The organism is Amycolatopsis sp. NPDC003676, from assembly GCF_053587275.1.
On sequence record NZ_JBSFNS010000022.1, the window covers coordinates 614 to 56,471 of the forward strand.

Sequence of the window (55,858 nt, forward strand, 5' to 3'; positions counted from 1 at the left end):
CCGGTGGGAGCATTCGTGCGGTACCAGCCCGCCAGGAACAGTCCCGTGGCATCGGTCCGGTGGGAGCATTCGTGCGGTACCAGCCCGCCAGGAACAGTCCCGTGGCATCGGTCCGGTGGGAGCATTCGTGCGGTACCAGCCCGCCAGGAACAATCCCGCAGCATCAGTCCGGCCGGAACAGTCCTGCGACACCGGGCCTAGCCGGAACAATCCCGCAGCACCAGCCCCGCCGGAACATTCCTGCGCGACCAGTCCAGCCGGGATGATCCAGCACTGCGAAATCGACCGCAGACACCCGGCAGTGGCAACTCAACCGAATCCGCCCGCTCAACACCCCAAGCCGCAACAGCCCCGCACCCCCTTGCCCCACCTCGCCGGGTAACCACCCCACCACCCATCGCACCCAAAACACCCCACCCCCGCAAAACTTCCCCGCCGACTATTGCGTGTTCGGATAATCCGTGTTCGGATTAACCGCGTCCGGGTGCGGGTCTGCCGGAAGCGGCTAGCGGTAGGAGGTCAGCAGGTGGCGGCGAGTCAGTCGTTCGAGGTAGTGGTCGCCGGCGGCGGGTTGGGCGGGTTGTGCGCCGCCTTGTCGTTGCGGCAGCGCGGGTTGCGGGTCACCGTGGTCGAAGCGGCGCCGCAGCTGGGCGAGATCGGGGCCGGGATCCAGACGGCGCCCAACGCGAGCCGGATTCTCATCGGGCTGGGGTTGCGGGCCGAGCTCCAAAAAGTCAGGTGCGAGCCGCAGGACCAGGTCCGGCGGCGCTGGGCCGACGGCAGCATCATCGCGCAGCTCCCGCTCGGCCAACGGGTCGTCGAGCAGTACGGCGCACCGTACTGGCATTACCACCGGGCGGACCTGCATTCCGTTCTCCTAAAAGCGTGTATCGACCCCGAAGGAGCAGGGCCGGTCGTGAAGGTGGTGACCGCGGCGAAGGTGGTCGACCTTGATCGCGGCAACCCGGAGCGGCCCGCCGTGATCACCGAGGACGGGCGGCGGTTCGAGGGCGACGTCGTCGTGGGTGCGGACGGGATTCGTTCTGCCGTAAGGGATCTGGCCGGATTCGACGATACCCTCGCCTTCTCCGGCGAGATGGCGTACCGGGCGTTGATCCCGGGAGACTCGATCGCGGCGGACCCGGCAACGAGGTTCCTGGTCGACCGTTACCACTCCACGATTTGGTACGGCCCGGACAAGCACCTCGTCCACTACATGATCCGCGGCGGCGAATTCCTGAACGTGGTGGCGATTGTGCCGTGCACGGAGGAAGTCGAGAAAAACTGGAGCGCGCCGGCCAGCGCTGAGCAGCTCGCGGCGGAATACTCCGATTGGGACGATCGCGTGCCGACGATGCTGTCGAAGGCCAAGGACGACGTCTCGGTCTGGGCGATGTACCGGCGGCGGCGCGATCCGGTGTGGGTGGACGGGCGCGTCGCGTTGCTCGGGGACGCTTGCCACGCAATGCTTCCGTACCAGGCGCAAGGGGCGTCGCAGGCGATGGAGGACGGGGCGGTTCTCGCGGAGGAGTTGGGGCAGGCGACCCGCGAGGGGATCGACAGCGCGTTGACCCGGTACGTGCACCGGCGCGCGAAACATGCTGGGATGGTTCAGGACGCGTCGCTGCGGAACATGAGCTTCTACCATCTCCCGGACGGTCCGGAGCAGCGCGAGCGCGACGAAAAGCTCCGGAGCTTCGACGGCGAGTCCGATGTGTCCTACGACTGGCTGTGGAACGGAACCCCGCTGGGCGACCCCGACAACGAATCCATTCACTACCAGTTCGCCCGATAGCACGAAACGGCACACGCAGACTTCGCAAAGGAGCAAAGGCTATGCGTACCGGAGACCAGGTGGTCCAAGACTTGCCGTGGCGCTGGCGCGTCCAGGGCAAGATCTTCCTCATCGGCGGGCTCGGCTACATGTTCGACGCCTGGGACGTGGCACTGAACGGATTCCTCACCCCGTTGGTGGGCACGGAATTCGGGCTGTCGGCCACGCAGCGGGGGTTCGTCGCCACCGCCAACTTGATCGGCATGGCGGTGGGGGCGGTCGCCTGGGGGACGGTCGCGGACCGGATCGGCCGCAAGCGCGCGTTCAGCATTACGTTGCTGTTGTTCGCTTTCTTCTCGGTATTCGCGGCGTTGTCGCCGAACATCGAAGTGTTCTTGCTGCTGCGGTTCCTTGCCGGAGTCGGGCTCGGCGGGTGTATTCCGGTGGATTACGCCATTGTCAGCGAATTCTCGCCGCGCAAGCAACGCGGGCGCGTACTGTCCGCAATGGACGGTTGGTGGCCGGTCGGCACGACGCTGGCCGGGGCGTCCGCGACGCTGCTGGTTCCGGTTTCCGGGAACTGGCGGTGGATGCTGGTGCTGATGATCCTGCCCGCGGTGCTGTTGTTCTGGGCGCGGCGCGGGGTTCCGGAATCGCCGTTGTACCTGGTGCGCAAGGGACGCGAGGCGGAAGCCCGGCTGGTCATCGACGATCTCGTCGAGCGCACGGGCGCGCCGAAGGAGCAGTACCGGATTCCGCCGGCGATCGAGGAGGACAAGCGCGGCGGCGGGTTGTTCGCGGCGGTCGACCAGTTGCGCCGGGTGTGGGCGTACAACCCGAAGGTCACCGGCGTCGCCTGGGCGTTGTTCATCACCGTGATGCTGGTGTACTACGCCGCGCTGAGCTGGATGCCGTCGATCCTCAAGGCACAAGGCTTCGGGGAGATCGCCGCGTTCGCCTCGACCACTTTGATGAACGCGCTCGGTATCGTCGGAGTCGTGGTGGCGGTGTTGCTCGTGGACCGCATCGGCCGCAAGCGGGTGATCGCCGCGGCCGGGCCGCTCGCCGCGGTCACGCTGGTGATTTTCTCGCTGGTGCTCGGGTCGGCCGGGGCCGCGGTGGTGGCGATCGGCGCGTTCGGGCTGTTCTCGCTCATCGTCATCCCGGTGATGTACGCCTTCGTGTCCGAGCTGTACCCGACGGAGCTGCGCGCGTCGGGCTTCGGCTGGGCGTCGTCGTCGAGCCGGGCGGTGACCGGGTTCGCGCCGTTGCTGTTCGGCAGTGTGCTGTGGCCGGTGCTCGGGTTGCCGCTGACGTTCACGCTGCTCGGCCTGCTCGTCGTCGGGGCCGTGGTGTTCATGGTCTTCTGTGCACCGGAAACCCGGGGCCGGGAGCTGGACCACATCGACGGCGAGACCGCGCCCGCGCCGCACCAGTCCGAAATGGACGCAGTCTGATTCTGCGCAGCAGAAAGGGAATCGCATGAAGCCCGCCGCGTTCGCCTACCACCGGGCGCACGACGTCGCCGACGCCGTCGGCCTGCTTTCCGACCTCGCCGGGCAAGGGCGGGAGCCGAAAGCGATCGCGGGCGGGCAGAGCCTGATGCCGATGATGAGCTTCCGCCTGGCCCGCCCGAGCGACCTGGTCGACCTCGGGCGGCTGCGGGACCTGCCGGGGATGACGGACATCGTCCAGTCCGGTTCGACGCTCCGCATCGGCGCGATGACGACGCATCGCCAGGTCGAGTTGGCGCAGTTCGGCCCGGGTTTCGCCGTGCTGGCGGAGGCGATGCGGTACGTCGGGCACCTGCCGATCCGGTCGCGCGGCACGGTCGGCGGGAGCCTCGTGCACGGCGACGCCACCGCGGAGTGGTGCATGCTCGCGCTGCTGCTGGACGCGGTGATCGTCGCCGAAGGACCGAACGGCCGCCGCGAGATCCCGGCGGGGGAGATGTTCTACGGCTTCTACGCGACTGCGGTGGAGGCGGACGAGGTCGTGACCGAGGTCCGGTTCACCCGGGCCGCGCCTAAAGCCGCGTTGACCGAGTTTTCCCGGCGGGCTGGGGATTTCGCGACGGTCGCGGCGGCGGTGACGCTCGAACCTCGCACGGACGGTTCGCTGGAAGGCGGCCGCGTGGTGCTCGGCGGGGTCGCGCCCGCGCCGTTGCGGGTTCCGGAGGCCGAGGAGGTGCTGGCGGGCGGCGCGCCGGGGCCGGAGTTGTTCGCGGCTTGCGGCCGGGCGGCGGCGGAGGCGATTGATCCGCGGGGCGACGCGCAGGGGAGCGCGGACTACCGGCGTGCGCTGACGCGGACGTTGGTGGCACGAAGTTTGGGCCAGGCGTGGGAGAGGGGAGAGCGCTGATGGCATCCGAAGAACCCAGGTTCGACGGCCGGGGCGGCAAGTGGATCGGCGCGTCCGTGCGCCGCCGCGAGGATCCTCGGCTGGTCACCGGCCGGGGACGGTTCGTGGACGACATCCACCTCCACGGCATGCTGCACGCCGGGTTCGTGCGCGCGACCGTCGCGCACGGCAAGATCACCGAGCTCGACCTCAGCGCCGCCCGTGAGGTGGACGGCGTCGTAGCCGCGTACTCGGCGGAAGATCTCCAGCTCGGCGACATGGTCGCGCTGCTGGACCGTCCGCCGGAGGAGTTCACGCCGACCACGATGCCGATCCTCGCGCGCGGAAAGGTGCGGTTCGTCGGCGAGCCGATCGCGCTGGTCATCGCGAAGGATCCGTACGCGGTCGAGGACGGCATCGAGGCCGCGCAGGTCGGCTACGAGGTCCTCGACGCCGTCGTGTCCGAGGAGACCGCGCTCGCCGAGGACGCGCCGTTGGTGCACGAGGACGCACCGAGCAACGTGCTGCTGGATGTCACGTCGTTCGACACCCCGGGCGTGGACGAAGCGTTCGCGGACGGATGCGTGATCGAGCTCGTCACCCGCAGCGGGCGGCAGAACGCGTTGCCGCTGGAGACGCGCGGCGCGGTGGCGTCCTGGGACGACCGCGACGAGCAGCTTCTCGTCCAGACCTGCAGCCAGGTGCCGCACCAGGTCCGTACCGTGCTGGCGCGTTCGCTGCGGATTCCGGAGCGGTCGGTGCGCGTGGTGGTCCCGGACATGGGCGGCGGCTTCGGACAGAAATGCGTGGTCGGGCGGGAGGAAATCGCGGTCGCGGCCGCGGCGAAACTGTTGCGGCGTCCGGTGAAATGGATCGAGGATCGCAGCGAAGCCCTCGCGTCCGGGTTCCTCGCGCGCGAGCAGCGGTACCGCACGCGCGCAGCGTTCACCGAGGATGGCCAGTTGACCGCGCTGGAGTCCGACATCGTGTGCGACATGGGCGCGTACTCGTGCTATCCGTTCACCGTCGGCATCGAACCGCTGATGGCGGCGGCGGAAATGCCGTCGGTGTACCGGGTTCCGGCGTATCGCGTCCGGGCGAGGGCGATCACCAGCAACAAAGCGCCGACCGCGCCGTATCGCGGGGTCAGCCGTCCGCAGTACGTCATGGTGATGGAGCGGATCATGGACCTGGCCGCGCGCAGGCTCGGCCTCGACCCGGTGGAGATCCGCCGGCGCAATGTGATCACCGAGTTCCCGTACACGGGCATCAACAAGGTGACTTACGACCCGGGCAGCTACCTCGAATCGCTGGAGCTGGGCGAAAAGATCCTCCGCGACGAGGGCTGGTACGAGCTGCGCGGGAAGAACCCGCACATCGGCATCGGCTACAGCTGCTTCTCCGAGCGCACCGGCTACGGTTCCGAGGCGTTCGCGAAGCGGAAGATGACCGTCGTCCCCGGGTTCGACGTGAGCGAGATCCGGATGGACCTCACCGGCTCCGTCGTGGTCACCAGCGGCACGATCAACCACGGACAATCCCACGAAACGACGTTCGCGCAGATCGTCGCGGAACGGCTCGGCGTGGACCTCGCCAAGGTCAAGCTGCGGCAAGGCGACACCGAGCGGATTTCCTACGGCTGGGGCACTTTCGCCTCGCGGTCGGTGACCATCGGCGGCTCCGCGGTGGCGACGGCGGCGACCCGGCTGGGCGAGCAGCTCTGCGTCATCGCGGCGCACCTGCTGGACACCCGCGTCGAGAACGTCGGACTCGACGGTGACGGGGGAGTGATCCAGCTCGACGACCCCGACCGACGGCTCTCGTTCGAGGAGATCGCCGACGTCGCGTACCTGCGCAGCCACCTGCTGCCCAAGGAAGCCGAGCCGACGCTCACCGCCACCGCCGCGTTCGACGTCCCCGGCGACGGTACGTTCTCGAACGCCACCCACGCGGTCGTGGTGGAGGCCGACCCGGGCACTGGCCAGGTCAAAATCCTCCGCTACGCCTGTGTCGAGGACTGCGGCGTGGTGATCAACCCGAAGGTGGTCGACGGGCAGGCGCGCGGCGGCATCGCGCAGGGCATCGCCGGCGCGCTGTTCGAGGAGGTCACCTACGCCGAGAACGGCGAACCGTCGGCGGCGAGCTTCATCGACTACCTCGTCCCGACCGCCGCGGAGATCCCCGACATCACCGTCGACCACCTCGAAACCCCATGCGCCTTCACCGAAAGCGGCGCGAAGGGAGCAGGGGAGGGCGGCACGATCGGCGCGCCCGCGGCGGTGCTGAACGCGGTCAACGACCTCCTCTGGCGCACCGGGGTCCAGCTGGAGCAGACCCCGATCCACCCCGAAGCCGTCCTCGCCGCGCTCACCGCGGCCGACCGGGAGAAAGCGGGCACCGGCGCATGACCGACAAACAGCTGATCGTCCTGACCGTCAACGGCGAGGAGCACGAACTGCTCGTCGAACCCCGGTGGACGCTGCTCGATGTGTTGCGGCACAACGTGGGCCTCACCGGCACGCACGTCGGTTGTGAGCACGGCGTCTGCGGGGCGTGCACGATTCTGGTCGACGGTGAACCGGTGCGCGCCTGCCTGATGTACGCCGTGCAGGCGGAAGGCTGCGCGATCCGGACTGTCGAAGACCTCGGCACGCCGGAAGAACCGAACGATTTGCAGCAGGCGTTTTCAGAACACCACGGGTTGCAGTGCGGGTTCTGCACGCCCGGATTCCTCATGCTGGCCGAAGGATTCCTGGCGCAGGAGCCGTCGCCGACGCGCGAGGAGATCCGGGAGACGGTGTCGTCGAATCTGTGCCGCTGCACCGGGTATCAGACCATTGTGGACGCGATCGAGGCGACCGCCGCCAAGCGAACCGGCAGGAAAGAGGACGCTGTCCGATGATTCTCGAGAACACCCTTGACCTCCCCGGCGATCCGGACACGGTGTTCGCGCTGCTCAACGACGTCGAGCGGGTCGCGGGCTGCCTGCCCGGCGCGGTGCTGGAGGGCCGGGACGGCGAGTCCTACCTCGGCAAGGTCAAGTTCAAGGTCGGCCCGGTCAGCGCCGCGTACGCGGGCAAGGTGCGGTTCACCGAGATCGCCGAGGGCGAGCGGCGGCTGCGGCTGTCGGCCCGGGGCGCGGACAGCCACGGCAACGGCGACGCCGAAGCGGACGTCACGCTGACTCTGGTGCCGGGTCCGAAGGGGTCGTCGCTGAATCTGCACACGGATCTCGTGGTGCGGGGCAAGATCGCGCAGTTCGGCAAGGGCGCGATCAGCACGGTGTCGAACCGGATCCTGCAGCAGTTCGCACAGAATCTCGGTCAGCTGCTGGAAAACGGCGGTACCGCACCCGAGCCGACGTCGGCTGCGGCCGCGCCTGCCTCGGATTCGCTCGACGGTCTGGCGATGCTGCTCCCGCCCAACGCGAAGCGCTATCTCCCGGTCGTCGCGGCGGGCGCGCTCGGGCTGTTCCAGGGCTGGTTGCTGGGCCGGGTCCGGTCACAGCACAAACTGATCAAGGAGCTGCTGCGTGAACGCGCCTGAGAACGGACTGCACGGCGCCGAGACCGAGCAAACCTACGCCCGCGCGGGTTTCGGCGCCGCGGTGCCGAGGGGGACCGCGCCGGTGCTGGTCGTGGTCGACCTGACCCGTGGCTTCACTGAACCGGGTTTCCCTTCCGGCGCAGACCTTTCCGCCGAAGTCGAGGCCGCCGACGCGCTGGTCCGGGCCGCGCACGAGAGCGGTGCCCCGGTCGTCTACACCGCGATCAGCTACACCCCCGCCGAGGCGGACGGCGACGCCATCGCGTGGCTGCGCAAGGCTCCCGGCATGCGCAGCCTGCGCGACGGAAGCGCCGAAGTCGCGCTCGATCCGCGGCTGGAACGGCGCGACACCGACCACCTGATCGTCAAGAAGGGCGCGTCCGCGTTCCACGGAACGAGCCTCGCCGCCCTGCTCACCGGCCTCGGTGCGGACACCGTGCTGGTCTGCGGTGCGACGACTTCGGGTTGCGTACGAGCCACCGCCGTCGACGCCGTGCAGTCCGGCTTCAACACGCTCGTCGCCCGGGACGCCTGCGGCGACCGTGCGCGCGGACCGCACGACGCCGCTCTCTTTGACCTGCAAGCCAAATACGCCGACGTGGTCGGCCTGAGCGAGGGCGTCGAGCTGCTCGCCAAAGCCCGCTAGGAGTTGCCGTATGTCCTCAGTTTCCGACCGGGTGCTGACCCAGCCCGCGCTCGCCGAACTGGCGAACGTCCCGGCGACCAGCGTCTGGGTACGCTCCGGTTCTGTCCGGCTGCACGTCCTCGACTACGGCCCGGCCGACGGCGTCCCGCTCGTGATCCTGCCCGGCATCACCAGCCCGGCGATCACGATGGACTTCGTCGCCCGCGAGCTGACCGACCTGGTCCGCCCGCTGGTGCTGGACATCCGCGGCCGCGGCCTGTCCGACGACGGACCCGGCTACGACCTCGATGCCTACGCTTCGGACGTCGAGGCAGTCATCGATCAGCTCCAGCTTTCTGAGCCGCTGTTGTTCGGCCACTCGATGGGCGCGCGGATCGCCGCCAAGGCCGCGCATTCCGCTCAAGGCACGATCCTGGCGGACCCGCCGATGAGCAACGCCGACCGGCCCTATCCGACCACTTTGGACACATTCGCCGCTCAACTCGACCAAGCCCGGCGCGGAACCGACGCCGACGAGGTCGCCGCCTCATGGCCCCGGTGGCCGCGCCGCGAGCAGGAACTGCGCGCCGGCTGGCTCGCGTCGTGCTCCCGGACCGCGATCGCCGCGACGCACGCCGGGTTCGAGTCCGAGGAATTCCTTCCGCTGTGGGAAAAACTGGCCGGACCGGCCGTGCTGCTGTTCGGTTCGGACAGTCCCGTGGTGACACAGGCGGACGTCGCCGCGCTCGCGGAGGCCAACCCGGCGCATCCGCTGGTCGGCATCGAGAACGCCGGGCACATGATCTTCTGGGACGAACCCGAGCCCGCCCTGCGGGCACTGCGCTCGGCCCTGAAAGACCTGCTCGCGCGCTGACCCCGGCATGTTTTTCGCACTCGGATAATCCGTATTCGGACAATAAAGGAGGTCGCCATGGACCAGAACCTGTTCAACGACATCTGCTTGCGCCAGCTGACTTTTTCCGGCGTGCACGAGGGGGAGACGGTCGTCGTCCTGACGCGCGGCGCCGAGCGCGCGGAGTACGCGGACGCCTTCCTCTGGGCGGCCCAGCAGCTCGGCGCGGCGACCTATCACATGCGGCTGCCGTCGCCGGCGAGCGCGTCCGGCGCGTGGGCGGTCGGGCAGTCCGGCCTTGACCAGCTGCCGCTCGCGGTGGACGCGCTGAAGGCCGCGGACATGGTCGTGGACTGCACGTTCCTGCTGTTCAGCGAGGAGCAGTTCGCGATCCAGGCCGCCGGCACCCGGATCCTGACCGCCGTCGAACCGCCCGAGCTGCTGGCCCGGCTGATGCCGACGAAGGAACTGCGCGAGCGGGTCGAGATCGGCGCGGAACTGCTGGCCAAGGCCAAGACCATGCGGATCACCAGTCCACACGGGACGGACGTGACCTACCAGCTGGGCGTGTACCCGACGATGAGCGAGTACGGCTACACCGACCAGCCCGGCCGCTGGGACCACTGGCCCGCGGCGTTCGTCTTCACCGGCGGTTCGGACGACGGCGTGGACGGCAAGATCGTGCTCGCGCCCGGCGACGTGCTGCTGCCGTTCAACACCTACGTGCAGACGCCGGTCGAGCTGACCATCGAAAAGGGCTTCATCCAGGACATCCGCGGCGGCGCGGGCTCGTCCGGCCTCGACGCCGACCTGCTGCGCAGCTACATCGAATCGTTCCACGACCCGCGCGGCTACGGCATGTCGCACGTCGGCTGGGGCCTCGACGAGCGGGCGCACTGGCACGGGCTGACCCAGTTCCCCGGCGGCATGGGCATGGAGCTGCGCAGCTTCTACGGCAACGTGATGTTCTCGATCGGCCCGAACAACGAACTCGGCGGCCCGAACGACACGGCGTGCCACTTCGACATCCCGATGCGCGGCAACAGCCTGTACCTCGACGACGAGCTGATCGTCGACGCGGGCGAGCTGACCGTGCAGGACATGCGCCCGGCGGCGAAGCGATGACCGACCACCACATCGGGATGATCGTCCCGAGTTCCAACCTGACCATGGAAACCGAACTGCCGCGTATGCTGCGCGCCCGCGAGGAGCTGTACCCGGAGGACCGGTTCGTCTTCCACTCGGCCCGCGCTCGGATGCAGCACGTGACGCCGGCGCAGTTGCGCGCCATGAACGCCCAGGCAGAACGCGCGGCCACCGAGCTGGCGGACGCGCGGCCCGGCGTCGTCGCGACCGCGTGTCTGGTCGCGATCATGGCGCAGGGGCCGGGATATCACTGCACCGCCGAGGAATCGATCACATCGGCGTTGCGTGCCGAAGGCTCGGACGCGCCGGTGGTTTCGTCGGCGGGCGCGCTGTTGTCCGGGATCGCCGCACTGGAGGCGAAGCGGGTCGCGATCGTGACGCCGTACATGAAGCCGTTGACCCAGGCGGTGATCGAGTACCTGGAGGACGCGGGCGTCGAGGTGGTCGATTCGCTGTCGCTGGAGGTGCCCGACAACCTGGCGGTGGCGCGGCTGGACCCGGCGGATCTGCTTGAGCACTACCGGAAACTGGACCTTTCGCGGGCGGACGCGCTTGTGCTGTCGGCTTGCGTGCAGATGCCGTCGCTGCCGTCTATTCAGCCGGTTCAAGACGCCGTGGGGATTCCGGTGCTTTCGGCGGCTACGGCTACTACGTTCCGGATTCTTTCCGAGCTGGGGCTGAAAGCGGAGGTGCCGAACGCCGGGCATTTGCTGAGCGGGAAGGTTTCGGCGGTCGTCTAACGGCCCGCAGGGGCGTTAGACGACCGCCGAAGGGCTGGGCATCGCAGCGGACTGGGCTGCGGCGTTCGACCTGGCAGGTGGAGGTGATCGTCGCAGGCCTCCCGGCCACGTACGGCGGGTGCGCACGCTTCGAAGCATCCGCCGTACGGCCGGGGAGCGCTGGCTGCGGTCCGATTGCTGTTCGCGGGGTCGCGGGGCGAGCGGCGCTACTCCGGACGTTCCGGAAAAATTCCAGAACGAGAATTAAGGGCCTCGACCTGTTTCGTCAGCGCGTCGTCGCAGCCGCGGAGAACGGACAGGACTCGCAGGGATTCAAGCGCCTCGTAACGCTTGGAAGGCAGATTTCTGCTGCTCCCTTCGGTGCGAAGTCCAGTGAGCCGGACCGCGACCCGTTGAATCTTGTCCGGACTGGGACTGCTTCCCATCCATTGGCTCAAGAGCTTGCCCAGTGCGGATTTCGCTTCTTCTTTCCGTCCCATCGAAAGGAGGACGCTGACTATATTGAAAGTGTTCACCATGGTGTGCTCGTGGTCGATGCCGATGATTCTTATCCGGTCTTCCCGAAGGCTTCTCAGGTAGCGGAGAGTGTCCTCGTTCGCTGCTCCGGTCCGACGGAGAACTCCTCCGCGCAGATCTCGTATTTGCAGAACTCGAGGACTGTTGTCGCCGTATGCCCGGGCGTACCTGCCTTGGATGTCGTCCAGCATATCCAGTGCACCGTTCGGATCTTCTTCAGCGACGAAGAACGTCAAATAATGGCGTGCGAGAAGGGTTGACATATCTTCTTCCCCGAAGACTTCTTGATGCAGGGGAAGTGTCTTCCGAAGGAGTCCGATGGCCTTGGCAGGATCTCCGCAAACGCCGATTGCGTAAGCATGCAATCGGCTGGCGTTGATCGTGTCCGCGTGTCGGTCGCCGACGGTGCGACGCAAGTCCGCGAGCAGCTCAGGAAATAGTTCCAGCGCTTCCGCGGTATGTGGCGAGTCGGCGATGCTCTCCGCCAGCTTGAGCCGGGCGCTGAGAGTTTCCGGGTCCAGTGGCCCGAGTCGGTCAAGTCTTTTTTCGACGAGTTTCTCGAGTCCCTTGTTGGTCTTTATCTGATCGCCGTAGGCGGCATAGAACTCCGCCGCTATTTCGGCTCCGTGGATTCCGCTTTCGGCCGACTTGCGAAAAGCCTCTGCGGCAATGCTGTGCTGAAATGTTCGTGCTGCTGCTTCGCCGATGCGGAAAGCCTGCTGGGGGTCCGCTCGCGTGAGAAGGACTCGCCACGTGGCCAGAGGGGCGAGGTCGAAGTCCGGCAAGTCCACCAGGTAGTCGAACGCGATGTAGTGATCGGGCTGTTCGGAGGGCAGAAGCAGGCTGCTCGCCCCGTGGCTGGTTCGCGTCGCCCAAGCGAGTGCTTCGTCGAGCGGCTCGGGGCGCAGCAGTTCGCCGCCGCGATCGTTCAAGCGGCTTCGGCTGAGTTCGACCAGGAGATCGAGAGGCACGGGTTCGTCGACACCGGCTCGTCGGCAATCGACGGCAGCGGCTACCAGAGCGGCTCCACGTGGGTGGGCACTCGGCGCCCAGCCCGTGTGCCAGTTGCGCACGAGTTCGGGCCCTGCTGCGAGAACCTCTGCCAGGCCGAGCTTTCCGACATTCGGCAATGCTGCGCGGATGCGCGGGTCGTTGTCGTAAGCACGGGCACGCGCGAGTTCTTCAGTCGTCCACCGGCGGGACAGTTCCACCACATCGGCGAGCCGCAGGATGTCGCGGGCGTCTCGCCACGCGTCGAGTTCGTGATCGGGTACCGAGCCTTCCTCGCGAGCGCTGTAGCGGTCGAATTCAGGGCTGCGCATGGTCGCTGCGATGACAGCGTCTTCCCTGCGGCGACTCAAGATTTTGTCGAGGAGATTCGGTGTCAAGCCGCCGGTGCCCATGAAGCGCTCGAGATCGTCCAGCCACAACACGCAGCGGGGCGTGTCCGCGACGGCTTCAGCGACGCTGGCCAAGGCATCGCGGTTCGCGGGGGCGAGCAGCGTGTGATCCGCGCAGGTGGCGCGTGCGACCTCGTAGACCATGCGAGTTTTTCCTGCGGTCGATTCGCCGACGACGAGCACGAAACCACCCTGCCGGATCTTGGCGCTGAGTTCGTCGTGGAGGTCGCGCCGGATATAGGGCGGGGTGCGGTCGAGCACCCGCGCGCCGGCTATGTCGTGGACAAGTGTCTCCGCGGGGTGGACCCTGAGCGCGATCGGGTCGTCGAGTTCCCGGATCTTGCGCGGCCGTCGGTCCGAGCCGGTCGCGACTAATGTGCTCGGCAGGGCGTCACGACGGGCGGCCTGCTGTTCGAGAACCGTTTTTCCGCGGCTGCTCGTCGCCGTGAACACGGCGACCGCAACCGTCGAGCCTATCGAGGCTGCCGCGGCACCGGGAATCCACAACACGCCGATGCCACCGGCAACCAGGCCGGACATGGCCGAACAAGTCAGGAGCCACCAGCCGCGCGCTGAACGGAAGCAGCCGCGGCGTAGCCTCACGCTCGGCCGTCCGCTTGCGAACCGCCGCTCTCGCCGATTCGGCAGGATGGGGCCATCGGGTCCTCCTCATGTGCTCCGGCCGCCGAAGCTCCGAAACCCGTCGTCTTGAGCTGCTTATTCTGCAGCCAACGGTGAGCGGAATCGATGAAGGAACCGCGAATGAATATTCGGCTTTGTCGTCCGTCTCTCTGGCTAAGCCGCTCGGGAAATTGATTGAAGCACGTCACACGTGTTAGCTGACCATTGCTGCCGGTGGCCGTGACTGCCTAACGGCGGCCACCAGTTCGCGGACCCGCGGCGCGACCTCCCGCGCGAACACCCGGACGGCGTCGGCCGAGTCCACGGACAAGAGAAACGCGCTCATCCCGTGCGTGAGCGCGAGTTCGGCAAGCTGTTCAGTCCACTCGCCGATGCTGCCGGACGGAACGCCGGGCAGGTTGTACAGCCGCCGGATCTCGGCAGGGGAGCGGCCTGCCTTCCGGCCCGCCCCGTCGATGAGCGCGTTCGCGGCGGGCAGCCGGTCCGGCGGGATGCGGGTCATGCTCGGCAGCCAGCCGTCCGCAACCCGGCCGATCAGGCGCAGCATGCGCGGGCCGAGCGCGCCGAGCCAGATTTCCGTCCGGTGCGCCGGGAACGGGCCCGGTGGAGTGCCGGTGAGCCGGTGATGAGTGCCGGACACGGTGGCAGGCGGCCCGGGTGTCCACAATGCACGGACGACTTCGATCGCTTCGGTGAGCGCGTCGAAGGCTTCGCCAGGGGTGTATCGCGGGCCGCCTTGCGCCTCGATTTCATCCCAGTACGCGCCAGCGCCGAGGGCGAGTTCGGCGCGGCCGCCGGTGAGCAGGTCGAGACTCGCCGCCGAGCGTGCGAGCACGGCGGGCGGGCGCAGGGGCAGATTGGCGACGTTGGGGAACACGCGCAGCCGTTCGGTGCGCGCCGCGACGACGCTCAGGACGGTCCACGCGTCGAGCAGGTCCGGACGATACGGGTGGTCCGGCACGCTGAGCAGGTCGAGCCCGGCAGCGTCGGCGGCTTCGGCGAGCCTGATCGCGGTGTCGGGGGCGGCGGCTTCCGGCAGGAGGATGACGCCGAACTGGAGGTCGTGGCCGTAGTCAGGCATGGGTCGCCTGAAATCGTGTCATGACGACATGATTACACGATGGAACAAAAACCGTCCAGCAGATAGGATCCGGGCATGGACGAACTGCGCCCGCCGACCCTGCTCGCGCTGCCGTCGTACCTCGCCGGGCACGTCGCGCGGATCGGACGCCGGGAACTGGCGGGCGCGCTCGAGAAGCGCGGTCTCCGGCTGCCGCATTTCGCCGTGCTGGCCGGGCTTTCCGACTTCGGCCCGCTGGCACAGCACGCGCTCGCCGACCGGCTCGGGCTCAACCGCAGCCACCTCGTCGGCTACCTGGACGAATTGGAGCGCCGGGACCTCGTCGGCCGCGAACGCGATCCGGACGACCGGAGGCGGCAGCGCGTCACGCTCACCGAAGCCGGGAAGGCGCTGGCGGGGGAGCTGAAGGAGGAGGCCAGCCGGTCGCAGGACGTGTTGCTCGCCGAACTGTCGTCGAAGGAACGCGAGACGCTGATTTCCTTGCTGCGGCGGGTGGTGGTCGCGGACGACCGGGCACAGATGGGGACCGGGCAGTTCCGTTTCCGGTGATTGCCCTGCGGCGCAACGGGTAACCGGAGCCTTCCCGACACCCGAGGAGGCAGCATGACCGGATCCACCCGAACCGACCTCATCACCGTGATCACCGACGACCACCGCGACGTGGAGCGGGTCTTCGCCGAACTCGAGAGCGAACCCGAGGCGGGCAACCGGAAAGACGTGGTCGACCACGTGATCGCCGAGCTGGTCCGGCATTCCGTCGCGGAGGAGCAGCTGATGTACCCGGCCGCGCGCAAATACCTCGACGACGGCGACGAGATCGCCGACCACGAGATCGAGGAGCACGCCGAGGCCGAAAAGGTCATGAAGCAGCTGGAGCGCAAGAACCCCGGCGAACCGGAGTTCGAGGAGCTGCTCGGCAAGCTGATCGCGGACGTCCGCCATCACATCAAGGAGGAGGAAACCGACCTCTTGCCGAGGCTGCGGGAAGCCTGTTCCGCCGAGGAACTCGACCGGCTTGGCGAGCGGGTGCTGGCGGCCAAGAAGATCGCGCCGACCAGGCCGCATCCGCACGCGCCGAGCAAGCCGCCCGCCAATCTGGTCCTCGCGCCGGGCGCGGCGTTCGTCGACAAGATCCGCGACGCGCTGACCGGGCGGAAGAGCTGACGCGCCCGATCGTCGCGTGCCGGAAACCGTTGCGGGTACCCGATGACGAGCCTGGTTTAACGTCGCGTCCGCGCGGCTAACCAGGCCCATGCGGATCTTGCGCCGGCCCCACACCGTTCTGGCGTGCCTGCTGACCGAGACCGTCCCCGCCGCGGAAGGAACTCGATGAGGATTGCGATGGTGTCCGGACACGCCAGCCCGCTCGCGGAGCCGGGCGAGGATGCGGGCGGCCAGAACGTCCACGTGGCGGGCCTTTCCGCGGCGCTGGTCCGCAGCGGGCACGAGGTGACTGTCTACACGCGACGCGACGACCCGGAAGCGCCCGCCGCGGCGGATACCCCGGACGGCTACCGGGTCGTGCACGTCCCGGCCGGTCCGGCGCGTCGGCTGCCGAAGGACGAGCTCGTGCCGTACCTGGGCGAATTCGGGAGCTGGCTTCGCGATCGGTGGACGGAAGAACCGCCGGACGCGGCGCACGCGCACTTCTGGACGTCCGGGGTGGCGACCGTGCTCGCCGCGCGCGAAACCGGGGTGCCTGCGGTGCAGACTTTTCGCACGCTGGGCGTGGTGGAGCGGCGGTATCTCGGGGAGGCCGACCCGAGTCCGCCGGACCGGACGCGGCTGGAGCGGATGGTCGGCAAGCGGGCCGGCCGGATCCTCGCGGCCTGCTCGGACGAGGTGTTCGAACTGGCCCGCCAGGGGGTGCCGCGGCAGCGGATCTCGGTGGTGCCGTGCGGGGTCGACCTCGACCGGTTCGGCACCGGCGGCCCGGTTGCTCCGCGCACCGCGCCGAAACGGCTCGTGTCGGCGGGGAGATTCGTGCCGCGCAAGGGGTTCGACCTGGCCATCGCCGCTTTGCCGCGGGTACCGGAGACTGAACTGGTGATCGCGGGCGGGCCGCCTTCCGAGGCCCTTTCGCGGCATCCGGAGGCACAGCGGCTTCGACGGCTCGCGGAGCGGCTCGGGGTCGCTGACCGGGTTCATCTGGCAGGTCAGGTGAGCCGTGCTGAGATGCCGGCGTTGCTGCGCTCGGCGGACGCGGTGCTGTGCACGCCTTGGTACGAGTCGTTCGGGATCGTCCCGCTGGAGGCGATGGCGTGCGGGGTGCCGGTGGTGGCCGCGGCGGTGGGCGGCTTGGCCGACACGGTGGTCGACGGCATCACCGGACGTTTGGTGCCGCCGCGGGATCCGGCCCGGCTTTCGGCGCGGCTGCGGGCTTTGCTGGACGAACCCGCCCAACTGGAAGCGCTGGGGACAGCGGGCCTGGAGCGGGTCCGGGCGCGGTATTCGTGGGACCGGATCGCGGCGGAGACCGTGCGGGCGTATGAGAATGCGGTGCCGGAGGGGGAGTCCGGGTGGGCCGCGGCGCAGTGACCGCTCGGTCTTCAGTCCTCAATGGACACTCGGGTCCGATCGCGAACGACGCGACCCGGAACCGCACTAGCTCGACTGAAGCTGGCTCGCCGCGTCGGCGGACCGGCCGGTCGTATTCGATCCATTCGTCCTCGCCGAGACGGGGCCTGCCCGGCTCGGCGTCCTGTGGAGGTTTCTGATGCGTGTTCTCGCTCTAGGCTGCACTCTCAAGCGTTCGCCGGACCGCTCGAGCAGCGACCTGATCGCCCGGCAGCTGCTCGACCTGTTCGCGCAGCGGGGAGCGACCGGCGAACTGGTCCGGGTGGCCGACCATGACGTGCGCCCCGGCATCGAAGCGGACATGGGGGACGGCGACGAGTGGCCGGAGATCCGGCGCAAGGTCGCGGCCGCGGACATCGTGCTGATCTCGACGCCGACCTGGGTCGGGCACATGTCGAGCATCGCGCAGCGGGTGGTGGAACGCCTGAACGCCGAACAGTCCGAGACGGACGACGAGGGCCGACCGGGGATGTTCGGCAAGGTCGGGGTCGTCGCGGTGGTCGGCAACGAGGACGGGGCGCACAAGATCACCGCGGATCTTTTCCAGTCGCTCAACGACATCGGCTTCACCATCCCGGCCCAGGGCGGCACGTACTGGAACGGGGAAGCGATGAACGGCGGCGACTACCAGGACCTGGACGAGACGCCGGAAGCGGTCGCCTCGGCGAACGCGACGCTGGTGCGGAACGCGGTGCATGTGGCGCAGGTGCTGGGGAAGCAGCAGTATCCGGCTTCGTGACGGGACAGGCCGGGCTGCCGGGCGGGCAGCGGCGCCGGTCTAAGTTCACGGCTTCGGTCGCGATGTCGAACGCGTCGGCGACCGGCCGCAGGAGGCAGCGGCGGATGGCGTCGGCGAGGTTGTCGGCCTGCCCGACCTGGAATCGCAGCCCGGATGTCCGGCACGAATGGCACCAGGCACGAACGGTCCGGCGAACTACCGCCGCTGCTCGGTCGACGTGCTGGAAGACGAAACCGGGCCGGACGCGGACCTCCGGATGCTCGCGTTCGAAGGAGTCCAGAAGCCTTCCCGCGTAAGCCTTTTCGCGCGGGAAGGCGGCACCTGGCCAGCCGTTCGCCGGTCACTCGTCGGTGAGGGCTCGTCCGGCCCGGGTACCTGCGGTGGCAGGGCCGGTCAATGCCGGTCCAGCTGCCGCAGCAGGCGGCGGACCGGCAGCGCCATCGCGCCCAGCCCGAGCGTCGCCGTCACCCCGTCCCGCGACGAGACCAGCCGGTCCTCGACCTGGCAGACCAGCGACCGGCAGCGCTCCAGATCCGGCTCCCGGCCGGGCACCGCGGCGACGCGCACGGCCGCGGCGAGTTCGCGCAGCAGGTCCGCGAGCGCGTCGCGCGCCTGCGGCCACGGGTAGACGAACGGCTCCCGCCCCTCCGACGTCGTGCGCACGGCCTCGACAAGCTGTTCGACCGGCGGCCACAGCGCGCCAAGCGTCCGAAGCGGACGGTCATGCTGAACGCCGGAGTGCCGGCTTCGTTTGCGCAGGTTCAAAAACCGGCCTTCCCGAGTCAGGCCGGAAGCGTCCTCGGCGGCGCGAGCGAGACTGCGCACGTCGCTGACCCGGCCGAGCCAGTCGTCCAGGTTCTCCGGCGGCTCGTCGCTGCGCACCAGTTCGGCGGTGTCTTCCAGCAGCCCGGCGAGCGCGGCGGCGAGCCGGTCGGCAGCGGCGGCGACGCGTTCTCCGTACAGCGGCGGGAAAATCAGCACGTTCACGGCCAACCCGATCGCGGCGCCGAGGGCGGTTTCCAGCAGCCGGTCGCCGAGCAGCTCCGAACTCCGGGCGGTCCCGTATGTCACCAGCAGCATCCCGGTCACCCCGACCCACACGCCGGATCCGCCGAACCTGCGCCACGAACCCAGCAGCAACCCGACGAAGACGACGACAGCCAGCGTCACCGTCTGCTCCGGCACCAGCTGCGATACTCCCGCCGCGAGCAGCACCCCGAGCGTCACCGAGCCGACCTGCTGCGCCCAGCCGAGCAAGCTCCGGTACACGGTCGCTTCCACCAGGAACACCGCGGCGTAGGGCGCGAGAAACGGTTGGGACAGCCCGAAAACCTGGGTCGCCAGCAGCCAGGCGGCCACCGCGGCGACGGTCGCCTTCGCGGCCTGCAGCGCGGTCCGCCGCTCGCTGCCGGGTACGCGGATCGCCCGGGCCGCCCAGCCCAGCGGCGTGCGATCGAGTCTCGGAGTCACGCGTGGACTGGCGCAGTGAGGCGGACGACCTTCGGCTGGGCCACCTCGTCGAGAAGCGTGGTCACTAGTTGCACCTCCTGGGCTTGGTGGCGCTGCAGGTGCAGGCCGAGGGCCCCGTCGTTAAGCCCGTTCCTCGCGGCTTCCGCTGAGCGCGATGACCAAGGCGACGAGCGCGGTCAGCCCGTGCAGCCAGTTGTCCGCCCAGTTCAGGTTCACCGGGTCGTCGCGTGCGGTGCTGAACGACGTCGCCAGTATCCCGTACGCGGTCAGCCCGGTGAACGCCACGAACAGCACCCAGCAATACGCGACGGCGCCGGAAAGCTTGCGCGCGGCCAAAAGCCCGAGCAGGCCGAGTGCCGTGTGGACGATGTTCAGCACCGTGCTGGAGCTGAACAGCCAGACGACGCGCGTTGTGTCGTGCCCGGCGTGGGCGGTCTCCGGGACGAAAAACCCGGCGACACCGAGGACCAGATAAATCAGCCCGAGCACGGCGACGACCGGACGGGCCCAGGAACGCGTGGTGACCGTCGGCATGGGAACTCCTTTCCGCTGCGGCCCGCGGCGGCTTCCCTCGCGGGTCACTCCTCGCGCAGCGATTTCGCGACGGAACCGCCCGCTTCGTCCGCCTGCTCGCCGGGGTCCGGATCCGCGCGGCGCTGCGGGAGATCCTCGTCCGGGGCCACGGCTCGGGCCGCTTCCGCCCGGGCGAGAGTCTCGTCGTCGGGCGGGTTTTGTGCCGGTTGGACGTCCGGCCGTTCCTCGGCGAGCCTGCGGCCGAGCGGTTCGCCTTCGCGCGCCTCGGCGGGCGTCGTGGCCTGCCGGGTCGCCGGGCTCCAGCGTTCGGCGGGTTCGACGCCGCCCTCCAGCGGGTCGACCCGCAGTTCGTCCTCGTCGAGTGCTTCGGACGGATCGAGCGTTTCGGGCTCAGCCGGATCGCTGTCGGCCATCGTGCTCCCTTCTCCGTGCAACGCTTTCGCGTCGGGTACCCGCGTGGAACGGGACAAAACGGCGTCAGGCGGCGGCGAGATCGCGGATCGCGGTCTGCGCTTTCTGGATTTCCTGCCCGACCAGGAGCGCGGTGAAGCGGGCGACTGAAATGCTGTGCGCCGCCGAGGCGACGGCGTCGCAGGCCTCCTGCGCGTCGGCCGCGCGATGCCGCACGCGCCCGGCGAGCAACGCGTCCTCGAGCTGCCCGCACAGGTCGGGGAGCAGTTCGGAAAGGTCGTCGGCGAGGAGGCTCAGCGAACCGAGCGTCCGGTACAGCTCCGCTGGGGATTCGTAGCCTCCGACACCGGCTTCGCGACGGAGCCGGCGCAACGCGATCTGCGCCTGTTCGGCCGGTGCGGGAGACGTCGCTGAATGGTCCATGGATCGCTGATACCCGGTGGTGGCACGGCTAACCGGACGGTTGCGGCCGGTCGCCGCGGGTATCCGGGGCCCATGAACGAGATCGTCGAACTGATCCGCAGGCGCGCTTGCCTCGCGGAGTCCCGCGACGCCGAACTTGTCGCCCACGCGGTGCTTCAGACGCTGTCCGAACGGATTTCCCCGGAAGCGGCGGCGAGCCTGGCCGCGCAGCTGCCGCCCGAACTGGCTGAAGACTTGAGCCCCGGCGGCGGCCCGGTCGAGGACGGTTTCGAGCTGACGGAATTCGTGGGGCGGATCGCCGAGCGCGCGGATTTGACGGAGCCGGAGTCCCTGCACCGGGCCGGAGTGGTGCTGGACGTGCTGAGCCGGGAGACGGTGCACGTCGCGGACGAGGTCTGGGACGTGCTGCCGGAACCGCTGCGGCAGCTGATCGAGGCGGAGCGCCTGCGAGTCGCGTGACTCAGGCGTTCCGCATCCGGGGCCGGTGCGGCTGGGCGTGGCCGCCCGGTTCGTTCGGAATGTCGCGGTCCACGTGGTCGGCGTGGTGCAGCGCCTGGGCCAGCAGCCCGCGGACGTGCTCGTCGGCCGCGGAGTAGTACACGAACGTCCCCTCGCGGCGGCCCTTGACCAGGCCCGCGAGCCGGAGCTTGGCCAGGTGCTGGCTGACCGCGGTCGGCGCGGCCCCGGCCAGTTCGGCGAGGCAGGCCACCGACGATTCTCCCTGCAGGAGCGCCCAGAGCACCTTGATCCGCGTCGGGTCCGACAGCAGGCGGAAGCTTTCCGCGGCTAAGTGGACCTGCTCGTCGGAGGGCATGTCGAAGTCCGGCAGGGAGGAGTGCATGACCCGATGCTACCGTCCCTGCTCGACTATCTGCGCATCTGCGCAGGTATGCTGACAGTCGAGCGGCCCTCCTCATGCGGTCGCGAGAGCTTCGAGGATTCCGGGAGTACCTGATGGCAGAGCCGCGCCGCGTCAGTCCGCAGCCGGAGCACGGCCACGGTCATGGACACGGGCACGGCCACGGTCATGGTCATGGTCACGAGACCTGGCGATCCCGCGTCAAGCACTTCCTCACCCCGCACAGCCACGACAGCGCCGACCGCCTCGACAACGCCCTCGAAACCAGCCGGCGCGGCATCCGGGCGCTGATCTGGTCATTCGCCGCCCTGTTCGGCACCGCGGTCATCCAGTTGGCCCTGGTAGCCGTCACCGGCTCGGTGGCCCTCCTGGGCGACACCATCCACAACTTCGCCGACGCCCTGACCGCCCTGCCGCTGGGCATCGCCTTCGCCCTCGGCCGCCGCGCCGCGACCCGCCGCTACACCTACGGCCTCGGCCGCGCCGAGGACCTGGCCGGAGTCGTCGTGGTGCTGATCATCGCCGGATCAGCCGCGCTGGCCGCCTACGAAGCGATCGACCGCCTGCTGCACCCGCACCCGGTGCAGCAGCTCTGGGTGCTCGCCGCGGCGGGCCTGGTCGGCTTCGCCGGAAACGAACTGGTCGCCCGGTACCGGATCACGGTCGGCCGCGAAATCGGCTCCGCCGCGCTGGTCGCCGACGGCCTGCACGCCCGCACCGACGGCTTCACCTCCCTAGCGGTAGTGCTGGGCGCGATCGGCGTCGCCCTGGGTTTCCCGGCAGCCGACCCGGTGATCGGATTGCTGATCACCGTCGCGATCCTGTTCGTCTTGCGTGACGCGGCCAAGGAAGTCTTCCGGCGGCTGATGGACGCCGTCGACCCGGCGACCGTCGAACTGGCCGAGCGGACAGCCGCGGCGGTGCCCGGAGTGGAGGGCGTCCGCGAGGTCCGGATGCGGTGGATCGGCCACAGCCTGCGCGCAGAACTCGCCGTCCAGGTCGCCAACACGCTCACCGTCGAGCAAGCGCACGAACTGGCGCACAACCTGGAACACCGCCTGATCGCCGCCGTGCCCCGGCTGACCGCGGCGGCAGTGCACGTCGAACCGGCTGTCGGCGCGGAGGCCGTTCACCTCGGCTGACTGTCCGCCTGAGCTGGCCGGAAAGTGTGACTACACAAGCGATTCGCCTCACCGGTATCGTTTGGCACGGTTGAAGTAGGGCTAGATCGGGGCGTGGAGGGCCAGTTCGAACGGGGTGAAGCCGCGACCGCGGTAGAAACTGAGCGCGGATTCGTTGGCCGCATAGGCCGTGACGCTGACCTGATTCGCGCCGGATTCTCTGGCCCACGCGAAGAATTCGTCCGCCAATGCCGTTCCGACGCCGGTTCCGCGGTGTGCGGGGTCGACGCGCATGCTCTCCAGCACCCCGACCACCGCTTCCGGCCGGAGCGGGTCGGCGCGGCGGATCCGGCCGATCAGGTGGCCGATCGCTGCGCCTGCGGCGGAGAGCGCCAGCAGGCACAGGGAATCGCTCCGGTGCACGAGGTCCGTGTAGTAGGCGGGGCCTTCGCGGTGTGGCCAGGTGCGGTCCATCCATGGATCGCGCTGCCCGCCGTCCTCGGCGAACAGGGCCGTGGCCGAGGCGACGAGCTGCGGAACGGATTCAGGCGTGGCGCGGACGACAGTGTTCATTCCGAGAACGGTAACCGCCGCGATTTATCTTGAAAATATCGAATTCCCGCGCGATAAATCGGCCCGCTGGCGGCACGTGCCAGGTTTGCGTCAGAACGGCGCGGACCCGCTTCGGAGCGGGTCGCGGGTCGTGAGGGGAACCCTGAGGGAATCAGATTCCCTCAGGGTTCCCCTCACGGCACTTTCGCAGCAGCCGAGCCGCGCGCTAGGCCGACCAGACCCGTTCCCCGCCGACCCAAGTCTCCCGGACCTGAACCCGATCCAACGCCTCCGGATCCGCCTCGAACGGGTCCTCCGCCAGCACCGCGAAATCGGCCAGGAAACCCGGCGCGAGCTGGCCCTTCGTGGTCTCCTCGCCAGAAGCGTAAGCCGACCCCGTCGTGTACACCCCCAGCGCGGCCTCGATGCTGATCCGCTGCGAAGGCCCGAACAACTCCCCGTCCGGAGCGCGGCGCGTCACGCAGCTGCGCAGCGCGTACAGCGGCGGGAACGGCCCGCACGGATGGTCGGACGAACCCGCCACGGCGACCCCGGCGTCGAGCATCGACCGGTGGGCGAACATCCGCTCGACGCGCTCCGCCCCGTAGTACTGGGTCAGCTTGTCCCCGTGCGCGGCGGCGTAGTTCGCGAACGGCACCGCGACCATGCCCTGGTCGCGCATGCGCTTCAGGATCTCGTCGTCGATGATCGAACAGTGTTCGATGCGGTGCCGAGGGTCTTGCCGCGGGTTGGCGGCTTGCGCCTGGTCGACGGCGTCCAGGACGCGGCGGATCGCGCGGTCGCCGTTGGCGTGCACGCAGACTCGCCACCCGGCGTCGTGCACGTGCCGGACGGTGTCGGCCAGCTGCGCGGCGGAGACCCGCTCGAGGCCGTAGCTGTCGGTGCCTTCGATGGGCTGTTCGACCAGGCAGGTTCCGCCGTTGACGGCACCGTCGGCGAAGGTCTTGACGCCGCCCAGGCGCAGCCGGGTTTCCGGAGTGACCGGGAAGGAGGGGAGGGCGCGGAAGTAGTCGAAGTGGTCGTAGGCGGCCAGGGCGTTCACGCGCAGCGTCAGCTGGTCCTGGTCGGCGAGGTGGCGGAGCATCTCCCATTCGGTGCGGCCCACGAGGGCGTCGCCGACCGAGGTGATGCCCGCGGCGTGCAGGTCGGCGGCGTGCCGGGTGAAGGCGGCGGCGAGGACCGCGGTGGACGGGTCCTTCACGATCGTCGGGCGCGGGGTGAAGGCCGGAAACGCCAGGTCGTAGAGGGCTTGGTCGTGGATGACGCCGTCGAGGCGGCCGGCGGCGTCGCGGCCGAGGTGGCCGCCGGGCGGGGGTTCGCTGGCGTCGGTCAGGCCGGCGAGGGCGAGGCCGGGGGAGTTGATGACGCCGGCGTGCAGCGTCACGTGCACGACCAGGACGGGGTGGTCCGGGCAGGCTTCGTCCAGCTCGGCGCGGGTGAGTTCGCGGCCGCCGTTGCTGCGGAACGCGTCGTAGCCGCAGCCGATGACCCATTCTCCGGACGGCGTCGCGGCGGCTCGTTCGCGGAGGGCGGCGGTGAGGTCGGCGGTCGAGCGGATCCGCGACGGCGAGAGGTCGACCTGCAGGGATTGGGCAGCGACGACGGTCGGGTGCTGGTGGGCGTCGTTGAAGCCGGGGATGACGGTGGCGTCGCCGAAATCGTGCAGCTGCGCCGAGGGGAACTCGCCGCGCAGGTCGGCGACGGTGCCGTGCGCGACGACCCGTTCGCCGCGCATCGCGAAGGCCGGAGGCTCGGCGCCGGCCATGGTCACGATGCGCCGGGCGGTGACGATCTGCACGGATTCCGGTGCGGACACGAGGTTCCCTCCAGGTTCGACGCGGGCTGCCGCGCGGCGCTGTGTCCACAAAGGACTGTGGCCACGGTGCCGCACCGCCGATTCTAGGGGCGGCGCGGGCCCGGGCGCATCGTCGAAGCGGGTTGCGGCAATCGGGTGATCTAGGTCCCAGCCGGGGGAACTCCGGAATGAGGACCGGCCCTTCGGCGGTGTATACGCTGGAAGCACAGGGCACCAGGCCCGGCTCCCGCGGCGGCAGGAGGCTCGCATGTCCGGCATCGGTGCGGCGAGGGCCGCGCTCACCGCCGCGGCCGAGCCGTGGGAGATCCAGGTCGGCCGCGACCTCGCCGACCGGCTCGACACCAAACCGCCTTCGCGCTGGTCCCGGCCAGGCGCGGCGGCCGAGGACCTCGCGGACCTGGTCGGCCCCGGCGAGGTGATGCTGGCCCCGTCGGCGACCCGGCCGTCGGGCGACGGCGTGGTGTGGACGCCGGAGCAGGCGCTGGGCGCGGGTTCGCGCGGAGTGGCGCTGTGGGTCGACGACCTGCCGTATCCGCGCATCGTCGGCGCGATCCCGTACCCGGAGCTGATCGCGGTCGAGCACGCGATGGCGGGCAAGCACTCCTGTCTGGTGCTAACCGGCGTCCGGACGACACTGGTTTTCCGCTACCGCTCGTGGGCGTGGCCCGCGGTGGCGGACCTCTTGACACACGTGCGGTCGCGCGCCCACCGGCCCGGCGCGGCGGAACCGGCGCACGCGGGGCCGCCTTCCCTTGGCTGGGACCGGCTTCCGGCGTCGCCGCTGGTGGCGCTCGGACATACCCGGCATACGCGCTACCTCGGCGCGGAACCGGAACTGCCGCGGCGCTGGCTGTGGCAGCAATCCCGGCCCGCGGCGTTCGTCGCGCTGACGCGGCAGGAGCTGGTGGTCGTGCGGCATGTGCTGGGGCGGCGGCCGTTGACGCACGGGGTGCAGTTGCTGGCGGTGGCGCGGGATCGGATCACCGGGCTGTCTGCGCGGGGTGACCGGCTGCGCATCGCGGCGTCGGCGAGCGGGTTCGATGTGGACCTTGGCGCGGAGTTGGCGGAGGAGGCGCGGTTGCGGTTCGGGCCGATGCTGCGTGCGGACGGTCGGCGGCGGGTGGTGCGGCGGGCGTCGAAGGCTGCTCCGCAAGCCTGATCCGCGAGCCGCCTTCAATCCGTTGAAGCCGCAAACGCTGGCGGATTCCCTCCCGCGCAACGGACTTCGCCCAGCCCCAGCGCCAGATCGGTGATTCTTCGACGCTGCCCGCGCCCGGGCGCGTGGAAGACTACCGTCCACTCCGGACTCTTCCCTTCCACCTGCGGCCGGACGAGGATCGGGCTGTCCGGCTCCGCCGAACGGCCCACACTCGTCCTTGACATATTGATGGGTCTTCATCACGATGAAGACGTGACCACAACGCTGATTCCCGGCAAGCTCACCGCCCTCGGCGGGATGATCCCGATCGACGGTCGGGTCAGCTGGGTGCCTTCGACGGCGGAGGGCTGGCAGCCGTCGAATTGCTATCTGCTCACCGAGCCGTCCGGGGCGCTGCTGGTCGATTCCGGGCTGGCCGTTCACCGCGAAGCGGTGCTCGACGGGTTGCGTTCCTCGCTCGGCGGGCTCGAGGAGCTCGCGGTCTTCTTCACTCGCGGCGAGATGGACTGTGTGTCCAATCTGGAGCCGATTTCCCGGGAATTCGACATCACCGCGCTCTTCACCGGCGGCGTCGTGAATCCCTTCGATGCTTTCGACGACGTCCACCGGATGCGTTACCAGGGACGGCGGCAGCAGATCGACACTCGCAGCGAGGGTGGGGATTCGATGCCCCGCGCGCCGCGGCTCGAGGTCGGCACCGGCGGGCGGGCGCTGGAGATCGAGTCCCCGTTGTTGCGGTTGCTGCCGACGTTTTGGGGCTGGGACGCGGAAACCGGCGCGATCTTCACTTCCGACGTGTTCACGCACGGGGTCGTCAGCGACCCGGCGGCGGCGCGCGTGATCGATCCGTCCACTGAGGACTCGACCACTGTGGACGATGTGGTCGGCCACCTCGTGGCGAAGTACGAATGGCTCCGCAAGGCGACCACCAACCGGCTGTGCGAATGGCTGGAGGACCGGTTTTCCACGCTGCAGCCGGAAATCATCGCGCCCGCGCGCGGTTGCGTGCTGCGCGGCCGCCCGGTTGTCGAACGCCATCTGCAGTTGATGCTCCAGGCTTTGAGGACGGTGGGCGCATGAGCAAGATCGAAGATCTCGACCTGGACGCGATGGCGCACGAGCTGAGCAGCGACCTGCCGCGGCTCGTCGCGGACGGCGTCACCTGGATCGGGGCCTGTCTTCCGTTCGAAGTGGACGGACGGCTCATCCACGGGCACAACTCGGCGTATCTGGTGCAGGGCACCGAAGGTTCGGTCCTGGTCGACACCGGCGCGCCGTCGAGCTGGTGGGCGATCGAGGAGGTGGTCGAGCGGGTGCTCGGCGGCCGCGATCTCACCCACTTGTTCGTGACGCATCCGGAATTGCCGCACACCGGCAATCTCCCGCGATTCGTCGAGAAATACCCGGACATTCAGGTGATCGGCGACGTCCGGGATTACCACCTGTTCTATCCCGAGGTCGTGCCGAACCTGCGCGCCACCCGGCCCGGCGATCGGTTCGATCTCGGCGGCGGGCACGAATTCCTGGTGGTGGAAGCCATGATCCGAGATCTGCCGAACACGCAGTGGGGCTACGCGCCGCGCGCGAAAAGCCTCTTCACCGCGGACGGCTTCTGTTACATGCACCGGCCGGAGCTTGACGACGAGGACCCGGCGCACCTGCCGGGCGAATGCGGGCTCACGACCGGCGAACTGCGCCAGCCGATCGCCGTGGAGAACGCCGCGTTCTTCACCGGCAGCGCACTGTATTTCTCCCGTTTCGTCGACGACGCCGACGAACGGTACGCGGGGGTCGCCGACCTCGCCCGGGAACTGGGCGCGGAACTGGTGTGCCCCACGCACGGCAACGTCATCACCGACCTGCTCGACGTGCTGCCGATCGTCCGCGCCGGGCACAAACAGGCCTACCGCGCCTGAAATCCCGGTCGCGCAACCGCCGTGAGGGGAACCTTCACGGACTCTTCTCCGGGCGCTTTTCCCGGACCCCCTCACCCCTGATCGCGCTCGTCAGCAAGGAGCGAACAAATGAGGCCTGTGCACGGTGCGGCCGCGGGAGCGGTCCTGCTCCTGGCCGCCGGGATCACCGCCTGCGGCGGCGGAGCCCAGCAAGCGAGCGGCGGCCGCCACGTCGTGATGGCGGTCCAGAGCCTGCCCGACACGCTCACCATCGCCCCGTGGGGCGGGGCGGCGTCGCAGCTCGTCCTTTCCGGGCTGGGTTCCCAGCTCGCGACCTACAAACAGGGCGACACCGCCAACGGCTGCGGTTCCACGCCGGACGGCGTGACCGGGCTGATCGCCGATTCGATCGAGGTGAACTCAGCGCACACGGCGATCACGGTGAAACTGCGCTCGCTCAAAAGCCAGACCGGAAACACGCTGTCCGCGGACGACGTCAAATGGTCGTTCGAGACCTACGGGTTCAAAGCGCAGCCGGTGTTGAAGAAGACCTTCGAGATCGCCGGTTATGACACGTCGAACCTGGTGTCTGTGGTCGACCCGCACACCATTTCGCTGAACGTCAAGAAGTGGAATTCCTACACCGAGGAAATGCTGCAGAACCCGCTGGCGTACGTGTACGACAGCACCGAGGCGAAGAAACACACCACTGGCGCGGACCCGATCGGCCACGACTGGCTGGCCAAGAACATCGCCGACTACAGCGGCTGGAAACTCGACTCCTTCACGCCCGGACAGGCGCTCAGCGTGTCCACAGTGGCCGGTTACGGCGGGCAGAAACCGGGCATCGACTCGCTTTCCGTGCAGGCGGTGCCGACCGACGCGACCCGGAGCCAGATCGTCACCTCCGGTCAGGCGCAGGTCGCCAGCGGGTTCCAGTACGACCAGTACAAGGCGCTGTCCACGAAACCGAACGTCAAGGTGCACGACTGTCCTGGGCTGAACATGGACAACCTGATGCTGTCGGCCCAGAAGCCGCCGCTTAACGACGTGCGGGTGCGGCAGGCGATTTCGATGGCCATCGACCGTCAGCAAATCGTCACCGGCGCCTATTTCGGGTACGCGAAGGCCGCGAAATCGTCGTTCAACGCCACTTTCAACGTCGGCGCGTTCGGCGACGCCTACAGTTTCGACGCGGCCAAGGCGAAAGCCATGCTGGCGGAAGCGGGCTACCCCAACGGTTTCGACCTGACCCTGACCTACAGCCCGACCCGCCCGGGTCCGGTCTCGCAGCGCACCGCGGTGCTCGTGCAGTCGATGCTGAAGAACGTCGGCATCAACGTCACGCTGCGGCCGATGGCCAGCCCGACCGACTTCTCCACCGCCGTCCTCAGCGGCACCTACCAAGCCGTTCTGTACGGCGAACCGGTCGTCATCGCCGACCCGGCGTACCTGGCCTGGATCAAATTCTCCAACTCTCCCAACAACACCACCGGATTCTCCGACCCGACCTACGACGGCGTGCGGCAGCAGCTCGCGGCGACTCCGGTCGACCAGACCGCCAAGCGCACCGGCCTGCTCAAGCAGCTGGCCCAGATCGGCGACACCCAGACACCGGTGATCGAGCTGGTCGAAACGCCCAACCTGGTCGTCACGGCAGGCGGCGAAAAGACCGCGGCGCCGCTGCCGAACGGGCCGATCCGCTGGTCCGGCATCGCGGGTTGACGGCTTCCCGCGCCCGGTTCCGGGTCATTCCCGGAGCCGGGCGCGGGCCACGAAATACAAGGGGACTGAGCACATGATCGAAATCTGCGGCAAACAAGTCCGCGACACCCTGGAAGAATTGCTCGATCCGGCCGTGAACGCGCTGCTCGTCATCGACATGCAGCAGGGCGCGGTCGCGAAGGGCGGCACCATCGGCGAGGACCACGACCTGTCCATGATGAGCGGCGTCTCCGGACGCTGCGGCCAGGCGATCGCGGCGGCCCGCGAGAACGGCGTCCCGGTTTTCCATGTCCGCGTGGAAAACCTGCCGGACGCACAAAGCTCGCCTCCGGCGTGGCTGCGGTCGCTGTACACGATCGCCAACGGACGTTCGGTGGACCTGGGAAGGCTCAGCCTCGCGGGCGATCCGGCGACCGACTTCTGTGCTGATTGCCAGCCGGAACCGGGCGAAGCGGTGGTCACCAAACGGCGGCCGAGCGCGTTCATCAGCACCGAACTCGAATTGCTGTTGCGCAGTCAGGGAATCGATTCGGTGGCCGTCATCGGCATTTCGACCGGCGGCTGCGTCGAAGCGACCTTGCGGGACGCGACGCACCACGACTTTTACGCCGTGCTCGTCGAGGATTGCGTTGGCGCGTACGACACCGAGGTGCACAACGCGGCGATGACCGTGATGCGCGCCCGGCACGACACCTGCACGCTCGAAGAAGCGATCGCCGCGTGGAAGTCGGGCGCGCGCCGCCGGGTGGCGTCGTGAGCGAGCGCGATCTGATCGGCTACGGCGAGCACCCGCCGGCGGTGCCGTGGCCGGGCGGCGCGAAGGTCGCCGTCTCGGTGGTGCTGAACTACGAAGAGGGCGCGGAAAGCTCCATCGCGCACGGCGACGAGGCCGACGAGGACATCTCCGTCTTCGGCGGCTGGAGCAGTCCGCCCGAGCGGCGCAGCATGATGAAGGAATCGTTCTTCGAATACGGCAGCCGCGCAGGGGTCTGGCGGTTGCTCGGCATTCTGCGCGAATTCGAGGTGCCGTCCACGGTTTTCGCCTGCGGCATGGCGCTGGAACGCAATCCGCAGGTCGCCGAGGCGCTGATCCGCGAAGGGCACGAGGTTGCCTGCCACGGTTATCGCTGGCAGGGCACGGTCGGGATGCCCGAGGAGGACGAGCGCGAGGAGATCCGCCGCGCCCGCGAGTCAGTCGAGAAGACCACCGGCGTCCGGCCGGTCGGGTTCTACCTGCGCGACGGCATCACCGAAAAGACGCGGGAGATCCTGGTCGAGGAAGGATTCCGCTACGACTCCAACGCCTATTGCGACGACCTGCCGTATTTCGTGCCTGCGGGCGAATCAGAACACCTGATCGTTCCTTATGCGGGCGACACCAACGACGCGCGGTTCTGGGGTCCCGGCAGCCTCGGTACCGCAGACGACTTCGTCGCGGTGCTGTCGGACAGTCTCGATATGTTGCTGCACGAGGGAAACACCGTGCCGAAGCTGATGTCGGTCGGCCTGCACTGCCGGATCGGCGGACGGCCGGGCGTCGCGATCGCGCTGCGGCGGTTCCTGCAGTACGCGCTCGCGCAGGAGGGCGTCTGGTTCGCCACCCGCGCGGACATCGCGCAGTGGTGGATCGACCACGCGCCGCGGGGTGCCCGGTGACGCTCGATCTCAGCCGCCTGGTGCACAGCGTCGCGCAGCAGGGGTTCACCGAACTCGACAAGACCGGGTTGCGCGGGCAGCGCGACGAGGGCCTGGTCTGCCCGCTGATCAACCCGCAGCTGAGCGGATCGGACGACCTGAACGTGAGCTGGGGCCGGATCCGGCCCGGGCAGCACCACCTGCGCCACCACCATCCGGACGCCTCGGAGTTCTACGTCGTGGTCGGCGGCGAACCGCTGATCCACCTCGGCGACCAGAACTTCCGCGCGCGGCCGGGCGACGCCGTCTACATCCCGAAGTCCGTGGTCCACGGTCTCACCAACGACACCGACCAGGACGTCGACCTGGTCGTCGGCATGAGCGTCGCGGAGAACTGGACTTTCATCCCTGACGAGTAGGAGGCGATCCCCATGGGAGCCAAACCCACCTATCTGCTGCACGACGGCGAACTCGTGCCTTACGCCGACGCCCAGCTCCACGTCCTTTCGACCTCGACCAAGTACGGCGTCGGCGTCTTCGAGGGCTTCCGCGCGTACTTCGACGACGAGGCCGGCGAGCTGTACGCGTTCCGCGTGGCCGACCACATGCGCCGCCTGGTCGCGTCGATGCGGGTCGTCGGGATCGACGGACCCGAGGACGTCGACCGGCTCGAGGAGCAGCTGCTCGGCCTGATCCGGGCCAACGACCTGCACGAGGACCTGCACATGCGGGCGCAGGTGTTCGTGGATTCGCCGGACGGCAAACCGGACGACACCGGGCCCGCGACGGTGTTCATGGCCGCGATCCCGATGGGCCGGTACTTCGACCGGCCCGGCCTGAACGTCCAGATTTCCAGCTGGGCAAGGATTTCCGACCGGTCGATGCCGCCGCGGGTCAAGTCGATCGCGAACTACCAGAACGGGCGGCTCGCGCTGCTTGAGGCGCGCCGCAACGGATACGACGCCGCGCTTCTGCCCACTGTGGACGGTCACGTGTCGGAAGGCGCGGGCTACAACGTCTTCATGGTCCGCGACGGCAAGCTCTGCACTCCGCCGGTCACCGAGAGCATCCTCGAAGGCATCACGCGCGATTCGGTGCTGCAGCTGGCGCGGACCGAGCTGGGCATCGACGTCACCGAACGGCCGATCGACCGCACCGAGTTGTACTCCGCCGAAGAGGTGTTCGTCTGCGGCAGCGCGGCCGAGGTGAGCCCGGTCAGCTCGGTCGACCGGATCCCGGTCGCCGACGGCGAGCCCGGCGAGCTGACCCGGGCGCTGCAGGACCTCTACCGGCGCGCGGTCCGCAATCGCGTCGCCGCCGACCGCGGCTGGGCGCAGCCGGTGTACGCGCCCGCCGCGGTGGCCAGGTGACCCGACGGGTCGGTGTCCTGACGGCGGCGCCGGACCGCCTGCTGATCAGCCAGATCGCGCAGGCGGGACTCGGCTTCGTCGTCCTCGATGCCGAGCAGACCGCGCTTACCGCCGATCGGTGCGCGGACGTCGTGCTGGCCCTCGCTGGCAGCGGCGTCGACGTGTCCGTGCGGGTGCCGGATCTGTCACCGCAGACGCTCGTCACGTATGCCAACACCGGCGTGGCGGAGCTGCTGTTGCCGCAGGTGCGGACACTCGCGGAGGTCGAAGCCGCTCGTCGGGCGACGCGCTTTTCGCCAGAGGGAAATCGATCTCGGCAGGTTTCACCGGCCAGTAGGTACGGCACGGATTTCAGCGGTGCGCCAAGGATTGCGGTACTGGTGGAGACCGTCGACGCTGTTGAACAGGCGGCTGCCTTCGCCAAGTCCGGGCTGGTCGACGCGGCGTGGTTCGGGCCGACCGATCTGGCGGACGACTTGAAGGTCAACCGGCCGGAGTTGGTGTCTCAGCTGCCTGAGCTGATCGACGAGGCGCTCGGCGTGTTCCGCGAGCACGGGGTCCCGGTCGGGCTGCCCGCGGCGGACGCGGCCGGGGTTGCCGCTGCCTTCGCACGCGGTGCGGACGCGTGCTCGGTGTATTGGGAGAAGTGCCTGCTCAGCGTGCTGGGCGGGCTTGCCGCGGGGGCAGACGGATGACGATGGTCGTCAGTGCGGAACGGGTCGAGCAGGAGTTCGGCGCGGACATCCCGCCGCGATGCGAGGTGCCGGAGCACGAACGGTTCGTCCTGGGAACTCGCAGCCTCCACACCGACGGCGGCTTCGACCGGTCGCGCGATTACACCGACCTGTCCATCCCGCTGACCGGCCCCGTTCGGCTTCCCGGAGTCCGCGCGGGCGACCGGATCCGCGTCGATCTCCACGGCATCGACATCGCCGACCGAGGCGCGCTGGTGACCCTGCCCGGGCGCGGAGCAGTCAGCGGATTGGGGACGTCCGGGCATTCGGTGCCGATCAAGGACGGCTACGTCGAATTCGGCGACGGCGTCCGGATTCCGGTGCGTCCGATGGTCGGCAAGATCGGCGTCGGGGTCCCCGGTGAGGCCCCCGGCAGCAGCACCGTCGGCGTCCACGGCGGCAACCTCGACTGCAAGGAACTCACCGCGGGCGCGTCGATCTTCCTGACCGCGCAAACCGACGGTGCCGCGCTGTACGCGGGCGATCTGCACGCCTGCCAGGGCGACGGCGAATCGTCGCTGACCGGCGTCGAGGTCGAAGGCGCGATCACGCTGTCCTGGCACCACGCGCGGCCGACCGGTTCCGACCGTCCGCTGGTGCTCAGCGCGGACGGCAGGCTGCTGACCATCGGCGACGGCGACACGCTGGCCGAGGCCGTCCAGACGGCGCTCGACGACCTGCTCGCGCTGACCGTCGACGCGTTCGGCTGGACCCGCGAGCGCGCGGCGATGTTCCTGAGCATCGCCGCGGACGTCGGCATCTGCCAGCTCGTCAACGCCCGGCTGTCGGCCAAAGCGGCGGTGGACGTCGCGCATTTCGCAGGCACGCCGCACGCGTCCTGGCTGACGCGTGCCCAACCGTAGCGGAGGAAACCATGCTCGATCTCATCGTGCGCAACGGCACCGTGGTGACCCCGGCCGGGGTCGAACACGTCGACATCGCGGTGGCTGACGGAATCATCGTCGGGCTTTCCCAGTCGGGGCACGGCGAACCGCCGGAAGCGGCGCGGACCATCGACGCCGCCGGGCTGCTCGTCGTCCCCGGCGGCATCGACCCGCACGTCCACACCAACTCCGTGCTGCCGACCGCCGCGGAATCCGGCATCAAATGCTTCGGTCCGGACCGCGTGAGCGAGGGCGCGGTGCACGGCGGCACCACCACGCTCATCGACTTCGCGCACTGGAAGCCGGGGGAGGAGCTGTGGCAGTCGTTCGAGCGCAAGGGCAAGGAATGGTCCGGCAGTTCGTACACCGACTACGCGCTGCACGGCACCTTCGCCCAGCCGGAGATCCCGTTCGAGGTCCTCGACCAGGTGCCCGAGGTCGTCGCGGCCGGGCACGGCAGTTTCAAGGTCTGGATGACGAACACGACGCCCACGCGGCCGAAGCAGAAGACAGACGTCGGGCACATCTGGGCGTTGATGGAGAAGACCGCCGAGGCCGGCGCGATGCTGTGCGTGCACGGCGAGGACGACGACATCGTCATGTACGCGTACAAGCGGCTGCAGCGTGAGCAGAAGACTGCGGTGCCGTACATGCCGGACGCGCACAACGCGCTGTCCGAACAGCTTTCGTTCCAGCGCGTCATTACGCTCGCTCGGCATGTCGGTGCGCCGATCTACCTGATGCACGTCAGCGCGGCCGAAGGCATCGAGGCGATCCGTGAGGCGCGCGGGCGGGAACAGCCGGTGTACGGCGAAGTTTTGCCGCACTACGCGTATTACACCGCCGAGGACTACAAGCGTGAGAACGGCGTCATCTACCACACCTATCCGTCGCTGAAGTCCGCCGCGGACCGGGACGCGATGTGGCACTCGCTGGTCGCGGGCACGCTCAGCACGCTGGCGACCGACGGCGTGTGCACCGACCTGGACGTGAAGACGCGCGGGCAGACGATCCTCGACGCCACCGGCGGCCATGCCGGCGTGGAGGTCCGGATGGCGGTCGCGTACACCGAAGCCGTGGTGCGGCGGGGACTTCCGCTGAACCGGTTCGTGGACTTCACGTCGGCCAACGCGGCGAAGATCATGGGCCTGTACCCGCACAAGGGCGCGATCGCGGTCGGCAGCGACGCGGATCTCGCGCTGATGGAAACGGGTCTGGAGTGGAAGATCACCGCGGCTGACCTGCACGAAGCGGATTACACGCCGTGGGATGGCTACGAGGCGGCGGCCCGGAACCGGCTGACTGTGCTGCGCGGGCAGATCCTGGTCGAGGACGGCGCGCTGCGCTCCCCGTCTCCGGGCGGGCGGTTGCTGAAGCAGTCGCTGTCGTCGGACGTGGCGAGCCGTCCGGCCTGCTGACCCTGCTCCGGAGAAAGGCGCGGCCCGGGTCGCGCCTTTTTCTCGTGGGCTTGTCACAAACTCGGGGCTCGACGGCCAGGCCTAATCCCCGAGGAGAAATGAGCTTGTTCCGCCCGGCTCGACGAAGCGGACTACACGCCGTGGGATGGCTACGAGGCGGCGGCGCGGAACCGGCTGACTGTGCTGCGCGGGCAGATCCTGGTCGAGGACGGTGCGCTGCGGTCCCCGTCTCCGGGCGGGCGGTTGCTGAAGCAGTCGCTGTCGTCGGACGTGGCGAGCCGTCCGGCCTGCTGACCCTGCTCTTGAGAAAGGCGCGGCCCGGGTCGCGTCTTTTTCTCGTGGGCTTGTCACAAACTCGGGGCTTGTCCGGTCTTAGCCGACGACCTGGCCTACTCCCCGAGGAGAATCCATGAGCTTGGCCCCTTCCGTCCGTCTCGACGAGGCGGTCCCTTCGCGGTACGCGCTGAAGGTCGGCGACATCGACGTGCTGGTGATCAGCGACGGCGTGCTGCCGATCACCGCCGAAACGCTGGCCACCAACGCCGACCGGGCCGATCTGGCGGCGTGGCTGCGCGAAATGTTCCTGCCGCCGGAGATGATCGACTGGCCGCTGAACGTCGCCGTGGTCCGCAGCGGCGGCCGGACAGTGCTGATCGATTCCGGACTGGGCACCGAATTCCCCGGCTTCCCGCGCGCCGGCCAACTGGCGATGCGCCTCGTCGCGGCCGGGATCGACCCGTCTTCGGTGACCGACGTCGTGCTCACTCACTTGCACATGGACCACATCGGCGGCTTGCTCGTCGAGGGTCTTCGTGGTCGTCTGCGCGAGGACGTGCAGGTCCATCTGGCGTCGGCGGAGGCCGAGTTCTGGCAGGCTCCCGATTTCTCGCGGACCGTGATGCCGGAACCGATCCCGGAGGTGCTGCGCACGACGGCCACCCGGTTCTTGGACGTGTACCGCGGCCAGTTGCGTCCATTCGAGACGGAACACGAGGTGGCGCCGGGAGTGCGGATCTGCCGTACCGGCGGGCACACTCCCGGCCACAGCATCGTCCGGCTGGAGTCCGGCGGGGATCGGCTGACCTTCGCTGGTGATGCGGTGTTCCAGCCTGGGTTCGACAATCCTGATTGGTACAACGGGTTCGAGCACGATCCCGAGGAGTCGGCGCGGGTGCGGATTCAGCTGTTGAAGGAACTCGCGGCGAGTGGCGAGCAGCTGGTGGCCACGCATCTGCCGTTCCCGTCGGTCTGCCATGTGGCGGTGGCGGGGAACGCGTTCCGGTTCGTGCCTACGGTGTGGGATTACTGATCAGGCTGCGGCTGGTTTGAGGGCTTTGCCCCGGGTGCGGGCTTTGCTGCGCACCCGGGGATCCATCAGCATCGTCACGATGTCGAGGATCAAGTACGCGCCCAGCGTCGCCGTCCCGAGCACCAGCACAAACCCCTGGATCACCGGGATGTCGCCCTTCAGCACGCCGTCCAGCGACCATCCGCCGATCCCGGGCCACGCGAACACGCTTTCCAAGATCGCAGCCCCGCTTAGTGAAGCACCGAACAGGATCACCAGATATGTCAACAGCGACCGCCTGATATCCGCCATCGCGTAGCGGTACACGCGGAACTCGCTCAACCCGCACGCCCGCGCAAACTCCACCTGTGCGCTCCGCAGCGATTGGCTCAACCCAGTGCGCACAGTCTTCGCGAAGTAAGCCGCGAAGAAGATCCCGAGCGTCAGGATCGGCAGCGCCGCGTGAGAGAAGATCGAGCCGAGCGTCGGCCACGAGCCGGACAGCAGGGCGTCCAGTGTCACCGAACCGGTTTGGACCGGCGGGACCGGCGCGGTTGGGTCGACCATGCCTAGCGGGGCGGGGGCCAGGTGCAGGAGCTGGTAGAAGACGTAGACCAGCACGAGCCCGAGCGCGAATTCCGGCACCGCGAGGATCAGCGACGACGCCCAGCTCAGCCCGCGGTCCGCGGGGCGGCCGCGCAGGTACGCGGCGGCGGTGCCCATCGCGGTGCCGAGGACGACCGCCAGCAGCAGGCCGGGCACCAGGATCACCAGGGTGTTCGGCAGCCGGGTGAGCAGTTCGTGGGTGATCGGCGCGCCGGTGAAGTACGACGTGCCGAGGTCGCCGTGCAGCACCTGGACCAGGTAGTCCCAGAAGCGCACCGGCAGCGGTTTGTCGAGGCCGAGTTGCTGGTGGACGTGCGCGATCTGATCGGGCGTGGCCGCGTCGCCGAGCATGGTGACGGCGGGGTCGCCGGGGATCATCGACACGAGGCCGAAGCTCAGCGCGATCAGCAGGACGAGCATTCCGACACCGGCCGCCAGCCGGCGGAGCACGAATACGATCATGCGTGCGCTTCCTTTGCTTCAATGCCGAGATCTTGGCCCGCGTGCAGGCAAGCCACCTCGTGCGCGGCGGCGACCGGACGCAGCGGAACTTCGGTGGTCGCGCATTCGTCGGTCGCAATAGGACAGCGGCCGACGAGAGCGCAGCCGACGCGGTGTTCGGTCGGCTTCGGCGGGTCTCCGGCGAGCGGCAGGTGCGGCAGCCGGTGTCCCGGGTCGACCGGCAGCGCCGCGGACAGCAACGCCTTGGTGTAGGGATGCTGCGGGTGCGCGAGCACGGACTCGGTGGGGCCGATTTCCACGATCCGGCCGAGATACATCACCGCGGTCCGCGAGCACAGCCGCCGGACGGTGTGGATGTCGTGGGAGATGAACAGAAAGGTCAATCCGCGGTCGTGTTGCAACCGGGCGAGCAGTTGCAGTACCTCGGCGCGGACGGTGAGGTCCAAAGAGGACGTCGGCTCGTCCAGCACCACGAACCGCGGCCCGGTGACGAGCGCGCGGGCGATGCCGACGCGTTGCTGCTGGCCGCCGCTGAGGTCGGCCGGGCGGCGGTCGTAGTGCTCCTCGGACAGGCCGACGTCGGCGAGAGTGTCCAGGACGCGTTGCCGCCGTTCGGCCTTGGTGCCGGACTTTCCGTTGACCAGCAATGGTTCTTCGACGATCGCGCCGACCTTCAACCGCGGGTTGAGCGAGGCGAACGGCTCCTGGAACACGATCTGGAAGTCGCGGCGGCTGCGGCGCAGCTCGGCACCGCGCAGGCTGGTCAGTTCGCGGCCGTCGAGCGTGACGGTGCCGCGGTCGGCGTCGAGCAGGCGCACGAGCAGCCTGCCCAAAGTGGACTTCCCGGACCCGCTTTCGCCGATCAGCCCGAGGGTTTCGCCCTCGGCGACGGCCAAGTCGACTCCGTCGACGGCGCAGACCTGGCTGCCGCCGGGGCCGGGGAACGTGCGCCGCAGGTCTTCAGCGACTAGTACCGGCACTGGTGGTCACCTCGATCGAAAGCGGGTGGTGGCACCCGAAGCCGTGGCCCGGGTCCGTCACGGTGAGCGGGGGACGTTCCTCGGCGCACACGCCGTCGGCGCGCGGGCAGCGGTGGGCGAAGTTGCAGCCCGGCGCGGTTTCCCGCTTCGCCGGGGCGGATTTCGGGGCGGCGGTGCGGATGTCGGTGGTCGCCGCGTCGAGCAGCGTGCGGGTGTAGGGGTGGCGCGGATCGCCGAACACCGTCGCGACGTCGCCGACTTCCACGACCCGCCCGGAGTACATCACCACGACGCGGTCGCAGTAATTGGCCACGACGCCGAGATCGTGCGTCACCAGCAGCATCGACCGCTGGCTTTCCCGGACCAGGCCGCGGATCAGGTCGAGCACCTGCCGCTGCACGGTCAGGTCGAGCGCGGTCGTCGGCTCGTCGGCGATGAGCAGTCGCGGGCCGAGGCTGAGCGCCAGCGCGATCACGGTGCGCTGCGCCATGCCGCCGCTGAGTTCGTGCGGGAAACCGTCGAGAGTCCGCGCCGGATCGGGAATTCCGGTGGAGGCGAGCAATTCGAGCGCACGGGTGCGGATTTCACTGCGGCTCGCGCGTTCGTGCGCCCGGATGACGTTCTCGAACTGCTTGCCGATCCGCAGCACGGGATTCAAGGCGTCGAAGGGGCTTTGCGCCACGAAACCGATCTCGCGACCGCGGATCCGACGCAGTTCTTTCGGTGCTGCCTGATGCAGTTCGCGGCCGTTGAACACGACGCTTCCGCCAGTGATCCGCGCGGGTTTGTGCAGCTGGATCACCGACCGGACGGTAGTGGACTTGCCGGACCCGGATTCGCCGACCACGCCGACGATCTCGTTGTCCCGCACGGAGAACGACACGTCGTCGAGCACGCGGAACGCGCCGCCGGGAACCGGGAACTCGACTTCCAGGCCCTGGACTGACAGCAATTCGCTCATGCTTTCGCCCCTCCTTCGACGCGGTTCTCGAACCAGTCGGCGATGACGGTCAGGGACGAGACGACGAGGAAGATCGCGACCGTCGGGAAAATCGCGGCCCACCATTGTCCTTCGACCAGCATCGACGCGCCGTCGTGGATCATCGAACCCCACGTCGGCTGCGGCGGGTGCACGCCGACGCCGAGGAAGTTCAGCGCCGCGATCACGCCGATCGCGTTGGCAGCGGCCAAAATCGCCTGTACCAGCACGACGCCGTACGCGTTGCGGAACACGTGGTTGAACGCGACCCGCAGCGGGGAACAGCCGATCGCCACCGCCGCTTCCACGAACCGGGCCTGCCGCAGCGCCACCGCCTCGGCGCGGGTCAGCCGGGCGAAGCGCGGGATGTTGACGACCGCGATCGCGCCGATGACGTCGAGCAGTCCGCCGCCGAGCAGCTGGATGGCGACCACGGCGAGGACGATGACCGGCAGCGCGGAAAACGCGTCGACCACGCGCATGCACGCCTCGCCGATCCGGCCGGTCGTGGTGAACAGTCCGATCGGGACGCCGATCGCGAGCGACAGCAGGGACCCGAACACCGCGATCGGCAGATCGCTCGCGGCGGCGGTGATGGTGCGGGAGAAGACGTCGAACCCGCTGATGTCGACGCCGAACGGATGCGTCGCGCTCGGGGCGGCGGCGATCGCCGACACGTCCGGCACCGTGGCGCTGCGGGGGAGCGGCACGAACGCCGCGACGACCCACAGGCCGGCGAGGAAGGCGAGCGCGGCGAGCACGCCCGCGTTGCGGAACCGGCGTCCGGACCGCCGTCGCGCGGACCGGACCCGGCCGGTGCCGACGGCCGCCGCGGTCATGCCGGACCTTCACTATGCATTGGGTCACTGTTACATAGTGAAGAAGGCCCTGTCCAGGGCGGAAGCGAGGTCACGAGGGGTTCACCGTCCACTTCGGAGCGTGGCCTGCGCGGGGCGGGCCACGGCGGTTTCATAGTGCTGCGCCAAACGCAAAAGCGCCAGATCCTCGAACGGGCGGCCGAGCAGGTGCAGGCCGACCGGGAGCCCGTTGACGAACCCGCCGGGCACGCTCAACGCGGGCAGGCCGCAGACGTTGGCGGGGGCCAGCAGCAGAAGTGCGCTCGACAGATCGGCTTCGTCGCTTTCACGGGTCAAATCGGTCGAAAGGTCGCTCAGTCGCGGGGGAATTCCGGACAGCGTGGGGGAGACGAGCGCGGTGAGATCGGCGTCCAGGAAGGCGGCGCGGACGCGGTCTCGGAGATGGGCTCGCGCACGGCGGGCCAGTGTCAGGTGTTCTTCGGTTACGGCACAACCGAGTTCGAGCATGACGCGGGTGCCGGGTTCGAAGTCTTCCGGCCGGTCGGAAAGTGCCGGACCGTGCAGGCGCAACGCGTCCGCCAAACACAAAACGAGCGCGACCGGCAGGGCGAGGCTCAATTCCGGCAGGCTGACGTCGACGATTTCGACGCCGGTGGAAGCCAGTACGTTCACTGCTTCCTTGATCGTCGCCTGCACTTCGGTGGAAACGCCCCAGTCGTGCCAGGCGGCGAAGTCGACGCCGACGCGAGGCCGGGTCAACGGCCTGCGCACCGCTGCCGCGATGTCTTCCGGGCCGAGGCCGGCGCGGCTTTTCACCATGCCCTGCAACAGAAGGGCGCAATCAACAGTCGTGCGTGCGATCGGGCCGACCTGGTCGAGCTGCTCGCTGAGGTTCATGACCCCGGCGCCGTCGATCAGCCCGGTCGTCGGCCGCATCCCGACGAGGCTGTTCACCGAGGCGGGGTTGCGCACCGAGCCGGAGGTATCGGTACCGAGACATCCCGGTGCCGACCCGACCGCGACCGCGACTCCGGAACCGGCGCTCGACCCGCCTTGGTAGCGGCTCGGATCCCACGGGTTGCGGGTGGGCGGAAAGTTTTGCCCGTAAGCGATTTCGTGCGTGACAGTCTTGCCGAGCAGGATCGCGCCGTTCTCGCGCAGCGTGCGGACGGTCGCCGCGTCGCGATCCGGGACACGCCCGGCATACGCCTTCGAGCCGCCTTCGGTCGGCAGGCCCGCGGTGTCGATGACATCTTTGACCCCGAACGGTATGCCGTGTAGCGGCCCTCGGTGATGTCCCGCTGATATCTCGACGTCCGCCTGCTGGGCGGCTCTCAACGCGCCTTCTCGATCCACATACGCCCAAGCTGATACCTCAGGTTCGGTTTCGGCGAGGCGGTCGAGCACACTGCTGACATACTCGACCACGCTCAGCTCGCGGGCAGCGATGCGTCTCGCGGCTTCTTCGATCCCGTACTGCCACTTCACTGGGTCCACCTGACGTCGAAGTCGCTGGGGTGTTCGCCGGAGACCGCGCGCAGCTGCTCGATCGCTTCGGCCAGGTTGGCGTGCGCGGCTTCCAATGCGGCGCGATCCTCCGCTAGTACGTCCTCTCCGACGAGCTGGGCGACGGCGGCGAGTTCGGCGTCGTTCATCGGCGGGCCGCCAGGGTGAGCTGTCCGTCGCGGACGACCTGGATGCCGTCGACGAACACGTGCCGCACCTCGCGCAGATCCTCGCTGGCGACCACCACGTCCGCGGCCATTCCCGGTTGTAACCGCCCGGAATTCGGGGCGAGACCGGGGATGGCGTCGGCGACGTTCGCACTCGCCAGCGCTACCGCGTCGGGCAGGCTGCGGTGGCCGCTGGCGACCAGGTCCGCGACACCGGCCAGCAGCGGATCGTGCTGCCCGAGGTACCCGTAGTCGGTGGCGAGGAGGTCCACCGCGGTCTCGGCGAACATCCGGTCCCAGTGCTCGCGGGTGCGCACCGTGTGCTGCCGGTGCAGCAGGTCGAACGTGCAGCATTCGAGCAACCAGCCCGCGGACTGCAGCACTAACGCGGTCTCGACGGCTTCGTCGGGGGAGTAGGACGGATGGTTGCTGTGCGTGGCGATCACGCTCGCGCGGAGCTGTTTCCGCGCGAGTTCGACGAGTGGCTTTCCACTGGCTGCCGCGCTGTGCACGAGCGCGGGCACGCCGTACTTCGCCGCCGCCTCGACGCCTTCCCGAAGCCCATCGAGCGCGGCGTGGAAAGACGGCAGTACGGACTCGCGGACCAGCTTCGCTGCCGCCTGCCCGCTGAACCCCGCCAGACCCGCCGCCGTAAGCGCCGCCTTCAACGCAGGTTCGTCCAGCGCGCTGTCGAGGTGGGGCCCGAGGACGGCTTCCTTCAGCGTCCGCGCCTGCTCAGCGGAGATAGTCACGCCGGTCTCGCGGTGGATCGCGGCCGGGATGTACTGCAGGTCCTGACCGCCGCCGCCCATCGTCTGCCCGCCGCCGAGCTCGCCGATCGCGATCGCGCCGTCCGCGAGCTGCTTCTCGGCCGACGTCGTCAGGTGCGCCTCGGTCAGCCCCGCGCCATCGGCGGCCTGCGCGGCAGCGATGGCGGACGGCGTGTGCGTCGTCGCGCCTTTGACTTTCACCGCGTGCGCCCGGTCCGCCGTGCGTACTTCGTCCATTGTGGCCAGTCCGCACAGATTGAGGACGGTCGTGGTTCCGGCGAGCAGATGCCGGTCGAGGTTGCCGAGCCAGCCGTTCTCGGGCAGCGCCTCAGCGCCGCTCGGGAAGAGCGGGCCGGGCGTGACGCCGTGCGTGTGGCAGTTGATCAAACCAGGCAGGACAACGCATCCGGCGGCGTCGAGCCGGACGTCGGCGTCTTCGGGCGGTCGCGGGTCGATGTCCCGGATCCGCCCGCCGTCGAGCGTGACGGCGGCTCGGAGCACGTCCGGCCCCGCGATGACTGTTCCCCCGGTGATGACGGTCCGCATGCCGGACGAGTCTACGAGCTTGCTTCAACAAATAGAAGAGTATTCAATATGTCCCTGTGAGCGAACGCGACTTCATCGGGCACGGGGCGGAGCCGCCCGCGGGCACGTGGCCGGGCGGGCGGAAGGTCGCCGTGTCCATTGTGCTCAACATCGAGGACGGCGCAGAACGGCGAACCGCCCGCGGCGACGTCGTGGACGACCTTGGCGCGCACTGGGAGCGGCACCGGGTCGTGCCCGGGCAGCGGAACCTGACCCTGGAGTCAGCCTTCGACTACGGTGCGCGAGCGGGCTTCTGGCGGGTGCTGCGGGCTTTGCGGGAGTTCGAGGCTCCGGTGACCGCGTTCTGCTGCGCCCACGCCCTCACTCCGCCGATCGCGGCCGCGCTGGTGGCGGACGGCCACGAGATCGCCAACCACGGCCTGCGGTGGGACACGCACACCGACCTCTCGCCGTCGGAGGAACTCGCCAAGATCCAGTCCTCGACGGCCCTTCTGCAGGAGCTGACCGGAGAACGCCCAGCCTGCTGGTACTCGCGGGACGGCATCTCGCCCTGGACTCGCGCTGCTGCCGCCGCGGAGGGATATTCCTACGACTCCAACAGCTTCTGCGACGATCTGCCCTATGTGGACGGTGGGCTGCCGGTCGTTCCGTACGCCGGGGACACGAACGATTCGGGCCTGCTGAGTCAATTCCGGACCGGCCGCGCGTTCGGCGCGTACCTGTGCGACTCGCTCGCGATGCTGCTGGACGACCCTCGCCCCGGCGCGACGGTGCTGAGCGTGGGGCTGCATCCGCGATTGATCGGCCGTCCCGGGTATGTGAACGCGCTACGGACGTTCCTGCGCTACGCGGGAGAGCGGGACGTGTGGGTGGCGCGGCGGGATGAGATCGCCCGCTACTGGCGGGAATCGAACAACTGTCCCCAGCCCTGAAGCTGCTCCGAACCGCCAGCGAGAGCGAGCAGCTGCCACACGGTAGCCGCCGCGCTGTCCACCACCGGAACTCCCAGCCGGGATTCCAGCTCCGGCACCAAATACGCCGCCCGAAGATTCGTCCCGACGCACACGATCGCGTCGGCAGCAGCGGAAGCCGCCGCCGAGACCAGCGTCGAAATCTCCGAGAACGGCAGCCCGGAAATCTCCGGATTCGTCATCGGCCTCGACGGCACCGACCGTGAAACGACCTCGATCCCGGCCGCGCCGTACTCCGCAGCGATAGTGTCCGCAATGGACGAAGGACCGGGAAAAACCAGCCCGACCTTCTTGGCCCCCAACGCTTCCACCGCCGCCACCAGCGCCAGCGAGGCCGTCGTAGCCGCCGCCCCGGTCCGTTCCGCCAGACCGGCGGCCAGCGCCCGGTCGTGCTCCAGTCCGAGCCACGAACCGGAAGTCCCGTGGAACGCGATCGCCGAAATCCCCGCCTCCGCAAGGAGATCCGCGGCGGGGCCGACCAGGGAAGCGTCGATCGCCGCGGCCAGGTCCGCGGGCAGCGGGAAGCGGGAAGCGAACGCCGTCGCCCGGGTGCCGGCCAGCATCGCGGCGGTGAGCGGTTCGGCGTTCGTGTTCGACGACGGCACGATCAGGCCGAGCCGCGTTTCGCCCGGTCGCATCAGTGCACGCGGCCGAGCGACGGGGGAGTGGAGATCGCCAGGATGACCGCGGGCTCCTCGTGTTCGTTGCTCCACCAGTGCGGAGTCGAGGAGTCGTAGCTCATCGTGTCGCCCTCGTTGAGCACGAACGCCTGCCCGCCGATCGTGGCGCGGAGCGTTCCGGACAGCACCACCACGACCTCCTCGCCGGGGTGCGAATGCGGCACGTCCTCGCCGCGGAACCCGGACGGGATGGTCATTTCCAGCACGCCGAGCTTGCGGTCGGTGTTGGGGACGAGCATCTCCTGCACGATGCCGTCGCCGGGCAGTTCCATCCGCAGCCGCTCCTCGCGGCGCACGAGCACCTTCGTCTCGTGCGACTGCTGGCCGAGGAACATGTCGGCCATCGGCACCTCGAGCGCGTTGGCCAGCCGCAGCAGCGTGGCGAACGACGGATTGCCGATGCCGCGCTCGATCTGGCTGATCAGGCCCGCGCTGACGCCCGAGCGCGCGGACAGCTCCTCGACGGTGAACCGGCCGCTGCGGCGCGCCCTGAGCGTCGCGCCGAGGTGGTTCACCCAGTAGTCGCGGTTGTCCTCCGCGGCGGGCGGTTCGGATTGGGCGGATCCCATCTTTGCTTCTCCTCCGGGAGCCGGTCCGCCCGCGGGGCGGATCGTGCGAACGGCGTCATCTTATCAAAAGCTCTTCAGTATGTTGCGACTGGAACCGGACAAGACGTTGACATAGTGATGTTACTTCAACAAACTGAAGGACATGACCGCACTGCGAGAGGGCCGGGTCTTCCGGCTGGGCGGCTCGATTCCGCTGGACGGCCGGGTGAGCTGGGCTCCCGCCGGCGTCCGCGGGACGCAGCCGCTGAACTGCTACCTCGTCCGCTCGGCGGCGGGCGCGGTGCTGATCGACACCGGCGTCCGCGCGCACGCGGCGAGGATTGTCGCGCAGCTGCGCGAAGTGCTGCCCGCGAACACCCCGCTGGCGGTGGTGCTGACCCGGACCGAAATGGACTGTTGCCTCAACCTCCCGGAGATCGAGGCCGCGTTCCCGGTGACCGCCGTGCACTACACCGGCGGCATCACCGTGCCGGTCGTGGACGCGGCCCGCGAGCGGATCACCGTCGAAGAAGGCCGTCCGCTGGAGCTGGAACCGATTCCCGGGGTCCCGCTGCGGATCCACGCGCCGCGCCTGCGCTTGCTGCCGACGCTGTGGCCGTACGACCCGGTGAGCCAGACCCTCTTCACCTCCGATGCCTTCTGCCACAACAGAACCGAAGCCGACGAGGCACCGGACCCAGCGGCCGTCGCAGCGCAGCTGAGAGTCAAGTTTTCCTGGCTGGACCACGCTGACTCCGCGCCAGTGTCGGAAGACCTTCGCGCCGTCTTCGCCGCCGATCCCGTGGAGACCATCGCGCCGGGCCACGGTTTCCCGTTGCTGGGCAAGGAAACCGTCGCCGCGCACGTCGAGGCTGTGCTGAAGGAGATCGACCGATGACCGCTCGCCGGATCGCCGCCGCCACACAGTGGCTGGGCGGCTGCATGCAAGCGATGGCCAGCGACGGCCCGGTCCACTACCACGTCTCCGCCTACCTCGTTTCCGGTTCGACGCGCACTGTCCTGATCGACACCGGCGACCCGCGCCACTGGCCGCTCGTCGAGGCTCAACTGGACGAGGCCCTGGCCGGTCGTCCCCTCGACTACCTCCTGCCCACCCACCCCGAACTCCCGCACGCGGGCAACCTCCCGGCGCTCCTCGCGCGCTACCCCGGCGCCGAGGTCGTCGGCGACGTGCGCGACTACCACCTGCACTACCCGGAGTACTCCCACCGCCTGCGCCCGCTCGCCCCCGGCGACCGACTGGACCTCGGCGACCGGCAGCTGGAACTGGCCGAGGCATACATCCAGGACCTGCCGAACACCGTCTGGGCCTACGATCCGGGCGATCGCGTCCTGTACGTCTCGGACGGCTTCTCGTTCGTCCACGACGTCCCGACGCTGCCTTCGCTGGGCGACGACGAACCCGGCCACCGCCCAGGCGAATGCCGTTTGCTGTCCACCGAAATGCCCGCCGCGCCGACCGTCGACCAGGCGGCCTACGGCACCGGCCGCGCGCTGTACTGGACGCGATATGTCGACGTCACCGACACGTTCGGCCGGATCGGCGAGTTCCTGGCCGCCCACCCGGCGGATTTCATCGCGCCCGCGCACGGCAACGTGATCGCCGACGTGCCGCGGATGATGAAGACCGCGCTGGCCGCGCATCGGCAGGTGTACGACGCCTACACCAGCGCGTGAGATTGTGGTAAGCAAGCGGGCTATGCGCGGAAAGATGATGCGCGGCCTGGCGGTCGCCGCGATGAGTCTGCTGACCTGTCTCGTCGCCGCCCCGCCGGCGCCGGCCGCACCGGAGCCGAAGGCACCGCCCGAATTCGTCGCCCTGCGCGACGTCGATCCGACCATCGTGCAGGAAATCCGCTACATCACGCCGCACAACTTCACCGGCGCGCCAGTCGACGGCTATCGGCAGCCGATGTGCATCCTGACCCGCGACGCCGCCGTCGCGCTGCACAGGGCGCAGCTGTCGTTCGTGCGCCAGGGCTACACGCTGAAGGTCTACGACTGCTACCGCCCGCAGCGCGCGGTCGACAACTTCGTGCGCTGGGCCGAGGACCTGTCCGACCTGCGGATGAAAGCCGAGTTCTACCCGCGCGTGGAGAAGGACCGGCTCTTCGAGGACGGCTACATCGCGGCGAAATCCGGCCACAGCCGGGGAAGCACGGTCGACCTGACGCTCGTTCGCCTCCCGGCGTTCCCGACGCGGCCGTACCACCCCGGCGAACCGCTGAAGCCTTGCTACGGCCCGAAAGCCGAGCGGTTCCCGGACAACTCCATCGACATGGGCACCGGCTTCGACTGCTTCGACACCCTCGCGCACACGCTCGACCCGCGGATCGTCGGGAAGCAGAAGGCGAACCGGATGCTCCTGCTGCACGGGCTGGAGCGGGCCGGGTTCAAGAACCTGCCCGAGGAATGGTGGCACTACACGTTCCAGCCGGAGACGTTCCCGGACACCTATTTCGACTTCCCGATCTGGCGGAGGTCGTTGCAGTGCCCGGTGGGCTAGGACTGGGGGAGCCGGGCCGCGACGACTCCCGCGACTGATTTCGCGGTGTCGCAGATGGCGGTCAGGTTGCCTTTGTTCGCTTCGTCGGTGACCTCGACCAGCACGACCTCGTCGCGCCGTTCCGGTGTTCCTTCGAGGGACGGGAGTGTCGGCGAGTACGTGCGGTAGACGACGGTGACGTCGCACGTGTCGCCAGCCTTCTCGTGCGGATCGACGTACGCGAGGCGGCCGCCGACGGCAGTGCGGGTCTGGCCGTCCGGCGGGTCCTCGGCGAGCGGCCACTGCCGGTCGTAGTAGAGGTCGACCGACTTCGCGTCGTGCCCCCACGAACAGGCCCAATCCGCGAAATGCCGGTCGACCGGGTAGCCCGGCCCGACGGTCCGGCGGAGCGTGGCGTCGTCGACCAGCGTGCAGGCGTCCGTCCGGGCCAGCGAATCCGGTGGGAACGGCTGGGCACGACGGGTGATCGGGCCGCGGGCCACTCGCGCGTAGGCGTCGCCGACGACCGCGTCCGACATCGCGCACAGCTGCGGCGCGGCGGTGCCGTCGGAGCGGACCGAACTCACCGTGACGACACTGAGATCGGGCAGGGTGAAGGAACGGCGGCACTTCCCGGAGTCGGGATTCGGCCGCTGGATCTCGCCGAGCTTGCCCCGGACCGGCGGCACCTGCGGGTACTCCTCCGGCTCGGACAGTTCGAGGCTGGTCACGATCGTGCCGCCGCCGCTGGGCAGGCTCGTGTTCAGATCGCAGCGGGCGAACGTGCCGAGATTCGGTTCGAGGAAGACTTTTCCGTACTGGCCCAGGGAATTCACCGACAGCAGCGAACAGGGGTCGGCGGTGTGCGGGTCGCCGACGAGGTCCGGCGACGGCGGTGCGGCGGTCGCGTTCGCGGGCGGTGCGTCGTCGCGGGCGAAGACGAGAAACCCGGCGGCCAGAAGGACAATCGCGCCCAGCGCCGCGCCGATGAGCACTGGTCGGTTGGATTTCTTCCCGTGCGGCATCGGCGAACCGCGCAGGAAACCCTCGACCTCGACCGCAGTCGGGCGTCTTTCCGGTTGACGGCTGAGCATCGCCTGCAACGCGGGCCCGCGCTCGCGAGCGTTGCGCGGCGATTCGGGCGTCCCTTCCGCCGCTCGGCGCAGCTGCGCGAACGGGCCGTTTTCCCCGCTGCCCCAAGGAGAACCGCCCTCGACGGCGGCGAACAGCGTCGCCCCGAGCGAGAAGATATCCGACGCGGCGGTGGCCGCCTCGCCGTTCGCGACCTCCGGGGCGAGGTACCCGGCGGTGCCGCCGACGCGGGCGCTGTCGGTGAGCGTGACCTCGTGACCGCGGGAAATGCCGAGGTCGGCGAGCTTGGCGGTGCCGTCGTCGGCGACCAGGACGTTGCCCGGGGCGAGGTCGCGGTGCACCATGCCGCGTGCGTGCATCGCGGCGAGCGCGGACGCGATCTGCACCCCGACCGCGGCGGCTCGCTCGGGGGTCAGGACGCCGTCGGCGCGCACGATCTCGGCCAGGCTGCGCGCCGGGAGGTACTCCATGACGAGCCACCGGTCGGCGCCGTCGGAAACGGAGTCGTAGACCGCGACGATGTTCGGGTGCTGCAGGGCCGCGCCGAGCCGGGCTTCGCGGCGGATCTGCGGCTCGTCGCCGTCGAGCGACCGTTTGAGCGCGACCGTCCGCCGCAGTTCGAGGTCGCTGGCCCGCCAGACGACACCCATCCCGCCGGCTCCGAGGCGTTCCTCGAGCCGGTAACGCCCGGCGATCACCTGCGGAGCAGCCACGGCGACAGCTTAAAGCGCGCTTTCCCGGACTGCCCTCCGGCCGCTCCTTCAGCCCTCCTTCGCGGCGGACTTCCGCAATCCCCGGCGCACCAGCGGCCAGAACGCCGCGATCACGGCCAGCGACACGATGCTGGTCCACACCTGGGTGCGGGCGGAATCGTCGGTCAGCAGCATGACGACGATGATCGCCACGACGCCGAGGACGGTCAGGATGCCGAGCCACGGGTGCAGCCACATCTTGAGCTTCAGCCCGGCGCGTTCCTCGGGCGTCATCTTGTGCCGCATCCGCATCTGGGTGAAGGCGATGAACGAGTACACGAACAGCGCGACCAGGCCCGCGGAGTTCATGATGAAGTCGAAGATGCCGGAGTCCGGCGCGACGAAGTTGACGAAGACCGCGATGTACCCGCCGATCGTGCAGGCCACCACCGCGATGACCGGCACGCCCGCCTTGCTCTTCTTCGCCACCACGCGCGGCGCGAGCCGCTTCTCGGCGAGCGCGGAGAACATCCGTCCGGCGGAATAGAGCCCGGAGTTGAGCACCGAACACGCGGCGGTGAGCACGACCGCGTTCATCACCAGGCCGGCGCCGGGAAGCCCGAACAGCGTGAAGGCGTGCGCGAACGGCCCCTCCTGTTTGGGATTCGGCAGCTGGTTCCAGGGGACGATGGTGACGATCAGCAGCACCCCGCCGACGAAGAACAGCAGGATCCGCCAGATCACCGTGCTGACCGCCTGCCGGACGCCCTTGGCCGGATCCTCGGACTCGGCCGCGGCCATCACCGCGATCTCGGTGCCGAAGTAGGAGAAAATCACGATCGCGACGCCGCTGAGGATCGGCCACCAGTCGTTCGGCGCGAAGCCGCCGTGCTGCCAGAGGTTCGGGATCGAGAAGCTCGCCTTCGGCCAGAGCCCGAACGCGAACAGCGTGCCGACCGCGAGGAACACGACGATCGCGGCGACCTTGATGCTCGCCAGCCAGTACTCGACCTCGCCGAACGACCGCGCGGACACCAGGTTCGTCGTGGTGAAGAACAGCAGCAGCACGACGGAGAACACCCACTGCGGCACGTCCGGGAACCACCCGCCGAGCACCGACCCGCCGACGACCGCCTCGAACGCGATCACGCCGATCCAGTAGTACCAGTACAGCCAGCCGACGAGATACCCCGCCCACTCGCCGAGCCCCACCCGGGCGTACTCCATGAACGACCCGATCGCCGGCCGCGCCGCGGCCATCTCGCCGAGCATCCGCATCGCGAGGAAAACGAGGAGCCCGCCGATGAGGTAGGAGATGACGGCGGCCGGCCCGACTGCGCGCACTACGTTTCCGGAGCCGACGAAGAGGCTGGCTCCGATGATGCCGCCGAGGGCGATCATGGTGATGTGGCGGGAGCGGAGCTTTTTGGGGCCGGTCTTCGGTTCGGACGGAGTGGTCGCTGTTTTGCTCGCGGGTGACTCTGTTGAGGTCGCCGGGCGTGCAGTTGCCGTTTTGGTGGCGGGCGCTTCCGCCGGGGTCGGTGTGCTTGCGGCCGTTTCGCCCGCACCCTCGGCCGGGGCTGTCTTGCCCCTGGCCGCGTCGGCTGGGGCGGTGTTGCGGGGAGCCGTTTCGGCTGGGATGGCTGTGCGTTCGGCTTCCTCTGCTGGGACTGCCTTGCCTGCGGTGGCATCGCCGGGTGTCGTCGTGCTTGTGGTCGCTTCGCTCGGGGTTGCGTCGCCCGGAGCCGCCGTCCGTTCGGCTGTCTCCGCCGGATCCGCCTTTCCCGCAGTCGCTTCCCGAGGGGTCGTCGTGCCCGCGGCCGCTTCGCTGGGAGTCGCCTCGTCCGGGCTTCCCTGGCCCTGCCCGGTGATCCGATCAGCCATCGATCGATCTTCCTCTCGTTCGGCCGTGCCGTCCCGCGGTCGCGCCCCCGGCCGACAACGTTGTCGGAACCGGCCGCGGAGCCGGGCCTCGCTGACGCGGGGACAGTGTGCGGCCGCCGGGTCCGTCGAGGCTAGGTGCGAGCGGGTCGGGATGCCGGACGGGACCGTTGTCGATCATCCGAATGGAGCAGCGTTGCGCGCCGGGTTTGCCCGGCTGTGCGCAGAGTCGCGCGGAACGGCTCGGGCCGTCAGGGAACGCGCTGCGGAGAGACCGGCGGCTAAGCACAGGCGCGGACGAAGGCGGCCACGGCCGGTGCGGTTTCGTCGCTGCGGTGCAGCAGATGGAAGTCGGTCCTCAGACCGGGTTCGGCCAGCGGCCGGTACACCACGTCCGGCACCGCGGCCCGGTCCACGCCCGCCGGGACCACTGCCAGACCGACCTTCGCGGCGACCAGCGCGAGAACGCTCAGCGTGCTGTCGCCGCGAAACCGGGCCGGCGAGGACGGCGGGTCCGCCCCGCAGCGACGCACTCCGTGCGGCACGAGATCGCCGTCGCCGGTGATGTACTCGATCAGCTCTTCGCCGTCGATCTGCTCGACGGTCAGCGTTTCGTGCTCGGCGAGGGGGTGCCCGGCGGGCAGCGCGACCAGGAACGACACGGAACTCGCCGGGATCGAGGCCAGCCGCGGTTCGTCGGCTGGGGCGGCGAGCGCGCTGAAGCCGACGTCCAGTTCGCCCGCGAGGATCGCGGCGCGCTGCGCCAGCGGCCCGGCTTCCCGCAATTCGATCCGGACGAGCGGCCTGGCCTGATGGAACTCGCCGATCGAGCCGGCGAGGAGGCCGCCGAACACGGCCGCGCCCGCGACGCCGATCCGGACGCTCCCGGTTTCCCCGCGCAGCGCCGACCGCGCGGTGTCCCGCGCCCGTTCGGCCTGCGCGAGCACCTGCCGGGCTTCGACCAGGAACGCTTGGCCCGCCGCGGTGAGCCGGGGGCGTCGCCCGGTGCGGTCGAACAGCGGTCCGCCGAGTTCGTGTTCCAGATCGCGGATCTGCATGCTCAACGTGGGCTGGACGACGTGCAGCCGCCGCGCGGCCGCGCTGAACCCGCCCTCGTCGGCCACCGCGACGAAATAGCGCAGGTGCCGCAGCTCCATCTCCGTCCAGCTCCTATCAGCGGTACTGATCGATGAATCAGAAACAAGTGTTTGAGCCTATCGCCCGTCAGGTCCATCGTGGAGGGACAGGCCGACGGAGAGGGCAGCGATGCGGATTGTCACGCTCGAAGAACACTGGACCGCCCCGGCGGTGACCGCCGCCGGCATGCCGAGCATGCTCGAACACGTTCCCGGCTACGCGGCGGCGTTCGCCCCGGACACCGGGATGCCGTACCCGCGGCACCCGGATCTCCTGGCGGACCTCGGTTCCGCCCGGATCGCCGACATGGACCGCCACGGCATCACCACCCAGGTCCTGTCGCTGGTGAACACCTTTCTGCCCGCGGCCGTCGCACCGGAACTGACCGCGGCGGCGAACGACACCATGGCCAAGGCGGTCGAGGCGTTTCCGGGCCGGTTCGCCGCGTTCGCGACCCTGCCGACCGCCGTGCCCGGCGCCGCGGCGGACGAGCTGCGCCGGTGCGTCGGCGAACTGGGCTTCGTCGGCGCCATGATCATGGGGCGCACCGACGGCGAATTCCTCGACCAGCCGCGGTTCGATCCGATTCTGCGCGCCGCGAGCGACCTGTCGGTGCCGATCTACCTGCACCCGGCCCCGCCTCCGGCGCCGGTCAGCGAGGCCAGCTACGCCGGCGGGCTCTCGCCCGCGGTCTCCGGGGCTCTCCGACTCGCCGCGTGGGGCTGGCACCAGGAGACGGCGGTGCATTTCCTGCACCTGGTGCTGACCGGGGTGCTCGACCGCTGTCCCTGCCTGCAGTTCGTGCTCGGCCATTGGGGCGAGTTCATCCCGTTCTACCTCGACCGGCTCGACGAGGCCATGCCGAGGCGGATGACCGGGCTCGACCGGACTTTCCGCGAGTACTTCCGGGACAACGTGTTCATCACCCCCAGCGGCATGTTCAGCCAGGCCCAGCTGCGGTATTGCGCGGACACCGTCGGCGCGGACCGGATCATCCATTCCGTGGATTTCCCGATGCTCGGCAACGAGGGCGCCGTGCCGTTCCTGACCGAATCGCATCTTTCCGCCGAGGACCAGGAAAAGATCGCCCACCGCAATGCCGACGAACTGCTCGGCCTGGCCTGATCCAGCGGAGTCTCAGTGCGGCTGAGAGAGGTCTCCGGGGCGGAAGGCGTCCGCTGTGGTGCTCACTGGAGTGTCGAGTTCGGACTTGTGCTCGCGCGGATAAACCCAGCGCAGCGACGCCGTCGACCCCGCTCCGGTAAATCCTCGCTCGTAGAAGATCTTGCCGTCGCTTTGGTAGCCGGAAATCGTGTAGTGGTCGCCTTCGGCCTTGCGATAGGTCACTCGGCCGCCGTTTGCTTCTGCTTCGGACGCCGCGGCGGCCAGTGCGGCCGCGGTGGTCCGGCCGCCGGAATTGGTGCCCCATACGGTGAGGGTCGCGTCGAGGCCGGTGTTGGTGAACGTCATTCCGTCGCCGTTGTCCGGGCTGTAGGACGCGGCGGTGTAGCCCTGCGGAACGCGTGTGGTGAAGCCGAATCGCGGGTTGGTGTAGGTGTTGCCGACCGCTGGGGAAGACGAGGCCGGTAGCGTAGGTGACGGGGAAGCTGTTGGGGCGCCGAGCATTGTCACGAACTTCGGCTGCAGCAGATCGGAGATTTCGGCGTACGGAACAGTCACGGTTTCTTTCCCCGCCGCCGTGACGCAGCCGAGGTCGTACCACAGGATTTCGAATTCGGCCCCGGCCTTGGTGAATCCGATCGAGGCCCCCGGAACGTGCCCGCGCGCCGGGACCCGGTCGGCGGCGTCGATGGTGGTCTTCCGCCCGTTTTCGTCGACGGACGCCAGTTGGCAGAAACCGTTCCTGGTGTGCGGTTCGACGCGGTCGGTGAGCGTTTTCATTCCGGCCGCGGTCAGCACCTCGGGGCGGAACATGTCCTGGGGGCCGACCGGATTCCCGGTGCCGAGGTCGACGGTGACGGTTTCCGGGAACCGCCACGTCGTGTGCCACAGCACTTTCGAGTCGAGATCGTGGTCGTAGCGCACGGAAAGCAGGCTCGGGGTCTGCAGGAGGATCCGCGCGGTCGATCGCGCGGCGGGCGTTTCCCCGGCCTCGGTGAACTGCTGCTGCCAGTCCGGATTGGACCGTGCGTCGCGGATGGCCTTCAGCCGCTTGTCGATCGGGGCGCGCAAAGCGTCGTTGATGCGTTTCCGCACGGCGGC

General features: G+C 69.1%; 55 protein-coding genes (1 of these 55 only partly in view). 33 read left to right on the plus strand and 22 right to left on the minus strand.

The features are described 5' to 3' along the window. Positions 1-526: 526 nt before the first annotated feature. Genes ACWDNU_RS16135 through ACWDNU_RS16180 form a run of 10 tightly spaced genes read left to right on the plus strand, consistent with a single transcriptional unit; the run spans position 527 to position 11,024 of the window. A complete protein-coding gene (locus ACWDNU_RS16135; RefSeq protein WP_449669389.1) occupies positions 527-1,795 on the plus strand; it encodes an FAD-dependent monooxygenase in 1,269 nt (422 codons plus the stop codon). A gap of 41 nt (positions 1,796-1,836) precedes the next feature. Beyond that, positions 1,837-3,231: an MFS transporter gene (locus tag ACWDNU_RS16140; RefSeq protein ID WP_370938001.1), complete on the plus strand. Its 1,395-nt coding sequence runs from the start codon at positions 1,837-1,839 to the stop codon at positions 3,229-3,231. 25 nt (positions 3,232-3,256) lie between these two features. Then, complete coding sequence (locus ACWDNU_RS16145; protein WP_449669390.1) at positions 3,257-4,135, plus strand: FAD binding domain-containing protein; 879 nt, start codon at positions 3,257-3,259, stop codon at positions 4,133-4,135. After that, positions 4,135-6,522, plus strand: coding sequence for a xanthine dehydrogenase family protein molybdopterin-binding subunit (locus tag ACWDNU_RS16150; RefSeq protein ID WP_449669391.1), 2,388 nt, complete (start codon positions 4,135-4,137; stop codon positions 6,520-6,522). Before ACWDNU_RS16145 ends, ACWDNU_RS16150 begins: the two co-directional genes overlap by 1 nt. Then, positions 6,519-7,016, plus strand: a complete 498-nt coding sequence (locus ACWDNU_RS16155; protein ID WP_370937998.1) for a (2Fe-2S)-binding protein — start codon at positions 6,519-6,521, stop codon at positions 7,014-7,016. Before ACWDNU_RS16150 ends, ACWDNU_RS16155 begins: the two co-directional genes overlap by 4 nt. Further along, positions 7,013-7,660, plus strand: coding sequence for an SRPBCC family protein (locus ACWDNU_RS16160; protein WP_449669392.1), 648 nt, complete (start codon positions 7,013-7,015; stop codon positions 7,658-7,660). The genes ACWDNU_RS16155 and ACWDNU_RS16160 overlap by 4 nt, the downstream gene beginning before the upstream one ends. Next, positions 7,647-8,306 (plus strand): isochorismatase family protein, encoded by a 660-nt coding sequence (locus ACWDNU_RS16165; RefSeq protein WP_449669393.1) that lies wholly within the window; start codon positions 7,647-7,649, stop codon positions 8,304-8,306. The genes ACWDNU_RS16160 and ACWDNU_RS16165 overlap by 14 nt, the downstream gene beginning before the upstream one ends. Before the next feature lie 10 nt (positions 8,307-8,316). Further along, a complete protein-coding gene (locus ACWDNU_RS16170) occupies positions 8,317-9,159 on the plus strand; it encodes an alpha/beta fold hydrolase (RefSeq protein WP_449669394.1) in 843 nt (280 codons plus the stop codon). A gap of 57 nt (positions 9,160-9,216) precedes the next feature. Then, positions 9,217-10,263 (plus strand): leucyl aminopeptidase, encoded by a 1,047-nt coding sequence (locus tag ACWDNU_RS16175; protein ID WP_449669395.1) that lies wholly within the window; start codon positions 9,217-9,219, stop codon positions 10,261-10,263. Beyond that, on the plus strand, positions 10,260-11,024 hold the full coding sequence (locus tag ACWDNU_RS16180) for a maleate cis-trans isomerase family protein (protein ID WP_449669396.1): 765 nt from the start codon (positions 10,260-10,262) through the stop codon (positions 11,022-11,024). Before ACWDNU_RS16175 ends, ACWDNU_RS16180 begins: the two co-directional genes overlap by 4 nt. Positions 11,025-11,230: 206 nt before the next feature. Here ACWDNU_RS16180 and ACWDNU_RS16185 read toward each other — a convergent pair whose 3' ends face one another. Together ACWDNU_RS16185 and ACWDNU_RS16190 are read right to left on the minus strand one after the other, a co-directional pair. Continuing rightward, positions 11,231-13,480 carry a hypothetical protein gene (locus ACWDNU_RS16185; RefSeq protein WP_449669397.1) on the minus strand — a complete coding sequence of 750 codons (2,250 nt, stop codon included), beginning with the start codon at positions 13,478-13,480 and terminating at the stop codon, positions 11,231-11,233. Between the two features lie 295 nt (positions 13,481-13,775). Further along, a complete protein-coding gene (locus ACWDNU_RS16190) occupies positions 13,776-14,663 on the minus strand; it encodes an LLM class flavin-dependent oxidoreductase (RefSeq protein ID WP_449669398.1) in 888 nt (295 codons plus the stop codon). 75 nt (positions 14,664-14,738) lie between these two features. Here ACWDNU_RS16190 and ACWDNU_RS16195 point away from each other — a divergent pair, with 75 nt between their 5' ends. The 4 genes from ACWDNU_RS16195 to ACWDNU_RS16210 all read left to right on the plus strand — a co-directional run bounded on the left by ACWDNU_RS16195 (position 14,739) and on the right by ACWDNU_RS16210 (position 17,979). Further along, positions 14,739-15,212, plus strand: a complete 474-nt coding sequence (locus tag ACWDNU_RS16195) for a MarR family winged helix-turn-helix transcriptional regulator (protein ID WP_449669399.1) — start codon at positions 14,739-14,741, stop codon at positions 15,210-15,212. A 54-nt stretch (positions 15,213-15,266) separates the two neighbouring features. Next, positions 15,267-15,827 (plus strand): hemerythrin domain-containing protein, encoded by a 561-nt coding sequence (locus tag ACWDNU_RS16200; RefSeq protein WP_449669400.1) that lies wholly within the window; start codon positions 15,267-15,269, stop codon positions 15,825-15,827. 165 nt (positions 15,828-15,992) lie between these two features. Then, a complete protein-coding gene (locus ACWDNU_RS16205; RefSeq protein WP_449669401.1) occupies positions 15,993-17,201 on the plus strand; it encodes a glycosyltransferase in 1,209 nt (402 codons plus the stop codon). Positions 17,202-17,379: 178 nt separating this feature from the next. Then, positions 17,380-17,979, plus strand: coding sequence for a flavodoxin family protein (locus tag ACWDNU_RS16210; RefSeq protein ID WP_449669402.1), 600 nt, complete (start codon positions 17,380-17,382; stop codon positions 17,977-17,979). 393 nt (positions 17,980-18,372) lie between these two features. On the opposite strand, the gene ACWDNU_RS16215 is transcribed toward ACWDNU_RS16210, so the two are convergent. From ACWDNU_RS16215 to ACWDNU_RS16230, 4 genes are all read right to left on the minus strand, one after another. Beyond that, a complete protein-coding gene (locus tag ACWDNU_RS16215) occupies positions 18,373-19,449 on the minus strand; it encodes an FUSC family protein (protein ID WP_449669403.1) in 1,077 nt (358 codons plus the stop codon). Positions 19,450-19,569: 120 nt separating this feature from the next. Further along, positions 19,570-19,983, minus strand: a complete 414-nt coding sequence (locus ACWDNU_RS16220) for a DUF4383 domain-containing protein (RefSeq protein WP_449669404.1) — start codon at positions 19,981-19,983, stop codon at positions 19,570-19,572. Positions 19,984-20,027: 44 nt separating this feature from the next. Then, on the minus strand, positions 20,028-20,396 hold the full coding sequence (locus tag ACWDNU_RS16225) for a hypothetical protein (protein WP_370940479.1): 369 nt from the start codon (positions 20,394-20,396) through the stop codon (positions 20,028-20,030). Between the two features lie 64 nt (positions 20,397-20,460). Beyond that, a complete protein-coding gene (locus tag ACWDNU_RS16230; RefSeq protein WP_449669405.1) occupies positions 20,461-20,817 on the minus strand; it encodes a hypothetical protein in 357 nt (118 codons plus the stop codon). Between the two features lie 72 nt (positions 20,818-20,889). Between ACWDNU_RS16230 and ACWDNU_RS16235 the strand changes: the two genes are divergently transcribed. Further along, positions 20,890-21,276, plus strand: a complete 387-nt coding sequence (locus tag ACWDNU_RS16235; protein ID WP_449669406.1) for a DUF2267 domain-containing protein — start codon at positions 20,890-20,892, stop codon at positions 21,274-21,276. 1 nt (position 21,277) lies between these two features. Here the strand turns inward: ACWDNU_RS16235 and ACWDNU_RS16240 are convergent, their stop codons facing one another. Then, complete coding sequence (locus tag ACWDNU_RS16240; protein WP_449669407.1) at positions 21,278-21,658, minus strand: ArsR/SmtB family transcription factor; 381 nt, start codon at positions 21,656-21,658, stop codon at positions 21,278-21,280. Between the two features lie 113 nt (positions 21,659-21,771). Here ACWDNU_RS16240 and ACWDNU_RS16245 point away from each other — a divergent pair, with 113 nt between their 5' ends. Beyond that, positions 21,772-22,818, plus strand: a complete 1,047-nt coding sequence (locus ACWDNU_RS16245) for a cation diffusion facilitator family transporter (protein WP_449669408.1) — start codon at positions 21,772-21,774, stop codon at positions 22,816-22,818. An 81-nt stretch (positions 22,819-22,899) separates the two neighbouring features. Here ACWDNU_RS16245 and ACWDNU_RS16250 read toward each other — a convergent pair whose 3' ends face one another. Both ACWDNU_RS16250 and ACWDNU_RS16255 read right to left on the minus strand, forming a co-directional pair. Next, the gene (locus ACWDNU_RS16250) at positions 22,900-23,370 is read right to left on the minus strand and encodes a GNAT family N-acetyltransferase (RefSeq protein ID WP_449669409.1); all 471 of its coding nucleotides are present in this window, start codon (positions 23,368-23,370) and stop codon (positions 22,900-22,902) included. 205 nt (positions 23,371-23,575) lie between these two features. Further along, positions 23,576-25,186 carry an amidohydrolase gene (locus ACWDNU_RS16255; RefSeq protein ID WP_449669410.1) on the minus strand — a complete coding sequence of 537 codons (1,611 nt, stop codon included), beginning with the start codon at positions 25,184-25,186 and terminating at the stop codon, positions 23,576-23,578. 247 nt (positions 25,187-25,433) lie between these two features. Here ACWDNU_RS16255 and ACWDNU_RS16260 point away from each other — a divergent pair, with 247 nt between their 5' ends. The 12 genes from ACWDNU_RS16260 to ACWDNU_RS16315 all read left to right on the plus strand — a co-directional run bounded on the left by ACWDNU_RS16260 (position 25,434) and on the right by ACWDNU_RS16315 (position 37,315). Next, a complete protein-coding gene (locus ACWDNU_RS16260; RefSeq protein WP_449669411.1) occupies positions 25,434-26,345 on the plus strand; it encodes a hypothetical protein in 912 nt (303 codons plus the stop codon). A 252-nt stretch (positions 26,346-26,597) separates the two neighbouring features. Beyond that, complete coding sequence (locus ACWDNU_RS16265; protein ID WP_449669412.1) at positions 26,598-27,425, plus strand: hypothetical protein; 828 nt, start codon at positions 26,598-26,600, stop codon at positions 27,423-27,425. Further along, entirely contained in the window at positions 27,422-28,261 is an 840-nt protein-coding gene (locus ACWDNU_RS16270; RefSeq protein ID WP_449669413.1) for an MBL fold metallo-hydrolase, read from the plus strand. Before ACWDNU_RS16265 ends, ACWDNU_RS16270 begins: the two co-directional genes overlap by 4 nt. Before the next feature lie 108 nt (positions 28,262-28,369). Next, positions 28,370-29,965, plus strand: coding sequence for an ABC transporter substrate-binding protein (locus ACWDNU_RS16275; protein ID WP_449669414.1), 1,596 nt, complete (start codon positions 28,370-28,372; stop codon positions 29,963-29,965). A 73-nt stretch (positions 29,966-30,038) separates the two neighbouring features. Next, positions 30,039-30,722: a cysteine hydrolase family protein gene (locus ACWDNU_RS16280; protein WP_449669415.1), complete on the plus strand. Its 684-nt coding sequence runs from the start codon at positions 30,039-30,041 to the stop codon at positions 30,720-30,722. Continuing rightward, positions 30,719-31,621 carry a polysaccharide deacetylase family protein gene (locus ACWDNU_RS16285; protein WP_344272490.1) on the plus strand — a complete coding sequence of 301 codons (903 nt, stop codon included), beginning with the start codon at positions 30,719-30,721 and terminating at the stop codon, positions 31,619-31,621. Before ACWDNU_RS16280 ends, ACWDNU_RS16285 begins: the two co-directional genes overlap by 4 nt. Beyond that, positions 31,618-32,019 (plus strand): cupin domain-containing protein, encoded by a 402-nt coding sequence (locus ACWDNU_RS16290; protein WP_344272493.1) that lies wholly within the window; start codon positions 31,618-31,620, stop codon positions 32,017-32,019. The genes ACWDNU_RS16285 and ACWDNU_RS16290 overlap by 4 nt, the downstream gene beginning before the upstream one ends. Positions 32,020-32,031: 12 nt before the next feature. Beyond that, on the plus strand, positions 32,032-32,970 hold the full coding sequence (locus tag ACWDNU_RS16295) for a branched-chain amino acid transaminase (RefSeq protein WP_370937971.1): 939 nt from the start codon (positions 32,032-32,034) through the stop codon (positions 32,968-32,970). After that, positions 32,967-33,665, plus strand: coding sequence for an aldolase/citrate lyase family protein (locus tag ACWDNU_RS16300; protein WP_449669416.1), 699 nt, complete (start codon positions 32,967-32,969; stop codon positions 33,663-33,665). The genes ACWDNU_RS16295 and ACWDNU_RS16300 overlap by 4 nt, the downstream gene beginning before the upstream one ends. Beyond that, positions 33,662-34,567, plus strand: coding sequence for an acetamidase/formamidase family protein (locus tag ACWDNU_RS16305; protein ID WP_449669417.1), 906 nt, complete (start codon positions 33,662-33,664; stop codon positions 34,565-34,567). The genes ACWDNU_RS16300 and ACWDNU_RS16305 overlap by 4 nt, the downstream gene beginning before the upstream one ends. Before the next feature lie 11 nt (positions 34,568-34,578). Further along, a complete protein-coding gene (locus ACWDNU_RS16310; RefSeq protein WP_449669418.1) occupies positions 34,579-36,006 on the plus strand; it encodes a dihydroorotase in 1,428 nt (475 codons plus the stop codon). Between the two features lie 409 nt (positions 36,007-36,415). Continuing rightward, on the plus strand, positions 36,416-37,315 hold the full coding sequence (locus ACWDNU_RS16315; RefSeq protein WP_449669419.1) for an MBL fold metallo-hydrolase: 900 nt from the start codon (positions 36,416-36,418) through the stop codon (positions 37,313-37,315). Here ACWDNU_RS16315 and ACWDNU_RS16320 read toward each other — a convergent pair whose 3' ends face one another. From ACWDNU_RS16320 to ACWDNU_RS16350, 7 genes are all read right to left on the minus strand, one after another. Continuing rightward, positions 37,316-38,362: an ABC transporter permease gene (locus ACWDNU_RS16320; RefSeq protein WP_449669420.1), complete on the minus strand. Its 1,047-nt coding sequence runs from the start codon at positions 38,360-38,362 to the stop codon at positions 37,316-37,318. Beyond that, positions 38,359-39,342: an ABC transporter ATP-binding protein gene (locus ACWDNU_RS16325; protein WP_449669421.1), complete on the minus strand. Its 984-nt coding sequence runs from the start codon at positions 39,340-39,342 to the stop codon at positions 38,359-38,361. Before ACWDNU_RS16325 ends, ACWDNU_RS16320 begins: the two co-directional genes overlap by 4 nt. Continuing rightward, complete coding sequence (locus ACWDNU_RS16330) at positions 39,323-40,303, minus strand: ABC transporter ATP-binding protein (RefSeq protein WP_449669422.1); 981 nt, start codon at positions 40,301-40,303, stop codon at positions 39,323-39,325. Before ACWDNU_RS16330 ends, ACWDNU_RS16325 begins: the two co-directional genes overlap by 20 nt. After that, on the minus strand, positions 40,300-41,160 hold the full coding sequence (locus tag ACWDNU_RS16335) for an ABC transporter permease (protein WP_449669423.1): 861 nt from the start codon (positions 41,158-41,160) through the stop codon (positions 40,300-40,302). The genes ACWDNU_RS16330 and ACWDNU_RS16335 overlap by 4 nt, the downstream gene beginning before the upstream one ends. Before the next feature lie 81 nt (positions 41,161-41,241). Then, positions 41,242-42,627: an amidase gene (locus ACWDNU_RS16340; RefSeq protein WP_449669424.1), complete on the minus strand. Its 1,386-nt coding sequence runs from the start codon at positions 42,625-42,627 to the stop codon at positions 41,242-41,244. Beyond that, on the minus strand, positions 42,624-42,794 hold the full coding sequence (locus ACWDNU_RS16345) for a hypothetical protein (protein WP_449669425.1): 171 nt from the start codon (positions 42,792-42,794) through the stop codon (positions 42,624-42,626). The genes ACWDNU_RS16340 and ACWDNU_RS16345 overlap by 4 nt, the downstream gene beginning before the upstream one ends. Further along, positions 42,791-44,128, minus strand: coding sequence for an amidohydrolase family protein (locus tag ACWDNU_RS16350; protein ID WP_449669426.1), 1,338 nt, complete (start codon positions 44,126-44,128; stop codon positions 42,791-42,793). The genes ACWDNU_RS16345 and ACWDNU_RS16350 overlap by 4 nt, the downstream gene beginning before the upstream one ends. 56 nt (positions 44,129-44,184) lie before the next feature. Between ACWDNU_RS16350 and ACWDNU_RS16355 the strand changes: the two genes are divergently transcribed. Continuing rightward, a complete protein-coding gene (locus ACWDNU_RS16355) occupies positions 44,185-45,060 on the plus strand; it encodes a polysaccharide deacetylase family protein (protein ID WP_449669427.1) in 876 nt (291 codons plus the stop codon). Here the strand turns inward: ACWDNU_RS16355 and ACWDNU_RS16360 are convergent. Together ACWDNU_RS16360 and ACWDNU_RS16365 are read right to left on the minus strand one after the other, a co-directional pair. After that, entirely contained in the window at positions 45,024-45,737 is a 714-nt protein-coding gene (locus ACWDNU_RS16360) for a maleate cis-trans isomerase family protein (RefSeq protein ID WP_370937958.1), read from the minus strand. The genes ACWDNU_RS16355 and ACWDNU_RS16360 overlap by 37 nt on opposite strands. Beyond that, complete coding sequence (locus tag ACWDNU_RS16365) at positions 45,737-46,348, minus strand: helix-turn-helix domain-containing protein (RefSeq protein WP_370937957.1); 612 nt, start codon at positions 46,346-46,348, stop codon at positions 45,737-45,739. The genes ACWDNU_RS16360 and ACWDNU_RS16365 overlap by 1 nt, the downstream gene beginning before the upstream one ends. A gap of 142 nt (positions 46,349-46,490) precedes the next feature. On the opposite strand from ACWDNU_RS16365, the gene ACWDNU_RS16370 reads away from it, so the two are divergent. The 3 genes from ACWDNU_RS16370 to ACWDNU_RS16380 are packed head-to-tail and all read left to right on the plus strand — an operon-like array spanning position 46,491 to position 48,854. Then, the gene (locus ACWDNU_RS16370) at positions 46,491-47,225 is read left to right on the plus strand and encodes an MBL fold metallo-hydrolase (protein ID WP_449669428.1); all 735 of its coding nucleotides are present in this window, start codon (positions 46,491-46,493) and stop codon (positions 47,223-47,225) included. Beyond that, positions 47,222-48,025: an MBL fold metallo-hydrolase gene (locus ACWDNU_RS16375; RefSeq protein WP_449669429.1), complete on the plus strand. Its 804-nt coding sequence runs from the start codon at positions 47,222-47,224 to the stop codon at positions 48,023-48,025. The genes ACWDNU_RS16370 and ACWDNU_RS16375 overlap by 4 nt, the downstream gene beginning before the upstream one ends. Positions 48,026-48,047: 22 nt before the next feature. Next, a complete protein-coding gene (locus tag ACWDNU_RS16380) occupies positions 48,048-48,854 on the plus strand; it encodes a M15 family metallopeptidase (RefSeq protein WP_449669430.1) in 807 nt (268 codons plus the stop codon). Here ACWDNU_RS16380 and ACWDNU_RS16385 read toward each other — a convergent pair. The 3 genes from ACWDNU_RS16385 to ACWDNU_RS16395 form a co-directional block, all read right to left on the minus strand. Next, positions 48,851-50,638, minus strand: coding sequence for a serine/threonine-protein kinase (locus ACWDNU_RS16385; RefSeq protein WP_449669431.1), 1,788 nt, complete (start codon positions 50,636-50,638; stop codon positions 48,851-48,853). The two genes, ACWDNU_RS16380 and ACWDNU_RS16385, sit on opposite strands and share 4 nt — an antisense overlap. Before the next feature lie 48 nt (positions 50,639-50,686). Then, positions 50,687-52,024 carry an amino acid permease gene (locus ACWDNU_RS16390; RefSeq protein ID WP_449669442.1) on the minus strand — a complete coding sequence of 446 codons (1,338 nt, stop codon included), beginning with the start codon at positions 52,022-52,024 and terminating at the stop codon, positions 50,687-50,689. Positions 52,025-52,779: 755 nt separating this feature from the next. Further along, the gene (locus tag ACWDNU_RS16395; RefSeq protein WP_449669432.1) at positions 52,780-53,655 is read right to left on the minus strand and encodes a LysR family transcriptional regulator; all 876 of its coding nucleotides are present in this window, start codon (positions 53,653-53,655) and stop codon (positions 52,780-52,782) included. A gap of 109 nt (positions 53,656-53,764) precedes the next feature. Here ACWDNU_RS16395 and ACWDNU_RS16400 point away from each other — a divergent pair, with 109 nt between their 5' ends. Beyond that, positions 53,765-54,760, plus strand: a complete 996-nt coding sequence (locus tag ACWDNU_RS16400) for an amidohydrolase family protein (RefSeq protein ID WP_449669433.1) — start codon at positions 53,765-53,767, stop codon at positions 54,758-54,760. Between the two features lie 12 nt (positions 54,761-54,772). Here the strand turns inward: ACWDNU_RS16400 and ACWDNU_RS16405 are convergent, their stop codons facing one another. Next, positions 54,773-55,858, minus strand: the end of a protein-coding gene (locus ACWDNU_RS16405; protein ID WP_449669434.1) for a protein kinase domain-containing protein. Its footprint extends 1,170 nt past the window's final position; only the last 1,086 of its 2,256 coding nucleotides appear in the window; the start codon falls outside the window, past its right edge — the gene reads right to left on this strand; its stop codon occupies positions 54,773-54,775.

Coding starts and splice junctions, on each gene's coding strand:
- ACWDNU_RS16370 (WP_449669428.1), top strand. CDS start 46,491: ATGACCGCACTGCGAGAGGGCCGGGTCTTCCGGCTGGGCGGCTCGATT.
- ACWDNU_RS16250 (WP_449669409.1), bottom strand. CDS start 23,370: ATGAACACTGTCGTCCGCGCCACGCCTGAATCCGTTCCGCAGCTCGTC.
- ACWDNU_RS16365 (WP_370937957.1), bottom strand. CDS start 46,348: ATGGGATCCGCCCAATCCGAACCGCCCGCCGCGGAGGACAACCGCGAC.
- ACWDNU_RS16240 (WP_449669407.1), bottom strand. CDS start 21,658: ATGCACTCCTCCCTGCCGGACTTCGACATGCCCTCCGACGAGCAGGTC.
- ACWDNU_RS16320 (WP_449669420.1), bottom strand. CDS start 38,362: ATGATCGTATTCGTGCTCCGCCGGCTGGCGGCCGGTGTCGGAATGCTC.
- ACWDNU_RS16305 (WP_449669417.1), top strand. CDS start 33,662: ATGACGATGGTCGTCAGTGCGGAACGGGTCGAGCAGGAGTTCGGCGCG.
- ACWDNU_RS16400 (WP_449669433.1), top strand. CDS start 53,765: ATGCGGATTGTCACGCTCGAAGAACACTGGACCGCCCCGGCGGTGACC.
- ACWDNU_RS16220 (WP_449669404.1), bottom strand. CDS start 19,983: ATGCCGACGGTCACCACGCGTTCCTGGGCCCGTCCGGTCGTCGCCGTG.
- ACWDNU_RS16375 (WP_449669429.1), top strand. CDS start 47,222: ATGACCGCTCGCCGGATCGCCGCCGCCACACAGTGGCTGGGCGGCTGC.
- ACWDNU_RS16280 (WP_449669415.1), top strand. CDS start 30,039: ATGATCGAAATCTGCGGCAAACAAGTCCGCGACACCCTGGAAGAATTG.
- ACWDNU_RS16210 (WP_449669402.1), top strand. CDS start 17,380: ATGCGTGTTCTCGCTCTAGGCTGCACTCTCAAGCGTTCGCCGGACCGC.
- ACWDNU_RS16310 (WP_449669418.1), top strand. CDS start 34,579: ATGCTCGATCTCATCGTGCGCAACGGCACCGTGGTGACCCCGGCCGGG.
- ACWDNU_RS16380 (WP_449669430.1), top strand. CDS start 48,048: ATGCGCGGAAAGATGATGCGCGGCCTGGCGGTCGCCGCGATGAGTCTG.
- ACWDNU_RS16205 (WP_449669401.1), top strand. CDS start 15,993: ATGAGGATTGCGATGGTGTCCGGACACGCCAGCCCGCTCGCGGAGCCG.
- ACWDNU_RS16160 (WP_449669392.1), top strand. CDS start 7,013: ATGATTCTCGAGAACACCCTTGACCTCCCCGGCGATCCGGACACGGTG.
- ACWDNU_RS16235 (WP_449669406.1), top strand. CDS start 20,890: ATGAACGAGATCGTCGAACTGATCCGCAGGCGCGCTTGCCTCGCGGAG.
- ACWDNU_RS16200 (WP_449669400.1), top strand. CDS start 15,267: ATGACCGGATCCACCCGAACCGACCTCATCACCGTGATCACCGACGAC.
- ACWDNU_RS16350 (WP_449669426.1), bottom strand. CDS start 44,128: ATGCGGACCGTCATCACCGGGGGAACAGTCATCGCGGGGCCGGACGTG.
- ACWDNU_RS16360 (WP_370937958.1), bottom strand. CDS start 45,737: ATGCGACCGGGCGAAACGCGGCTCGGCCTGATCGTGCCGTCGTCGAAC.
- ACWDNU_RS16185 (WP_449669397.1), bottom strand. CDS start 13,480: ATGTCCGGCCTGGTTGCCGGTGGCATCGGCGTGTTGTGGATTCCCGGT.
- ACWDNU_RS16275 (WP_449669414.1), top strand. CDS start 28,370: ATGAGGCCTGTGCACGGTGCGGCCGCGGGAGCGGTCCTGCTCCTGGCC.
- ACWDNU_RS16175 (WP_449669395.1), top strand. CDS start 9,217: ATGGACCAGAACCTGTTCAACGACATCTGCTTGCGCCAGCTGACTTTT.
- ACWDNU_RS16245 (WP_449669408.1), top strand. CDS start 21,772: ATGGCAGAGCCGCGCCGCGTCAGTCCGCAGCCGGAGCACGGCCACGGT.
- ACWDNU_RS16155 (WP_370937998.1), top strand. CDS start 6,519: ATGACCGACAAACAGCTGATCGTCCTGACCGTCAACGGCGAGGAGCAC.
- ACWDNU_RS16295 (WP_370937971.1), top strand. CDS start 32,032: ATGGGAGCCAAACCCACCTATCTGCTGCACGACGGCGAACTCGTGCCT.
- ACWDNU_RS16190 (WP_449669398.1), bottom strand. CDS start 14,663: ATGCCTGACTACGGCCACGACCTCCAGTTCGGCGTCATCCTCCTGCCG.
- ACWDNU_RS16170 (WP_449669394.1), top strand. CDS start 8,317: ATGTCCTCAGTTTCCGACCGGGTGCTGACCCAGCCCGCGCTCGCCGAA.
- ACWDNU_RS16335 (WP_449669423.1), bottom strand. CDS start 41,160: ATGACCGCGGCGGCCGTCGGCACCGGCCGGGTCCGGTCCGCGCGACGG.
- ACWDNU_RS16395 (WP_449669432.1), bottom strand. CDS start 53,655: ATGGAGCTGCGGCACCTGCGCTATTTCGTCGCGGTGGCCGACGAGGGC.
- ACWDNU_RS16140 (WP_370938001.1), top strand. CDS start 1,837: ATGCGTACCGGAGACCAGGTGGTCCAAGACTTGCCGTGGCGCTGGCGC.
- ACWDNU_RS16345 (WP_449669425.1), bottom strand. CDS start 42,794: ATGAACGACGCCGAACTCGCCGCCGTCGCCCAGCTCGTCGGAGAGGAC.
- ACWDNU_RS16195 (WP_449669399.1), top strand. CDS start 14,739: ATGGACGAACTGCGCCCGCCGACCCTGCTCGCGCTGCCGTCGTACCTC.
- ACWDNU_RS16145 (WP_449669390.1), top strand. CDS start 3,257: ATGAAGCCCGCCGCGTTCGCCTACCACCGGGCGCACGACGTCGCCGAC.
- ACWDNU_RS16225 (WP_370940479.1), bottom strand. CDS start 20,396: ATGGCCGACAGCGATCCGGCTGAGCCCGAAACGCTCGATCCGTCCGAA.
- ACWDNU_RS16230 (WP_449669405.1), bottom strand. CDS start 20,817: ATGGACCATTCAGCGACGTCTCCCGCACCGGCCGAACAGGCGCAGATC.
- ACWDNU_RS16270 (WP_449669413.1), top strand. CDS start 27,422: ATGAGCAAGATCGAAGATCTCGACCTGGACGCGATGGCGCACGAGCTG.
- ACWDNU_RS16260 (WP_449669411.1), top strand. CDS start 25,434: ATGTCCGGCATCGGTGCGGCGAGGGCCGCGCTCACCGCCGCGGCCGAG.
- ACWDNU_RS16315 (WP_449669419.1), top strand. CDS start 36,416: ATGAGCTTGGCCCCTTCCGTCCGTCTCGACGAGGCGGTCCCTTCGCGG.
- ACWDNU_RS16330 (WP_449669422.1), bottom strand. CDS start 40,303: ATGAGCGAATTGCTGTCAGTCCAGGGCCTGGAAGTCGAGTTCCCGGTT.
- ACWDNU_RS16150 (WP_449669391.1), top strand. CDS start 4,135: ATGGCATCCGAAGAACCCAGGTTCGACGGCCGGGGCGGCAAGTGGATC.
- ACWDNU_RS16180 (WP_449669396.1), top strand. CDS start 10,260: ATGACCGACCACCACATCGGGATGATCGTCCCGAGTTCCAACCTGACC.